Here is a 57671-nt window from a genome sequence, read left to right on the forward strand (position 1 = left end):
CCCGCAATTGAGCAGAATATCTGACTTAGGTGTGTTCCGTAGATACTAAATTTATCGATAGTTAAATTCCTTATATAAGTCTATTCATGTATAAGCATATTAGATGCAGTTTATGCATAGATATGCATATCAGGTAGTGTGACCGCCTAGCTGCCTGGCTATCTTGATTAAGAACATGTCGATTCTTCAGCAGAACACAAGAAAGCTGTGCTATTTTGTGCGCCAGACCTAAAGCCGGCGCTAACACGCTGCAGAATCATAATCACCCGCATATGAACTGCGTCCCAAAACTTGGACATAAGAAATGGGGGGGCAGTTCACTTTGAATTAGAGCGCAGTTCTCAATTGTTTTGGTAAGAATTTAGATTCTGCAAATAATTTATGATTCAGCGTATGTAAGCATGCAATGAGGGTATAGTATGCCGTAGTTAACAAATTGAGGAGTATCTGTATGAGTCCTATTGATATTTTGATTGTCCTTATTGTCATTGCTCTTGTTGCTCTTTGTGTCCGCTCTCAACTTAAGAGCGCAAAAGAGGGTTCTTGTTCTGGATGCTCTTCTTCCAGTAGCTGCGGCACTCATCATGGTGGAGATGGTCATTGCGGTGTTGCTCAGAAAATGATTTCTGACGTCGATAAGGCTTTTGACGCTCAATAGCATAATTGTCACAATTTCATTAACAATTTTTACCATTCACCCGGTTTCAGGGAAGTGGAAACATAGCCGTAACAAGAATGTGTCATGGTAGTTACGATTCCAGTTTTCTGACCCGGGAGGACCGTATGAGTACGGATAAGAAAATTGACTATATTCTTCGCACGGTAGAGGAACGAGACGTTCGCTACTTGCGTCTTTGTTTTACCGATGTACTCGGCGGATTAAAGGCTCTCTCCATTTCCCCCGAGGAGCTAGAAGAGGCTTTTGTTGAGGGCATTGGTTTTGATGGCTCTAACGTTGACGGCTTTGCTTCCCAGGAGCAGTCCGATCTTCTCGCATTCCCTGACGCAGATACGTTCCAGATTCTTCCATGGAAGACAGATGACGGTGTAGTTGCAAACGTATTCTGCGATATTCAGACTCCTCGACGTGAGGCTTTTACAGGCGATCCACGCCTTGTACTGAGAAATGCTTTTATTAAGGCAGAAGACCTTGGCTATGTTGCAAACGTTGGCCCTAAGCTTGAGTATTTTTATTTTGTGAGCGGGACTGAGCCAAAGCCTATTGATCAGGCTGGATACCTTGATTTGAATTCTGCTGATCTCAGCCATAGTCTTCGATACTCCACGTCTCGTGCACTTGAGAATCTTTCTATTCCTGTTCAGTATTCTTTCCATGCAGCTGGCCCTGCTCAAAACGGCGTTGAGCTCCGTTATGCAGAAGCACTAACTTGCGCGGATAACATTGTTACTGCTCGTCTGGTTATCAGACATATTGCAACACTTCACGGTGTGTTTGCTTCGTTTATGCCAAAGCCTCTTCAGGGTGTCCCTGGCTCAGCCATGCTTTTGAATCAGTCGCTTCTTGACCACGATGGCGAGTCTCTGTTCTGGGCTCCAAAGACTGAGAGCGAGGCCCACCTTTCTGAGCTTGCTCAACACTACATTGCAGGTCTTATTAAGTACGCTCCCGAGTACATGCTTATTACTAACCCAACGGTTAATTCCTATAAGCGTTTTGATCGTGATGCTATTCCTGCCTATGCAACCTGGGGTCGTAAAAACCGTTCTGCTATGGTTCGCATTCCTACGCACAAGCCAGGCAAGCACGTTGCTACCCGTGCCGAGCTGCGTATTCCTGATCCAACTGCAAATCCTTATTTGGCTAATGCTGTCACGCTTATGGCTGGACTTAAGGGTATTGAAGAAGGCCTCTTGCTTCCTGAAGAGTTTGTAGGCGGAAATCCTGCTGATTATGGCGAGAAACTCCCCACAAATCTTGGAGAGGCACTTGAGCGCTTCAAGCAGTCAGAGCTTCTTAAAGATGTTCTTGGTGAGCATATCTTCTCGTATCTGTGTGAGCGCAAAGCAGAGGAGTGGCGTGAGTTCTGCCTTACCGTCACTGACTGGGATACCCAGAAATACTACGCTGGTTGCTAAGCAACTATTCTGCTTGCGTTTATATGTACCTTTGAACCCTGCTCTGATTTATTCAGAGCAGGGTTATTTGACGAGAAACCCGTGTTTCACGCAAAGAATGTAGCCTTCTTATTCGAATTGTTACCGTTTTATGAACTGAAAAAATTACTTTTACCTGGTCTTTATTGGATAGAATGACTAAATAGTAGTCATTTATGCAAAGAAGTTGTTCTTCTCGTCATTTTTATGCAATAAAAACGAGAAATATGATGAAAATTATAAGTAGATTTTTCATATTTGCTTCCTATAATTCATTCCAATGAATTTCAGCTCAGATTTATTCAGGAAGAGGCAAATATGAAATCGTCACTGGTTACTACCGTTAAAAAGAATGCCCTAAAGGGCGTAGCTGCTGTTTTTATGGCATGTGCACTTGTTGGTCTTATGGCTTGCTCGTCATCTAAGCAAGAAAATGCGCAACAGGGTACTACTTCATCCTCTGATTCAAGCTATACGCTGGTAACTAAGGGCCATCTGACTGTTGTTGCAGAGCTTGGTTTCCAGCCTTTTGAGTACTTTGAAGGTAACTCAACCACTCCTGTTGGTTTTGACGTTGATCTTATTACCGAGATTGCAAAAAGACTCAATCTTGAGGTTACGTACCTGCCAAATCAGAAGTTTGACACTCTTGTTCCAACTATTAAGCAGGGTGGCAAAGCAGACGTTGCTATCGCAGGCATTACCATTACTGACGAGCGCTCTCAGGAGGTAGACTTCACTACTTCTTACCTCGACTCCAATCAGTCCTTGGTTGTTAAGTCAGGCAGCACCGAGACCGAGCAGACGCTCAACGACGCCTCTAAGAAGGTTGTTGTTCAGACAGGTACTTCCGGCGAGGATTGGGCAAAGGAGAATCTTCCAAAGGCAACTATCGTTTCTGTCGACGATGTTGCTGCAGCAATGGCAGGAGTCCAGACTGGTTTGTACGATGCTATGGTCATTGACTTGCCTGTTGCTTCCAATCTGATTAGCACTTCATATTCTGATCTGACTATTGCAAAAGAAATTCCAACAGGTGAGCAGTACGGCATTGTAGTTTCCAAGGACAATCCTGCGCTGACCGAGGCAATCAACAAGGTTCTTGCAGACATGGAGAAGGACGGCACTATGACTGCTCTCAAGACCAAATGGTTTGGCTCTAACATCTAGTTTTACCAGCTCAGCAAAAGTGCTTGAAGTCAGATTTGGCTTCAAGCACTCACTGTTTTCATCAGGATTTATCGCAACTAAGCTCTAAAGGAGTATCACGTGATTGCACTTTTGCACAAAACTATGTCAGGACAGCAACTGTCCTTGTGCATGTCATCTGCGAGTTTCAAAGCTGAATCTGCACCTCAGAGTACGGCTTATAATTCAGCTAAGTCAAAGCTCTCGCATAATCGTGCGTACTCCTCACTGCTTGTAGTTCTTCTCGCTACGCTTCTTTTGAGTGGGCTGTTCTTTATGTCTCTGAGCGTGTTTTCTGTTCAGGGTGCGTTTGCTCTCACCACAAATAAGGCAACAACTAAGTCAAATCAGACAGAAGGCAATGGCGTTATCGGTGGCAAAGAGACTCGTTTAACCTGGGAGGGAACAGTTGAGGACGAGCAGGTCTTTCAGCTGACTTTGCAGCTTCCTGAGGGCTCCGATCTGCAGAGCGCAACTACTAAGGTGACCGTTCTCTCAGGTCTTACGCGCGAGAAGATCGAGGCAACTGCAAGCGTCCAGGGAACGCAGGTTGTGATCTCTTTTGCAACACCCGTGGACGCTCAAAAGCTGATTCGTGTAGAGATTTCCGGCATGAAGTTTCCTGCTGACGGCGGTTCGTACACTGTTGAGGGAACATATACCACTGAGCAGGGAACTCAAAAGCTTGCTTCTTCTCCTGAAATCACCATTATTCCTAACACACCTGTTCAGGCTCTGGTGAATTGGCTTGATGCTCAGCCTTGGGTTGAAGCGTGGAATTCCAACCACTTTTTGGGCATGTTCTTAAAGCCACAACTGATTGTCTCTTCAGTGGTGATGCTTTTTCCTGGATGGCTGGTTTGTCTTGCAATTGTAATTTGCGCTTATCCTGTAGCTATTGTGCTGGGAATGGGCTTTGCGCTGCTGAAGATTTCCAAGAATCCGCTCCTGCGTGCACTTGCGGTGGTATATATCAATTTGTTGCGTGGAACCCCATTCTTCCTGCAGATTTATATTCTGTTCTTTGGTCTTCCTATGTTAAATATTAATCTGGACACCAATTTGCTTGGCTTTATTGTGGTTGCTATCAATTCTTCTGCGTATCTTTCAGAGATTTTCCGCGCGGGCATTCAATCAATTCCGCAGGGTCAGTATGAGGCAGCAAGCTCTCTTGGTATGAATCGTTTACAGACCATGACGTTTATTATCATTCCTCAAACTATTCGCCGGGTTATTCCGCCTCTTACCAGCGACTTTATTACTTCCTACAAAGATACCTCGCTGCTTTCTTCTGTAGGTGTTATGGAGCTGATGATGTTTGCTAAAAACCTCACCACCTCAACGGGAAACATGACGCCATATATGACGGCCGCTCTGTTCTATTTGGCAATTACCTTGCCACTTATTAAGGTAGTTGGCACTATCGAGAAACGCATGGAGCAGTCAGAAACTGGTAAAACAGCAATCGTCGCAGCTAGTAAGACCCAAGCTCTTTCTAAGGAGGGAAACTAATGTCTTTCTTTTCTTTCAAAAAGAAGTCGAACACAGAACAACCTGCCTTGGATGCTGAAGTTGCTGCACAAGAGGCATTTGAGCGCGATAAGCCGCTTACTAACCATGCTTTCGAGTCAGGTGAACATCCTATTGTTCGTATTGAGCACCTCAATAAGTCGTTTGGATCAACGCATGTCTTAATTGACGTTAATCTGACTGTCTGGCCAGGTGAAGTTGTGGTTGTGCTTGGTCCTTCGGGCTCTGGTAAGTCCACCATGCTTCGTTGTATCAATCTACTGGAGACTCCTTCTGCAGGTCATATTCTTATTGAAGATCAAGAGATTACGGGCACAAACGAGGCAGAGGTCAACGCCCTTCGTAGAGATGTCGGAATGGTCTTTCAGCAATTCAATCTGTTTGGTCATTTAACGGTCAAAGAGAACGTAATGATTGGTCAGAGTAAGGTTCTAGGAAAGTCAAAAGAGGAGGCAGAGGCAGAGGCGCTAAAGCAGCTGGAGGCTGTTGGTCTTGCCGATAGAGCAGACTTCAAGCCTGGTGCGCTTTCCGGTGGACAGCAGCAGCGTGTTGCAATCGCTCGCGCCGTTGCTATGCATCCAAATGTACTTCTGTTTGATGAGCCTACTTCCGCGCTTGACCCCGAGCTTGTTCGTGGTGTTTTGGATGTTATGCGTGATCTGGCAAAGAACTCTGGTATGACCATGATTGTGGTAACGCACGAGATGAGTTTTGCAAAAGACGTGGCAGATCGCGTGGTCTTTATGGAAGGAGGAGTGGTAGTTGAGCAAGGTACTCCTGATGTCATTTTCAACAATCCACAAAACCCTCGAACAGCTGAGTTCATTGGCGCTCTTGCGTAAAACCCATACTTTTTAGAATTAATACGCAAACGTAAAAAAATATTTTAGGGCGAGAAAATCTTCTCGCCCTAATTGCAGATAATGAGGTATATCTGCTCTTTATTCGCAGCTTGTGGTATGCTTTATAAGATTAAGCTTATCCTAGGGGGAATCGATGCATCACAAGAATATTCTTCTTGTATCTGCAACGACACGCTTACATGAACGTATGCGTGAACTTTCGCATGTCATTGATGTGTCTATTGCTCTTGCAAATGCAGCCTCATTTTCTCAGGCTGCGGCTTCTGGTCACACGTTTGACCTTATCATTCTTGATCAAAAAGAACTTTCCCAGGATGTTATCAGCACGGTTGAGAATTATTCTGCGCAAAATGGAGGAATTGCTCGTCTGTTTGTTGCTGACCTTGATAATCTTTCTAAGTTTGTTCTGCCTGTTCAGGGCAAGAGCGATTTTATTTTGTCTACTGCAACTATCCAGGAGTTTAGCCTTAGGTGCTCGCTGCTTTTGTGGCCAGGTACCGAGAGCACTTCTAGAGATTTGGTTATTGTTGACAACATAAAGATTAACCTGGCAACGTATCAGGTTTATATTGATGAATCTCCTGTTGATCTTACGTATATGGAGTATCTGCTGCTGTCATTCTTGGCAACCCATCCGTCTCGTGCATACTCACGTGAGGCTCTTTTGCAGCGCGTTTGGGGCTTTGAATACTGCGGCGGTACCAGAACAGTTGACGTTCACGTAAGGCGTGTTCGCTCAAAGATTGGTCCTCAAGCAGCCGCTCATCTTGAGACGGTTCGTGGTGTAGGCTATCTGTTTAGAGCATAATCGCAGGTACAGACTGTATTTAATGGGATCTGCAAACTTCTTACTTACGAGCAGGACTCCCGTGCGTCTTTCTCATAATGAGAAACGAATTTTTGTCCGGTATAACGGGTAGAATACACATATTGAAAAATTGATGTTTAGCGCAGAATTATTTGCGTTAGTTGTTTGCATCAAAGTGATGTTAAGGAGGATGTCTATGGAGAACCAAGCGCATGGTTTAACCACAGATTCCACTGTAAATAAGCGTTTCTCGCCAGTTGAGCAGGCTGGATTTATGTCTATGTTCAAAAGTTCAAGTGTAAAAAGAACGGCCTGTGCAATTGCTTTTGCCGTTGCTTGTGTTCCTACCATTGCTTTGGGAGAGGGAATCTCTAAGCTTCCTGCAGTATCTGGTCAGGCAACTATTTCTCAAGCAGCGACGTCTCGTCCTGCTGCAGAACCAACTGATACTAAGACGGCAGAAACGGTAGCTTCTAAGGTTTTGCCTTCGGTTGTGTCGGTTAAGGCTACCAGTGATTCATCAGGCTCAACCGGTTCTGGCGTTGTATTGAACACAAATGGAGACATTCTTACTAATTACCACGTCATTGAGGGTATGGATACGTTCTCTATCTCCGTTAACGATAAAGAGTATGAGTGTACTGTTGTAGGAACAGATCCAACCTCTGACCTTGCTGTTCTTCATGCTGACCTTAAGGGAGATAGCCTAACTCCAATTGAGATTGGTAATTCCGATAACTTAGCTCCTGGTAGTTGGGTTATGAGTGTTGGTAGTCCATTTGGTCTTGATCACTCTGTTTCTGCAGGTATCGTGTCTGCTCTTTCTCGTGGAGATATGCTTGAGACCGAGGGTGGAGAAACCACTATTTATGCAAACCTCATCCAGGTTGATGCAGCTATTAACCCAGGTAATTCTGGCGGTGCTCTGGTTGACTCTAATGGTCAGCTTGTGGGTATTTGTACGTTGTTCTCGTCAGATACCAAGTCATTTGCGGGTATTGGTTTTGCAATTCCTTCTAACTATGCCATTGATATTGCAAATCAGATTCTTTCTGGCCAGCAAGTTAAGCATGCCTATATTGGTCTTTCTATGCAGACCGTTACTCCTCGAGTTGCAAAGCGCAATGATCTCTCGGTAGATTACGGTGCGTATGTAGCAGGCCTTCTTGATGATAGTCCTGCAGAGGGTGCTGGTATTAAAAAGGGTGATGTTATTGTCTCTATTGGTGGAGAGCGCGTAGTTTCTGCTGATGCAGCTATTATTGCCGTTCGCTCTCACAAGATTGGAGAGACCGTTCCTGTAGAAATCATGCGTGGAGAAGACCGCCTTACTATCAACGTCACGCTTGGTTCTGATGAGACGCTTTCTTCTATGAAAGAGAAAGAAAAGAACAGCAAGAACGAAACAAACAACGATACTGATGATAAGCAGGATCGTACTGAAGATGATGGTGATTCCTATAGGTATTATCGTCAGCAAAACTATTGGGAAGAGTTCTGGGATTACTTCACTAATCCTTATGGAGATAAAGACGTTGATTCCGATAATCCATTTGTGAATTTCGTAGAGAGCATTACCAATAGCATTGCAGAAGTAATCTACGGAATTTTTGGTTAACACTCAGATTGCGTTTGCTGTGTTTGCGTTTGTTTGTTCTGCTATGAGTTAGGGGAGTCTTGTGGATTTGCTTGTGCTGTTAGTTTTGGCTGTAGTTGTCATTGTGCTTATCGTGAGCCTTGTCACACTTTCCTCTAAGCTTTCGCAAGTAAAGACGCTGCAAGAGCAAAGTCAAACATCATCTGCAGAGCTTATAAGAAGCTCCCAAGAGTTGGATCGTCGTGTTACGGATAACATGGCAAAAATGCAAGAGCTTATGGATACAAAGCTTGAGAAGGTAAGAGAGGTAGTTGATCAAAAGCTCACCTCAACACTGCAAAATCAGACGAAGCAGACTGATCAGCGTATTGCTCAGCTTGATGCTCGCTTTGATGCTTTTCAGCGTCGTGTGGATGACAACATGAAAGCAACTTTCCAGGCTTCAACTGAGCAGCTTGGTAAGGTTAGAGAGACTGTTGACAAACAGCTCAGCGACATGCGTAAAGAGAATGAAGCAAAGCTTGAGCTTATGCGTCAGACCGTTGACGAGAAACTCCAGAAGACGCTTGATGAGCGTATGACTCAATCGTTTCAGCGCGTGTCTACTCAGCTTGAGCAAGTTCATCAAGGCTTGGGAGAAATGCGCGGCCTTGCAGAGGGTGTTGGAGACTTAAAGAAAGTTCTTTCCGGCGTTAAGACTCGCGGAATTGTTGGAGAAATTCAGCTTGGCGCAATTCTAAGAGACATTCTTTCTCCAGAGCAATATGAAGAGAATGTTGCTACTGTTTCCGGTTCTTCTGAGCGCGTCGAGTTTGCTGTTAAGTTGCCTGGAGAGTCAGGGGAGACCGTTTGGCTTCCTATTGATTCTAAGTTCCCAGGAGATACATACGAGCATTTAGTGGATGCAATCAATGCAGGTAATGAGGAGGCGATTGCTGCTGCTAAAAAGAGTCTAGAGACTCGAATTAAGGCAGAGGCAAAAGATATCTCTACAAAGTATATTGCTCCACCAGAGACAACTAACTTTGCTATTTTGTTCCTTCCTTTTGAGGGACTTTATGCAGAGGTAGTCAGTCAGACGGGTTTGCTTGAGCAGCTACAGAGAGAGTATCGCGTTAATGTGTGTGGACCTTCCACTATGGCAGCACTTCTTAACAGTCTTCAAATGGGATTCCAATCTGTTGCTATTCAGAAGCATGCCGACGAAATTCAAAAGGTACTCTCTGCGGTTAAGACAGAGTTTGAGACGTATCAAGCTCAGCTCGAGAAAGCTCAAAAACAGATTAGAACTGCAGAAACCACCATTGATAAGATTCTTACTACTAGAACAAAAGCTATGAACCGCAAGCTCAGAGGTGTTACTGCCTTAGAGAGCCTTGAAGATGCACAGAGTACTTTAGGTCTTGCTGAGGGAAGTGTAGAAGATCAAGAGGACGATGAGTAGCACGTATTTTGAGTGCTGACATTCTCTTTTATGGGCAGATAAAAACAGCGGCTTCGATCGCTGTTTTTTGTTGCATAAAAATACCGTATGGGGGTATACTGTTTATAGTACTTAATACCCCCTATGGGTATGTAAAGGAGGAGAGATGGCTCAGAAAAACGGCCAATCACAAAAGACATGCTGTCATTGTGATCACAAGGCTACTCCTCGCTCAAGCGAGCTTAAAAGTGGAGTTTCTCGCCGTATTAACCGTGCAATCGGCCAGCTCAATGGCATTAAAACAATGATCGATGAGGATCGTTATTGCGGAGACGTCCTTATTCAGCTTGCAGCAGTTGAGTCTGCGGTTAAGGCCATCTCAAGAGAAGTAATGCAGGATCACCTGGAGTCTTGCGTGGTTGACCGCATCCAGTCGGGTGATACAGAAGTTATTGATGAGGTCATGGACCTCTTTAAGCGTTTTATGTAAGGTGGCGTTATGGATCAGAAAGTTTTTGATGTACAAGGAATGACATGTGCAAGTTGTTCTGCGCACGTAGAGAAGGCGGCAAACTCTGTTTCTGGTGTCTCTGAGGCTCGCGTTAATCTGCTTAAGAATTCTATGGAAGTTGATTACGACGGTAATCCAGATACCCTCAAGCAGATTTCTGACGCAGTAAGCAAAGCAGGCTATGAGGCAACACCTCGTAGCGATAAAAAAGATTCTGCTGCAGCTACTAAGGCAGATGCTACCGATGCTTCAGAAAAGGCGGTAAAGCAAAAGAGGATTGAACTTATCTCCTCAATGGCGTTTGCCATTCCACTGTTCTATCTTGCCATGGGTGAGATGATGGGAGCACCTGTTCCGCCTGCTGTTTCTGGTATGAATGGCATGATGAACTTGGCTCTTACCGAGCTCTTGCTTTGCATTCCTATTCTGTTTATTTGTCGTCACTATTTTGTTGGTGGATTCCGCTCATTGCTGCATGGCGCTCCTAATATGGACTCGCTCATTGCGCTGGGCTCAGCAGCGTCGTTTGCCTACAGTGTTGTCAGTTTGTACCAGATGGCAAACGCTTTTGTTGCAGGAGACATTACTGCAGCTCACCAGGCAATGCACGGCATGTACTTTGAGTCCGCAGGTTTGATTCTTGCTCTGATTACCTTGGGTAAGTTCTTTGAGGCTCGCGCAAAAGGTCATACCACAGGTGCAATTAACGCACTTATGAACCTTGCCCCAAAGACTGCTATTCTCGTCAAAGACGGTGTTGAACAAGAAGTTCCTGCAGATACCGTTGTGGTTGGAGACGTGCTTGTGGTAAGGGCTGGTCAGTCAATTCCTGTTGATGGCCAGCTCATCGAGGGAGAAGGATCTGTCGATGAGTCCGCGATTACCGGAGAGCCTGTACCTGTAAGTAAGACCGTTGGCGATTCCGTGACAGGCGCAACGGTATCTACCGGCGGCTGGTTTAAGATGCGTGCCACCGCTGTTGGCGATGACACTACCCTTGCAGGCATTATCCGCCTGGTTGACGAGGCAACAAGCTCCAAAGCACCTATCGAGCGTCTTGCTGACAGCATTGCTGGCATCTTTGTACCTGTTGTCATTGGAATTGCGCTGGTAACCTTTGCAGCATGGTTTGTCTTTGTGGCACCTGGTGACTTTGCGGTTGCTCTCTCGCACGCTGTTGCTGTTCTGGTTATTTCGTGCCCTTGTGCACTTGGTCTGGCAACACCTACTGCCATCATGGTAGGCACTGGTTTGGGCGCTTCAAATGGCATTTTGGTCAAGTCTGCCGAGGCGCTTGAGGGCGCAGTCCGAGCAACCGTGGTTGTTCTTGATAAGACCGGAACGCTCACTGAGGGCAAGCCGAGCGTAACTGACGTACTTTGTGCAGGTGGAACTTCCGAGCAGCAGCTGCTTGAGTACGCATATGCGCTTGAGCAAAAGAGCGAACATCCACTTGCGCAGGCAATTGTTACGTACGCTCAAGAGAAGCTTGGAGAGTCTGCAGGCAGCTTTGTTGACATACAGGAGTTCTCACAGGTTGCTGGTGGTGGCCTTACGGCAAAGGTTGGCGAGAAACGCCTTGTAGCAGGAAACGCTCGTCTTATGGAGCAGGAGGGCATCAGCACACAAGAGCTGACTTCTCAGGCTCAGCAGCTAGCTGAACAGGCAAAAACACCGCTGTACTTTGCGCTTGAGGGTAAGCTTCTTGGTGTCATTGCTGTGGCCGATAAGGTTAAGCAGACCAGCGCATCCACTATTGCTCGCCTTCGTGCTATGGGCGTTAAGTCCGTCATGCTTACTGGCGATCAGGCAACAACAGCAAACGTCATAGGTAAGGAGCTTGGTGTTGACCAGGTTATCTCTGATGTCTTGCCAAGCCAAAAAGAGTCCTACATTAGGCAGTTCCAAGACGCTGGAGAAAATGTTGTTATGGTTGGCGATGGCATCAACGATGCTCCAGCACTCGCGCGAGCAAACGTGGGAATTGCAATTGGTGCAGGTACCGATGTTGCTATTGAGTCCGCTGACATTGTCTTGATGAAGTCTGATCCAGCTGATGTTGCAACTTCAATTGAGCTTTCTCGTGCCACTATGACCAACATCAAAGAAAACCTGTTCTGGGCTCTGTTCTATAACACCATTTGTATCCCTGTAGCTATGGGCCTGTTGTATCCATTTGGCATTTCGCTGAACCCTATGATTGGTGCAGCCGCCATGGGCTTCTCGTCAGTCTTTGTTGTATGCAATGCACTGCGCCTGCGTACCTGGAAGCCAAAGAATACCAGCTCAGCAACTCGCCAAGACGCTCATGACACAAAACCAGTCATTGACGTTCAACCTAAGTCCATAAACGACGCATCCGCGTCACAGAAGGAGGAATCTTATATGGAGAAGAAACTAAACGTAGAGGGCATGACTTGCCAGCACTGTGTTGCACACGTCACACAGGCTCTTGAGGCTGTCGAGGGTGTCTCTAAGGCAACCGTTTCACTTGACGAGAAGAGCGCTGTTGTTGAGCTGTCTTCTGATGTCGCTGATAGCGTATTGGTTGATGCTGTTGTTCAGGCAGGATATGAGGCTACTATTGCCTAAGGTGGGCAAGTAGACGGTCTTTCTCGCTAGAATCACTAAATACCGCACGTGCAGCATTTTCAGCAAGCTCACGTGCGGTATTTTTGTCTAGACCGCAGTGCTGTTGTAAAAGCTCAAACTCGCGTGAGAGGGTAGTGTTGGAGACAGTCATGTTGTCCGTGTTGATAGTGACCGTCAGACCAGCATCAAGCAGTTGCTCAAGAGGGAAGCGCTCTATTGACTCAAAGATGCGCGTTTGAAGGTTGCTGGTAGGGCAAATCTCAAGCGCAACATTTGCAGCTTTAAGGTCCTGGATAACGCCTGTGTCTTCCAAAGAACGAACACCGTGACCAATACGTTGTGCGCCAAGTCGAAGCGCAGCCTTGATGCTTTCTGGACCAGCAGCTTCTCCCGCGTGAATAGTAAAAGGAACATCTTTTCTTTGTGCTTCAGCAAAAAGTGACGAGAAATTCTCTGTGGCAAAAAGCGCTTCTGCTCCTGCTAAGTCTGCAGCTACGACGCCATTTCCAAGGTACGCTGCAGCCAGATCAATTGACTCTTCATTTTTGTGCTTAAGCGCTTCACCTGTGCCACGCATAGCGCAAATAATGTATGCCGTGTGGAGCGCTGACTGTGGATGCTCTGCATAGAAGTCAGCTCTACCAGCAAGAGCAGCCTCAAGAATTTCTTGCTGAGAAAGACCTCCTGCAGTAAGACTTCCTGGTGCAAAGCGAGGTTCAGCATAGAGAATGCCCTCTGCGTCAAGTTGCTCGTGAAATGCCTTTGCAACCGTACGAATGCCCTGTGCTGACTGCATAAGCTTGAGCGGCAGCTCAAATGTAGCAAGATACTGGTTAAGATCCTGGCAATGAGCTGGGACTTGCATCTTTTCTTTGAGTTCAGCCAAAGAGAAATCAAGTCCTGCTTCTGCTGCAAGTTGGGCCGCGGCAGGAAGTGGGATTGATCCATCAAGATGAACATGCAAATCGATAAGAGCACAGAAGCTCATGGCGCCTCCTACAAGAAACGTATGCTATGGCGCAAAGAGCGCAAACTAGATAGCTACATCATACGGTAGGGAAGTGGCGTTTTCCAAATCGTTCGCAAGTTTTTCAAACTGGTATCCATTGACGCGCTCAAGCAGATGTACTTCATCAGGCAAAACGTCATAGTGAATCTGAGAGCAAATAGCGCAGGCAATAGATCCAATGGTGTCTGTATCTCCACCCATCTCTGCAGCTATTCTCGCTGCTCTAGAGACCTTTCCTTGAGAGAGCTTAACTACCGCAAGAACTGCAGGGATGGTCTCTATAGTTTCATAACCACAGCCGCAGTAGTCGTAGATGTCTCTTGATGCTGCTAGGGGAGTCTCTAGGTTTTTGGCACCCTCGCAAAACTCCAGCGCCATGATGCACTTTTGATACATACTGGGCATAGGCATTTGTGTACCAATTTTTGTGTAGAGAGCTCGGTGTCCGTAACTTAAAGCAGTTTCAAGAGCGTCCTCTACCGTAAACGAGTTTTCAGAAAGACCTCTGCTTATGGCGGCAACAATCATTGATGCGCCCATGATAGCTACGTTGGTTCCATGAGTGGGAAGCGCAAGTTCAGTAACGCTGTTAATGAGCGCATGTTTGTCTTTCCAGCTCACAATTGAAGCCATCGGCGCACATTTCATGGCACATCCGTTAGTGGTTCCAAGGCGACCACACGTTTTAAGCGAGTGGCCAGAAAGTCGATTGGCTAACGCAGCTCTTGTGGAAGGGCCAACTACCTGTGCAGCGTTTGGCTCTGTTGCCACATAATTTTCTAGTGCATCAAAGTAGCGGGATTGGTTAAAAACCCCCTGGTTATCAATGATGTTTTTAGTCAAAATGATTGCATTTGCTGTGTCATCTGTAGTCTGACCTGCGGTAAAAGGTCTTCCAAAAAAGTCATTTTTAGGTGGATTTGAAAGACTTTGAACTCCATCAGGAAATGCAAAATCGATTTGGTGTGGTGACATCATCTCTGTTGGCATGCCATAGGCGTCGCCATAAGCAAGGGCCGTAAGCATCCTGTAGAGTTTAATTTTTCTTGCCGTGTTCATGTTACTCACGCTTCTCTATGTCAGAAGAACGTGATGTTTTGGCTCTGCAGAGACTCTTGTTACCTGCAGAGATAAGCTTCTCATAGCAGCTTGCCATGATTGCTCCCCTCAATTAGATATTCTCTGTCTTTACAGATTTTTCTTTACTGTGCCGTAAGGAATGCCTCACTCCTTAGATCCTTACTTTCCTAGCTTGTAGTCGCAATACAAGCTAGATGGCTCAGACAGAAAATATCTCCCCCAAGTATGTTTAAAGATATCAAATATTTAAGTATTACTACAGGGGGTAAGGCTTATTAATCGGCGGGCGGTAGCTGAAGAGAGCTTAGAGGTAACTTGCTCACAATAGTGACTACATGCTGTTTTATATTCTCTCTAACGTACTGAGCCATTGCTGGGTAAAATGGATGGTAGCAATCTGAAAGGAATGGACATGCCCGCAATTTTGACTCATGACTTCTTTGGTAAGGATGCCTTTGATATAGCTGCAGGCAAACTTGGTTTTTCTACGATGGAAGAGCGAGAAGCTTTTCTGTTGGGTAACCAAGGTCCAGATCCGCTGTTTTATTTAGCAGCAGATCCGCTGCTGCATCGCTACGCTAAATATGCGTCGATCATGCATAAAGAAAAAACGCCTGAACTTCTTCTTTCTATGCGAGACGCAATTGCGCCTCTGCCACTTAAAGACGTTGCGGTTGCTCGCGCCTATATTGCGGGATTTCTCTGCCACTATATGCTTGATTCCACTGCTCATCCCTTTGTCTATTACTGGCAAAACATGCTTATCTCTCAAGGCGTAGAGGGCTTGGATGAATCTGCTAAAAATCAAGTACATGCAGAGATTGAGAAGGACCTTGATGAGGCAATTCTTTACGCTCATCTTGGTAAAACGGTAGCTACCTATAGGCCTTATAGCGAGGTTTTGAAGGCATCGCTGCATACGCTTTACGTTTTGGATAGGGTGTTTTTCTTTGCGTTGCTATGGACGTATGAAAAACCTACCGATACCAGGATTTTCTCGTCAGCTGCTGTTGATTTTAGGATTATCCAACATCTAGCATATTCGCCAACAGGTAAGAAGAGAAAGCTACTTGGTCATCTTGAACGCACCTTTGGTACAAATAGGTTCTCTTTGATTGAGGCGCTCTCTCACGGGGCAAGGGAATCCTCCGATTCTGACTTTGATAACAGAGCGGGAAATGAGTGGACTGATCCTTTTACGGGAGAGATTCGCAAAGAGAGCTTCTGGGATTTGTATGACCATGCGCTGGCAAATGTGCCGTATGCACTTGACGTTTTCTTCTCGCCAGACTTTAATCTTGATACTGCAAAAGAGCTTACGCAAAATCTGAACTTTGATGGTCAGACGCTTGCAGATGAAGGTTCGACAGAATAGGTTTTTGTGGCAACGTACGTTTTTTCTGATATTCACGGTCATGTGGAGCCGCTTAGGCGTGCTCTAGAGCGTATTAATCCAACTGAGTCAGACGTGTTCTATTGTCTTGGCGACATGATTGACCGTGGTCCTAGCTCGCTTGCCACTATAAAGACAATTCGTGAGCTTCCTAACTGTACCGTTTTAATGGGCAATCATGAGCAACTTGCGCTGCAAGCATTGGCCCCAGAGGCGGATATTGAAGCTCAGTTTATGTGGCAGATTAACGGGGGAGACGCAACACTTGCTGAGCTCAAGACGCTTTCTGAAGAAGAATATGGTGAGCTGATTGACTGGTTGCAGGCGCTTCCTTTGTACGCCACCGTTGAGGTCCAAGGCAGAGATTTTGTTCTGGTGCATGCGGGTGTAAAGTCCAATGGCGTTCCCTTGCCAACCGCCTGGGATAAGACTTCTTTGGAGCAGTATTTAAGCAAGCAGTCTGAAAACGATCTTTTGTGGATTCGTGAAGAGTTTTGGCAATATCCAACGGATTTCCGCACGTCAGAAGCAGCATATCCCGTTGTAATTTGCGGTCATACACCCACACCTTTGTTAGCAAGCTTTGGTGCAAAAAACTTGAACCGCAGTGCCACCACTCCTGATGGCCTTGCGCAATGGGTACAGTCAGATGGCGACAAGTGGGGAATTGACACAGGCACTACAGGTGGAGCCGGCTATGGCCAAGTAACTGTACTGCGCCTTGATGATTTGCAGGAGTTTGTTGAGCCGCTGCAAGAAGGTGAGTAGCTGTGGCTGTAAAGACGCCACAGCCTGCCAGCGATGCTGCCAAAACTGCGCTTACGCATGTAGAGAACACGCTTGATCCCATTATTTTCCCGGACTCTCGCGTGTTGCTCTTGGGATCAATGCCTAGTCCTAAGTCTCGAGAAATTGGCTTTTACTTTGGCAATCCTCAGAATAGATTCTGGCGCGTAGTTGCCACGTTATATGGCGAGAAACCCCTCAAGTCCATACCTGAAAAGATTGACTTCTGCAAAAGACATCATCTTGCTCTTTGTGATGTGCTTAAGGCTTGTGACATTAAGGGTGCAAGTGACGCTTCTATTGCAAATCCGATTCCACACAACATTGGCGCTCTAATTCAAGATTCATCAATCTGCGCCATTTTTACACTTGGTGGGACGGCAACAAAATTTTATAAGCGCTACACCGAGCAACAAACTGGTATTTCCGCACGTCAACTACCCTCTACAAGTCCTGCTAATGCCCGTATGTCAGTTGATGATTTAGTGGAAGAATTTTCCATTATCAAAAAATTTAGCAATTGTGAGTTGACAATATCCTAGTTGCGGCTAGGATTATACGCATGCGAATTATGGCTACGACATACACTGTACTTTGTGCATGCACCGCGATGTGTCTGGTGCCCGGGTCACATACGACCAGGGTGTAATTGTCGCTGAGCAAAATTTTCCTGGTACAGACTCGGGCGTAAAGCTATTTTGTAACTCTTGTGTGAGTATTCGCACATCCCGAGAGGATTTATTCGCATGGACTGGAGCTTCATAGGGGAACACCTCCCACTGTATGCAGAAGCTGCAAAAATAACGCTTACTATCTCTTTCTTTGGAGTTCTCTTCTCGCTTATCGTTGGTTTGATAAGTGCTCAGATTTCGCTGACAAAAATTCCTGTTTTAAGTCAGCTTAATGCTGTTTACGTTGAGCTTTCCAGAGGAACACCCCTGCTTATTCAGCTGTTTCTTATCTACTTTGGGCTGACTAAAGTTGGTCTCAAAATGGATGCAGAGGTAGCTGCTGTCGTGGGATTAACGTTTCTTGGTGGCTCCTATATGGCAGAGGTGTTTCGCGCAGGCTTTGAATCAGTTGCAGCTATTCAGTTTGAATCTGCACAGGTTTTGGGCCTCTCAAAGATTCAAGCTCTCCAGCACGTTATTCTTCCACAGGCACTTTCTGTAGCAATTCCAGGCCTTGTTGCTAACATCATTTTCTTAATCAAGGAATCTTCCGTTGTTTCCGGCATTGCTCTTGCAGATTTGATGTACGTAACCAAGGACATTATTGGCATGCAATACGACACTACAGAAGCCCTCTTTATGCTGGTAATTGCCTATGTGATTATCCTTGTTCCTATTTCTTTGCTTGGCAGCTGGCTGGAGAGGAGGTTTGACTATGCCCGTCGATAACATTTTGCTGCAGGAAGGAGTGATAACGCGCCTTCTTGGAGGTCTTGCAACAACGGTGCACATTGGCCTTATCTCTGTGGCACTTTCCATTCCTCTTGGTATTCTCGTTGGACTTTTTATGACATCCAACAACAAGGTGGTTCGTGCAATTCTTCGCGTTTACCTTGAGGTTGTTCGTGTTATGCCTCAGCTGGTGCTGCTCTTTGTGGTGTTCTTTGGTACTTCTGAATGGTTTGATGTTAATTTTGATGGCGTTGAAGCTTCAATTGTAGTTTTTACCTTCTGGGGAGCAGCCGAGCTTGGAGACCTGGTACGAGGAGCGTTGGAGTCAATTCCAGCATCTCAGTATGACGGTGCATTTGTGCTTGGCCTTTCTCGCCAGCAGACGTTTTTTAAGGTCATCCTTCCTCAGGCTTTCAAGCGTCTTTTGCCTCCAGCTATCAACCTGATTACACGCATGATTAAGACAACGTCACTTTGTAATTTGATTGGCGTGGTTGAGCTGCTCAGAGTTGGTAGTCAGATCACCGATTTTTATCGCTTCAAGTTCCCAACCGACGGAGCACTTTGGATTTACGGAGCTATTTTCTTCCTGTATTTTGCTGCCTGCTTCCCACTTTCGTATCTTTCACGCAGGCTTGAGAGGAGCGCCTCACATGAGTAACACCGTTTTAGCAGTTAAGGACCTCACTAAGGTATATCCCTCAAGCCAGAAACCCGTGCTTGATAAGATTTCGCTCTCCATCAATAAAGGCGAGGTAGTCGTGGTGTTGGGACCTTCCGGTTGCGGTAAGTCTACGCTGCTTCGCGCCATTGTTGGCTTGGAAGATATCCAAGGGGGAGAAGTGCTTCTCCACGATCAGGTTATTTCTGGTCAGAAGAGGGAAAGCGCCGCAGCAGGCATTGGTATGGTTTTTCAGAGCTATGACTTATTCCCAAACATGACGGTTTTGAAAAACGTAACCCTGGCTCCTCTGGTAGTGCAGAAGCGCTCAGAGGATGAGGTTTTGGCACAGGCAGAAGAACTGTTGCGTCGTGTGGGACTGTGGGAGAAGAAAGACTCCTATCCATCAGCACTTTCTGGCGGCCAAAAGCAGCGCGTGGCAATTGTTCGTGCTCTTATGACTAACCCTGAAGTTCTTTTGCTGGACGAGATTACTGCAGCTCTTGACCCCGAGATGGTTCACGAGGTTTTGCAGGTAGTTATGGAGCTAGCAGAGCAAGGAATGACCATGCTGGTGGTAACTCACGAGATGCGCTTTGCTCAAGCAGTTGCTGATCGAGTCATTTTGATTGATCAGGGACACATCGTAGAAGAGTCGTCCGATGCACAAGAGTTTTTCTCGGCACCTAAAACAGAAAGGGCACAAGAGTTTTTGCGCACCTTTGAGTTTGAACGTGTGCATAAGTAAACAACGTGTTTTTGCACGTAGATGATGTAGTAATTGATACAACTTGTTAGGATTTGAAATGAACTTCTTTGAAAATACTTCCGCTTCTCTTTCTCGCCGTGCTTTCCTTGGTGCAAGCGCACTTTCTGCTGCAGCTCTTCTGGCAGCTTGCAAGAAAAAGGATTCTGACGGAGCTCAGGGTGGATCTTCTGATACAGACTCAAAGTTTAGAACCCTCGACGATATCAAGAAGGCCGGTACGGTAAATATTGGCGTCTTCAGCGATAAGGCTCCTTTTGGCTACGTTGATGGAAGCGGTAATTACGCTGGTTACGACATTGTTTTTGCTGAGCGTCTTGCAAAGGATATGGGCGTCAAAATCAACTACATTGCTACTGACGGACAAAATCGCGTGCCTTTCTTGCAGTCCAATAAGGCAGATATCATGCTGGCAAACTTTACAGTAACTGACGACCGTAAAGAAAAAGTTGATTTCTCTCTGCCATACATGAAGATCAAGCTGGGTGTTGTTTCTCCCGCTTCTGCGCCAATTACTGATGTTTCCCAGCTTGATGGCAAGAAGCTTATTGTTTCTAAGGGAACCACGGCTGAGGTTTGGTTTGCTAAGAACGCGCCTAAGGTTGAGCTGGTCAAATTTGATAGCTATGCTGATGCGTATAACGCACTGCTCGACGGCCGCGGCGATGCTTTCTCAACCGATAATACCGAGGTACTTGCATGGATTAAGTCTAACCCTGGCTTTGTTGTTGGCATTGATGACCTGGGCGACTCCGATACTATTGCCGCTGCAGTTCACAAGGGTAACTCCTCGGTGTTGGAGTTTATCAACAACGAGATTACCGGCCCTCTTGCAGAGGAGAACTTCTTCCACAAGGCTTATGAAGAGACACTCGCTCCAATTTACGGCGACGAAGTAGATCCAAATACTATGGTCGTCGAGGGCGGCAAAATCTAAGTTCTGGGCCTAGTCCGTCTTTACAGCTCAATTACACCCATTTCGCGAGAAGACCTTGCAGTTTGTAAGGTCTTCTCGCATTTGTAGCCAAATTGTTAATTTGTACAGTACTTTTTAAAAATGTTTCTTTGTGCTGATAAAGTAGGTCAACTATTTTTTGACCACCAGGGCAAAGGAGCTGATAATGGCAGCTGAACAGCAAAAAGCAACTCGTAAAATTGGTGTCCCCAGGTTTCCTGGCGATATTATGCTGTATCCGCTTTCTGTAGGTCTACTTCTTCACTCATTTGTTCCTCAGGTTCTAGAAATTGGTAGTTTCACCACTGCTGTTGCTAAGGGAGCTCCTGCAATTGTTGGCATTGTTTTGCTGTTTGTGGGTGCTTCTATTGATCTTAAGACGGTTCCCAAGGTTTTGAAGACTGGCCTGACCATTCTTATTCCTAAGCTTGCCATTGCTATTGCCTTTGGTTTGTTTGTTGCTAAGTTCATGAACGATAATTTCTTTGGTCTTAATGCACTTTCTATCATTGGTGGCATTACCTTCTGTAACGTTGCTTTGTACATTGGTATTACTGCTGAGTACGGGACTCCTGATGAGCAAGGCGCGGCTGCAGTTTTGTCCCTTGTTGCTGGTCCTGCAGTTACTATGATTGCCCTAGGTGCAGCAGGTGTTGCGGCAATTTCTCCTACCGCACTTGCGGGTACCCTTCTTCCTCTGGTCCTTGGTGTTGTTCTTGGTAACCTTAGTCCTTTTATCAGGGGGCTTTTGGTTCCTGGTATTAACCCCTGTATTGCTGTTGTTGGCTTTGCTCTTGGTTGTGGCATGAGTGTTGAGAACCTTATTACGGGCGGTCCATCAGGTATTCTCTTAGCAGTACTTTGCATCATCACGGGTATCCTTACCATGTTTGTTGAGCGTCTACTGGGCGGTTCTGGTAAGGCAAGTCTTGCGAGCGCAACTATTGCAGGTACCGCAACAACCACTCCTGCTGCAGTTGCTTCTGTTGATCCAACGTATACGGCTCAGGTTGTTGCAAACGCAAACGCTCAGCTTGCTGCCGCGGTAGTTATTACTGCACTGGTAGCTCCAGCATTTACTGGTTGGCTTGATAAGAAACTGACTAAGAAAAATGATGCCGGTGAGGTACAGACTTCAGAAGAAGTATCTGCTGCTGAGTAATTACGTAAGCTTTATATAATGCATATGAAAAACCCTCTTCTACGTTGGTGGAAGAGGGTTTTATTCACCGGTTAAAGAAAATAAATGATGTGGCTTATCTCAAATATAAGCGCAAGTATGAGGAAAACTAAGAACAAAATTCTTACCCTTTTTTTGATACCGCTTTTAAAAAAGACATAAAAATCGATAACCTCAGTCAGAATTAATACTAGAAAAAATAGTAATGGTGGAATAAGTCCCTGTTTCCACAGTAGTCGCATTCCCTGATAAGCCAGAAAACTGACCAATATTACAATACGAACTGTTTTTCTAGAAATCGGTTCTGAAAAATTAAATATCTTCTCGCCAAACATATCTGTTGCCTCCCTATGGACAACAAGAGCAGTTTATTTGTTACTAAAGATTGTAATACTGTCTATTAACCTCGTAGTATATAACTATAGTAATTTAACTTGTGATTGGAGGTGCGTATGGAAGTTGGGGAGTGGAGCATTAGTTCTCCAGCATCCAAGTTTTTACTTGGTGCACCATGGACAGAAAAGCTTGCTCACGGATGGGTCCATCCGCTGCGTATTTCTCCCAATCAGCTTAGAGTCATTGGCTCTTGCTCTTCCTGGCACCCCGGTCTTTTTAAACAGATGGTAGCGTGTACTTCAGATATTCAAGTTGCCTTTACCACGGACAGCTCAGAACTGACGCTTGATCTAAAAATTGACAAAGTTCCTAAGGGAGCCTCTTCTGTCTTACAGTTACTTAAAGCTACGTATCTTAAAAAGCTTAGTTCTGTCTTTGTGACAGTTGATGGCAAACCTTACAAGAACTTCTCGCTGGATGATGCGGGTGAACATACACTTTCTATTCATCTAGAAACAGAAACCTCTGAAGATAATCTTGCTAGACTTCCAGGTTTTAACGACACGCATTACGTAAATGTTTACTTGCCCTGTTTGCAGAGCGCTTCCGTTAAAAATCTCCGTGGCAACGGCACGTTTTTCTCGCCCGATGAGCCTAAGAAAAAGTTGGTGGTGTTTGGCGATTCTATTGCGCAGGGTTTTGTTGTGGAGCGCCCAGACAAAACTTGGCCACGCTGTCTTGCTAAACGAATGAAGCTTGAGGTGGTTAACCAGGGAATTGGTGGACAAGTTTATCAGTCTGGCTCGTATACGTTTATTGAGGATGCTTCTTTAGTTATTGTTGCACTTGGAGCAAATTATCGATACGAAAAATGCTCAAAGTCGCAGGTAACGTACGATATTCAAAATTCGCTCTGGCAGATTTCTCAGATGTATGCAGATACACGCGTGGTGGTTCTGACACCTACGCCTTATTTTGAGGATGCGTATCCCACACACCCTTATTCTTGTTTCGCCGAGATTCCTCAAATTATTGAAGAGGTTGCCGATAAGTTTGGTTTGCAGTGTATTTCTGGAGAAAAACTATTGCCGCAGGAGAAGAAATATTTTGCTGACGATGTGCATCCAAATTCTAAGGGTGCGGCACTTTTGGCAAAGAATCTATTTGAAGCCTTAAAACAACCAGTTCAAGATAGTCTTTTTTAGACGTCAAGCCTCCCTAGAAGCTCTCTAAAAATTCAACACGAGTTTTTGTCCGGTGAAACTTCTACACTAGAGGTGAAAAACATCTAGAGAGGATACACATGAACATCACTAATCCTTTTGCACCTCATTTGACCGGGCAACTTACAGAAGAAACTCAAGCCCTTGTAGCTGAGCAAATTGCTAAGGGCACCTTAAGCCCTTACGCGTGCAAAAATGAAGACATCATTCGCCGAGATTCCACTCATGATCAGGCATCACTTTTGCGTCCCGCTTTCATGCGAGATGTCGAGAAGATCATGCATATTCCTGCATATAACAGACTAAATGGCAAGACACAGGTCTTCTCGTTTCGTTCGCATGATGACATTACGCGCCGCGGCCTTCATGAGCAGCTTGTTTGTAGGGTTGCTAAAGATATTGGACGTGCCCTTGGCCTCAACCTTGATTTGATCGAGGCAATTGCTCTTGGTCATGACGTAGGACATACTCCTTTTGGTCATGCAGGGGAGTATTTCCTTAATGATATTTATCACGAGCAAACGGGACGTTGGTTTTTCCACAACGTACAGAGCGTGCGCGTGCTTGACGGCCTCTATGCAAGAAACCTTTCTTTGCAGACACTTGATGGAGTAATTTGCCACAACGGCGAGTTTGAACAGCAGATACTTCAAATGAGTGATCTTTCAACTTTTGATGAGTTTGATAAGGTGGTAGAAGATTGCTGGGAGAGAGGTCCTCAGGCTATTGCACACCTGCGTCCTATGACGCTTGAAGGTTGCGTCATGCGCATCTCCGACATCATTGCGTATGTTGGAAAAGACAGACAGGATGCGCTTCGTGCTGGCGCTGCAACAGAAGAAACGTTTGATGATGGCCTTGGTGGCGCCTATAACGCATGGGCTACCTCTGCTTTTGTTGCAGACATTGTTCAGAATAGCTTTGGTAAGCCTCAGATTTCTCTCTCAGAAGAGGCATTTAAAGAGATGAAACGAGCAAAGCGCGAGAATTACCAGAAGATTTATGGGGCATCAGAAGCCAATGGTGATTTCTCTGAGGACATTAAGCATCTGTTTGAGAAGTTGTACGAATACGAGTTGTCCTCGCTTAAATCTGGTGATCAGAGCCTTGCAATCTTTAAGCATCATATTGAGCCAGTAAGCAGGCACCTTTCTAGGTACGGCCATACCTATGACTGGAAGAGTGACGTGCATCGTACTGTTGTTGATTTTATTTCCGCAATGACCGATGACTACTTTGTGGCTACCTGTGAAGCACTTTTCCCAGAAGCTCAGGAGCTCTTTCCAAAGAGGAGCTACTTTGCAGAAGGGGTACGCGCGTAAGGTTTACCACTCAGTCACTGTGCGGCAAACGGGCATGTAAAGAGCATTTGTGTTGAGCGGGCTTCTCGCCAAGCTTTTATGTTTGAGACGGGGTAAAATAGCTGCATGGATACTTTATTTTCTGGCATGGAACGTGCCGCTAAAAAAGCTAATGCACCACTTGCTGCCCGCATGCGTCCTACCACGCTTGATGGATACGTGGGTCAGGAAGATGCGGTTGGTCAGGGCTCCTGGCTGCGTAAAGCTATTGAGCACGATACGCTTTCGTCCGTTTTGCTGTACGGTCCAGCAGGCACCGGAAAGACCACGCTTGCGCGCATTATTGCTCATACAACGCACGCAGAATTTGTAGAAGTATCGGCAATTACAGGCACCGTTAAAGATCTTCGTAGAGAGATTGAGGCCGCAGAATCAAGGCTTTTAACAGCAGGTAGAAGAACTATTTTGTTCATTGATGAGATTCATCGTTTTACGCGCTCTCAGCAAGATGCCTTGCTTCACGCAGTAGAAGACAGAATAGTTGTACTTATTGGGGCTACTACAGAAAACCCTTACTTTGAGGTTAACAGCGCTCTGATTTCTCGCTCTCGTGTAGTGGAGCTACATGCATTGTCAGATGAGGCAATCGATGAGCTCATTCAGCGAGCACTTAAGTCGGAAGATGGTCTAGCGGGCGCATTTGTCCTGGATGAAGATGCTCGTAAAGAGATTGTGACGCTTGCAGGCGGAGATGGTCGCGCAGCCCTAACTTCTCTTGAGCTCGCTTCTCAGATGGTTGACGTTCCAGAATCTGCTGACAACAAAGCATCTGAGCCGCTTGTTATTACCAAGCAAAACGTTCTTGAGGCAAATCCTCGCCGCGGACTTCCCTACGATAAAGCAGGAGATATGCACTATGACATTATCTCCGCGTTTATTAAGTCTATGCGAGGCTCAGACCCAGATGCCGCACTCTATTGGCTTGCGCGCATGATCGATGCAGGTGAAGATCCTAAATTTATTGCTCGACGCATTATGATTTTGGCCTCAGAAGATATTGGCAATGCCGATCCTCAGGCGCTGCTCATTGCACATGCAGCATTCAGGTCAGCTGAGGTCATTGGATATCCCGAGTGCAGGATTAACCTTGCGCAAGCAGTAATTTATATGGCGCTTGCTCCAAAATCTAATGCTGCAGAAGCAGGTATTGATGCCGCTCTCCATGAGGTTAGAACAGGTCCAAGGCGAGAAGTTCCAAGTTACTTAAGGGATCGTACGCGCCCTGGTTCTGAGGAGTACGGCAACTACCTCTACCCGCATAACTATCCTGGCGGGTGGATTGAACAGCGCTATCTTCCAGAAGGACTTGAACGTGGTGCGTTCTTCTCGCCATCTCCAAGAGGTTGGGAAGCGTGGAGAATTGCAGCTACAGAGCGTGATCGTCACGAGGAAGCTTAGGATTTTGAATTAGTTAACTGGGAGCATTAAGAAGGCGCTCCTCGGGTAAAATAAAAAGAACTGTAACCGTTAGCTTTGAGGGATGGCATAGATGGATTACTTACAGATTGCCCTTGTAGTCTTAGCCGTAGCTGGTGTTTGGGCTATTGTCGAAGTTGCTCTGACCCTAAGAACAACAAGAAAGTCAATTACTGAGATTACGCTCTCAGCTAACAACACCATTGAGCAGATTCAGCCTGTTATTTCAAAGATTGATGGCATGGTTGATGAGCTTGATCCAACTGTTAAGCAGCTGCCTGCACTTATGCAGAAGGTTGATGAGGCCGCAGAGAATGCTAACACTTCTCTTGAGAGCCTAAACGTAGTTCTTGGTGATGTAGCAACTGTTTCAGGTGCTGCATCTGCAGTAACTGCAACAGTCAGTAAGGCTGCAAGCGATGCGGTAACAGGCGTTGTTGAGTCTGTTTCAAAGCTAGGAACTGGTCTTGGCGGATCTTTGAATCCTTCCAAGCTTGCTGAGGTAGCTCAGGCTCGCCTGAGCGGTGCGACTGCTTCCGCACAGCAGAGTGCGCAGCGCGCTCAAGAGTATCTTGAGGAGCTTCCTTTGCTTTCTCAGGATAAGACCAAGCATTCCAGACCAGCTCGTTCTGAGCAGTTCTATATTGAGTACGGTTCTGAGTCTTCTCAGAAGTCTGAGGAGTAGATTGTAATGGCACAAAAAATTGTTGAGCTTTCCGCTCCAGCAGATCCAACATTTGCTCGTTCAGTCAGAATGATGGCTGCTAATCTTGCCGTTTTGTGCAAGATGAATGTTGATGAGCTTGAAGATGTCAAAATGGCCGCTGAAGAGGGCTTTGTCTTTGCATGTGGCACTCAAAATGAATCCGTAGATATTACGTTTACCCTCGAAGACAATGCTATGGCTATTGACTTTGATTTGGGTGATGAAGATCCAGTTGAGTCTGAGGAAGATAATTCTCAGCCGCTCGAGCTTGTAGAGCTACTGCTCTCTGCTATTTGTGACCAGTTTGAGCTCAGTGACGACGGTTACACACTTCATCTTGTGAAGATTTCTGGCGGTGCACATGCCTAAACCTGAAGCAAACGAGGCAGTACAGGCTTCTGCAGAAGAGCAGAAAGCCGCAAGAAGAGCTGCTCGTCGTGCTTCTAAAGGTACCCCAGCCTGGGATAAAGATAGAACACGCCAGCTCTTTGCCCAATATAAAGAAACAAAAGATCCTGAGGTAAGAGACCAGCTCATTGTGAGTCACTTAAACCTCGTGCGCTTTTTGGCTTCTAAGTTCAAAAACCGTGGAGAACCCCTTGATGATTTGATTCAGGTGGGAACCATTGGACTTATCAAAGCAATTGATAGGTTTGAGCCTGATCGTGGTCTTGAATTTACAACGTATGCAACGCCAACCATCATGGGAGAAATTAAGCGTCACTTCCGTGATAAAGGCTGGTCAGTACGTGTTCCTCGACGTCTGCAGGAGCTTTCGTCCAAGATCAATCAGGTTACTGATGATTTGACTAAAGAGCTGCAAAGAAGCCCTTCAATTGAAGAGATTGCCCAGCGCCTTGATACTAATGTTGAAGAGGTTCTTGAGGCTATGGAGTCTTCCAGTGCTTATAGCTCTGTTCCTCTTGAGGGAGGCGGCTCTGGCGCTGATGGTGACGAGGCTCCTTCAATCATTGATCAGTATGTGACCGAAGATGAAGATCTTGCTGGTTCAGATGACCGCATTGTTCTTGAAGAGGCTATCAGGGATTTCTCTCCACGAGAGCAAGAGATTATTCGTATGCGTTTTGTTGAAGGCCTTACCCAGGTAGAGATTGCAGAGAAACTCAACATCTCTCAGGTACAGGTTTCAAGGCTGCTTCGCCGCACCTTAAAGCGTATTCAAGAAAAGATTGACCCAGAAAGCGTGAATCGTTAATGGATCAAAAGCATCAAAACTTTTCCGATTCAGTTCAGAGATGGAAACAGCGTGGCTTGATAGTGTGGACAGCTATTGGTCTGGCCGCATTGTTCGCGCTTGCGCTGCATGTTCTTGGCATTCTGGGACAGGCTGTTGAGCTGCTAGCTATCGGCGCTATTGTTGCGTTTGTCTGTAGCCCTGTTACTAATTGGCTTGAAGACAGGGGAGTGCCACGTGGCATCTCTGCTCTTATAGCTCTTGTTCTTACGCTCATTGTGCTAGTAGGATTTCTTATTCTCATTGCGCAGCCATTGGTATTTGAGCTTACTACGTTACTCAGAGACGCTCCTTCGTATGCAAGTCAGATAGGAGCAATGGCAAGGGAGTTTTGGCAGAACTTTGACACTCAAAGTAACCCTGCTGTTAGACAGACGGTAGAACTTGCAATTGAACAGGCATCAAGTATTGGAATATCAGTTGCTTCTGGTATTTTGAGTTGGCTTTCCACATCTGCTTTAGGCAACATCTCTTCTATGGCAAACCAACTCATGGTCTTCTTCTTAGGCCTAGTGCTTGCCTATTGGTTGGCTAAAGATTATCCAGTTATTGTCCGTGAGATGGCTATTATTGCTGGTCCTCAAAAAGAGAATGAGTTCAGACTTATTCTTGCAATCTTAAGTAGATCTACCAGTGGATATATGCGAGGCACTATCATTACCTCTGCGGTTAATGGCATTCTTGTGTACTTTGGGTGTCTGATTTTAGGCAACCCTTACGCCGCTCTTATTGGCATGGTTACAGGAATCTTCCATATTATTCCTGTAGTTGGACCGGTTTTCTCGGCAGGTATTGCTCTTATTTTGAGCATCTTGGTAGACCCTGTCATGACCGTATGGACTACCGTTATCTTGATGGTTGCACAAAACGTTGTTGATAACGTGCTTTCACCTTTGGTTATGGCAACTAGCGTTAAAGTTCACCCGGGTCTTTCGCTCGTTGGTATTGTCATTGGCAGCGCTCTTGGCGGAGTAGTTGGAACTATTCTTGCCATACCTTTGACAGCAGCACTGAGGGGCATCTTTGTGTACTTCTTTGAGAAGTATTCGGGCAGACAGATCGTCTCGCCAAATGGTGCGCTTTTTAACTCGACGCAGTATGTGGATGAGTCTGGCGCTATTCTGCCAGAGTATGACGCTCTGGACGATCCGAAGTTCTTTGAGGAGTCGCGTCTTGTTGATCAAGACACTACAGCTCATGTGCGCAGCAAGTCTTCAGCTCCCGCGCCCAAGATTCTTGGACATGATTTTTCTCAGTTACTTTTTAGGAATACTCAAGAAGTTACTAAGGAACCAGATAAACCATCGTCAGATGCGGTAGACTCAGACAGTACAAAAGAGTAGTTATTTGAATACGGAGAAGTACTTTATGGCTGACTATAAAACAATGACAACAGCAGAGATTCGTGATGACTTCCTAAGCTTCTTTGAGAGCAAGGGTTGCAAGCGCTATCCTTCTTCATCTCTGGTGCCTTCTGATCCTTCGCTGCTTCTTGCTAATGCTGGCATGAACCAGTTCAAGGAATATTACCAGGGCATCAAGACTATGAAGGAAATTGGTGCAACTTCCTGCCAGAAGTGCCTTCGTACTAACGATATTGACAACATTGGCGACTCTCGCCATCTCTCATTCTTTGAGATGCTGGGTAACTTCTCCTTTGGCGGTTACACCAAGCGCGATGCATGCACCTGGGCAATGGAGTTTATTTCTTCTCCAGAGCACCTTGGCCTGCCTCTTGATCGCCTGTACTTTACTGTTTTTACTGACGACGATGAGGCAATTGAGATTTGGAAGTCTCTTGGTGTAGCAGAAGATCACATCACCCGTCTGGGCGAGGAAGACAACTTCTGGGCAGCTGGTCCAACTGGTCCTTGTGGTCCTTGCTCTGAGATTTACTTTGACCAGGGTCCTGAGTTTGAGGGAGAGGCTCCTGGAGACGACGGTGACCGTTACCTTGAGTTCTGGAACCTCGTCTTTACTCAATTTGATCGCCAGGAAGATGGTTCTCTGCCTGAGCTTCCTCATCGCAACATCGATACCGGCATGGGCCTTGAGCGTATCGCAGCTATCATGCAGCATGAAGGCACCAATTACGAGGGTGACATCATGCGTACCCTCATCTCTTTGGGCGAGAAACTCTCTGGTAAAAAGTATCACTCAACTGATGAGATTGACCGCAGCCTGCGTATCCTTGCAGACCACTCTCGTGCAGTTACCTTTATGATTGGTGATGGTATTCTCCCTGGTAACGAGGGTAGAAGCTACATTCTTCGCCGCCTGCTCCGTCGCGCTGTCTACCACGGCCGCTTACTGGGCATTCAGGGCACCTTCATGGCAGAGTACGCGCATGAGGTTGCTGTTCTGCTTGGCGCAGAATATCCAGAGCTTGTCGAGAAGAGCGCTCTTATCGACGGCATTCTGACTGCAGAAGAGGAGCGCTTTGGCGCTACGCTTGACGCAGGCGAGTCTAAACTCACTGCAGAGCTTGAGCATCTAGAGGATGGCGCACAGCTTTCCGGTGAGGTTGCATTCCTTCTGCACGATACCTACGGATTCCCTATTGATCTTACTCGTGAGATTGCTGCAAATGCAGGTCACGTTGTTGACATGGACGCCTTTGATGCTGCAATGACTGAGCAGCGTGAGCGCGCTCGTAAGTCTGCTAACCGCGATGCTTGGGGCAATGCTCAGAGCATTTGGGTTGCACTTTCTGACCGCCTTGATGAGACCGTCTTTGACGGCTATGACAACAACGAGCTCTCTGGCGTTCGTGTTGTTGCTCTTGTTCAGGATGGACAGGAGGTTGAGTCCGCTTCTGCTGGCTCTGAGGTTGAGGTTGTACTTGACCGTACGCCTTTCTATGCAGAGATGGGCGGCCAGGTTGGTGATACCGGCAAGCTGACAGCTCCTGGTCTCTACGTTCACGTCACTGATACCAAGCACCGTGACGGCGGCCTTGAGTCCCACGTTGGCGTGGTAGAAGAGGGCACCATCTCTGTTGGTGATTCAGTCACCGCAACCATTGATGCCGGCCGTCGTGAGCTCATTCGCCGCAACCACACGGCAACTCACCTGCTTGACGCAGCCCTCAAAAAGGTTCTGGGCGACCACGTGAACCAGGCTGGTTCTCTTGTTGCTCCAGATCGTATGCGCTTTGACTTTACGCACTTTGAGGCTCTTACCAAAGATGAGCTTGATCGCATTGAGGGTATGGTTAACGCAGAGATTTTTGCTGCTAAGCCTGTTGTTACTCAGATTATGAGCATTGAGGACGCAAAGGCCGCTGGTGCTGTTGCACTCTTTGGCGAGAAGTACGGTGATGTCGTACGCGTTGTCTCTGCTGGTGCAGAAGACACTCCATTTTCTCGTGAGCTCTGCGGTGGTACTCACGCACGTAACACAGCAGACCTTGGCCTCTTCAAGATTATTTCTGAGAGCTCCGTTGGTTCTAACTCAAGGCGTATTGAGGCGGTAACTTCTATGGGCGCTATCGAGTACGTTGATGAGCGCCTGGCTCAACTTGACGAGGTTGCCGCAGCTCTGAAGGTTCGTCCTTCTGCTGTTGCAGACCGCGTTGAGCAGCTGCAGCAAGATCTTCGCACTGCAAACCATAAGCTTGAGGCCGCTCTTACCGGAGCAGGCAGCAACCAGGTAGCAGAAGCACTTAAGTCTGCTGTTCAGCTTAATGGCTATAGCTGTGTAATTGCTAAGCTTGAGGGCCTTTCTGGCAAAGAGCTCCGCTCTGCTTGGGATGGCATCCGTGATGCATCTGACGGCCAGCCTGTTGCTTGCGTCATTGCATCTGCAACCGCTGACGGTAAGGTTTCCCTGCTTGCAGGTGCCACTGATTCTGCAGTTGCAGCGGGCTTCTCGGCAGGAGATATTGTCAAAGAGATTGCAGAGCTTGTTGGTGGCCGTGGTGGCGGTAAGCCAGCAATGGCCCAGGCAGGCGGCTCAAATGCTGCAGGAATTGACGATGCGCTTGAGGCTGCAAAAGCAAAGCTTGGTGCGTAACGTTTGCGTGTTTTAGCTCTAGATATTGGTGAAGTTCGCATCGGGGTTGCTGTAAGTGACCCCGATGGTGCTATTGCGTCACCTGTTTGTGTGCTTCCTGCGCAAGAGGTGCTCTCACATGCGCGTACGTTTAAAGCTGTGCTTGAAAATTGGGAGCCAGAGCTACTTTTGTGCGGTCGTCCTAAAACGCTCGCCGGCGAAGATGGACCACAGGCCCAAAAAATTACCGCTCAAGCTGAGCAAATTGCGAAGAACTGCCAACTTCCATTAGAATTTACTGACGAAAGACTTTCTTCTGCGGAAGCGAAGAAGATTCTTCGAGCGCAAGGTTTATCTGAGAAAGCCATGCGTGGAAAAGTTGACATGGTTGCTGCTTCGCTCTTTTTGCAATCATGGCTTGATGCACAGATGAATAAGGGAGACTAAATGCCCACCCTATCCAATGGTTCTTCTCCGCGTCGTCAAGGCGCACATTTTTCTTCTCCTGTACCAGAAGGACAGGCTCAGGAAGAGCAGGCTCAGCAGGAACAGATCACGCAGCCTTCAGTTGAGGCTACAGGATCGCTACCTGCACTTACCGGTGGCAAGCTTTCTTCAAGAAGCGCTCAAGTCACTCATATGGCAAAGAACAAGCAGGTAAAGCATAGAGATAAGAAGGCTTCAAAGCGTTCTCGTATTTTTGCGGCACTTATCGCTTTTATCATGGTCGCGGCCCTTGGCATCTTTGTATGGAAAGTAGCGCTTCCAGAGCTTTCTCGCGCTAATTCCGATACACAAGAAATTACCGCTGGTCAGCAAGTTACCGTTACTATTCCAGATGGTGCTGGTGCGCAGGAAGTCGCAAAGATTCTTTTTGAGAACAAAATTATTGCTACTAAGAGCGAGTTTTTAAACCAGGTAAAGCGTCAGGATGCTGAGCAGAAAATCAAGAGTGGTATCTATGTTATTACCACTGGTACCAAGCCAGCAGACATCGTTCATCTGCTTATTTCTGGCCCTAATGCTCCTGGTAGTGGCTTTGTCGTACCAGAAGGTTATACCGTTTCTCAGGTTGCTGATTTGGTTCAGGACTACTTTGGTATTTCTCGCGATGATTTCTTGAATCAGGCAAAAGCATCCAATTATGTTGCTGACTATCCGTTCCTTGCTGGTGCGGTAGATGCTAATGATTCTCTTGAGGGCTACTTGTTCCCCAAGACCTATACCTTTACAGAAAGCAATGTAACTGCCGATACGGTCATCCGTGCCATGCTTGATCAGTTTGAGACAGAGACAGCTGATCTTAACTTGGACGCTGCTCGCATTACGCTCAATAAGCGTTACAACTTGAATCTTACTAACGAGCAAATCATTATCATGGCATCGATTATTGAGCGAGAAGCCCTGACTGATGATGACCGTCCTAAGGTTGCATCTGTCTTCTACAACCGCTTGTACGATGATATGTATCTCCAAAGCGATGCTACTCTTGCTTACTCTTTGGGTAGGGAAGCTACTGCAGAAGAGCTCAGCTCAATGACAAGCGATCCCTATAACACCTATGCGTTTAAGGGTTTGACTCCTACACCTATTTGCTCCCCAGGTTATGCCTCTATTAAGGCGGCTATGGATCCAGCAGCAACCAATTATTACTACTTCTGGATTACCTCGGATGAGCACGTATTCTCAGAGACGTACGACGAGCATCAGCAGGCTATTGAAAACGCACGCGAGCGTGAAGCCGCAAGCAAGCAATAGTTGGTGTGGCATGAGTTTGATCAAAGCAACACACTACGTTTCTGCTGTTGAATACATCTCAATAGAGGATTTGGTTCAGCAGGGGATTAAACTTGTGCTCCTAGATCGCGATAATACTTGTGTGCCCCGAGACACCAAGATGGTGCCGCCAGAGGTTTCTGCTTGGTTTGAGAAGGCTCATGCGGCTGGATTAACGCTCTGTCTCATCTCCAATAACATTCACCTCAATGAGGTCCAGCGTAGCGCTCACGAGCTGGGAATTGAAGGAGAGGGCTTTGCGTGCAAGCCGCTTCCTCGCGCGCTAACTGCTGCTATGAAGCGTTTCTCGGCAACTAAAGAACAAACTGTGATGGTGGGAGACCAGATTTTTACTGATGTTATTGCAGGTAATTTGGCTGGTGTTTCAACTATTTTGGTAAAGCCACAGTCCAATGAGGATCTTTGGTACACCAATATCATTCGTCACGTCGAGCGCCGCATTTTAAAAAATGTAACTTTTACGTCATAACAAGACGGCTTTAGTTTACTTGCTCCAACTCGATGATAGAATCATCTTGAAAGGCTGGAGGAGTATGGAGCTTCGCGATTCAAGATACGTTGTACATGAGGGCTGTGATCATATCTTTTTTGTAGGCTTTCTGGGTGCCGGAAAGTCCACACTCGCACGTAATTTGGGCGAGCTGTTTCACCGTCGTTATGTTGACACCGATCGCCTAGCAGAGCGTATAGCAGGAAAATCACTGGCAGAAATCTACGAAGATGACGGTGAAGAGCTTTTTAGGCAGGCAGAAACTGAGGTTTTGCACACGCTTAAGACTAAGAAGTCACTGCTGGTAAGCTGCGGCGGTGGAATTGTCGAGAAGGACGTCAATCTTGCGCTTATGCGTGAGATGGGAGTCATTGTGTTTCTCGACGGCGATCTTTCTGACTCACTTCGCCAAATTCAGCGCACGGATAGGCGTCCCGATCTGGGAAGCTTTGAAAACGCTACTCAGCTTTATAGACGCCTGCGCCCGCGTTATGAGGCCGCTGCTGATATTACTATTGATATTCGTGAGAAAACGTTTGAGCAGGTAGCTATTGATTCTGGCAAGCTGCTTTGGGAAAGAGGTCTTCTATGAGTGACAATGTCCAGACTGAGCTTGAAGAGGAATTGCCACCTGTTCAGATTAAACAGTGGGTTTCTATTCCTGGTGGCTCTATTGCACTTCGTTCTGGTGCCGGCGTTCTTTCAAACTTTGGTACTGAGCTCAGAACCGCAGTGGGAAGACCTCATCGCTGTGCTTTTCTCGTCAGCAATCAGGCAGATGAAGACCTTGCTGAGCTTCTGCGTAGAGACCTCACCACCATTGGTTTTCTCGTCACACGTGTAGATGTAGAAGATGGCAAGGCAGCAACTACCGTGGCAACTGAGGCACAGGTATTGTCTGCTTTGGCAGAAATGCACCTGACAGCTGATGATTTAGTAGTTGCCGTGGGCCACGAGGGCGTCATTTCTCTTGCTAATCACGTGGCAAACAAGTGGTGTGGGGGAGTCTCCCTTGCTACTGTTCCACTTGATTTAGCAGCAGTTATTGTCTCGTCTATTACTCCTCGCGCGCTTGATACTGACGATGAACATCAGCGTCTTGTTACCACTAAGCCTTGTGCTCGTTTCTGCTTTGCAGATCTTGAGGTTATGGATCTTTGCGATGACAGCGCTAAGGTTGCCCAGGTATGTATGGTTGCAACGGCTATGTCTGATAACGAGGCGGAGTTTGGACGCATTTGGGATAGAGCAGATAACCTCTCCTCTGGAGTTGCCGATATAGTTGCAGAGCAGCTGGCAGAGTCTACTAAGACCCGTGGCCGTCTCTCTGATTCTTCCGCTATTGCTATTCAGCAGTCTGTCCCTTACGGTTGGGTTTTTGTGGAGGCACTTCGCCCGCTCATCCCAGCTGATCAGCCTCTTTCTGCACTTTATGCAGACGCACTGCGTTTCTCGGCAAGAATTGCAGTAGCTAAAGAGGCGCTTTCTTTTGACGATATGCTTGCCCAAGACGAGATTCTTGAGCGCTTGAATATTGGTTTTGTTACCTGTGACATTACTTCTGAGCAGCTTATCGAAGCGCTCAAACAAGAATGTTTCCATTCTACTAATCGTTTTATGTTGCCGATTCCAATGTCTATTGGAAGGGTAAGATTAGCATCGGTCGACGAGGAACTTCTCGCCGAGCATGCCCGCGCTTGGTGTGAGGCTCACGCTTCGCATTAAAGCGCCGCATCTTGCAGTAAGGAGCCTGTTTGCTGATGCGGCTCCACTAGGTGCAACTCTTTGTTGTAAACATCTCGAGAAGGGATTTGAAATGGCAGATTTACAGGCAGCAGCAAAGCGCGTTGCGCGCTTTCGCGAGGTAATGGCTCAGAGGGGTTACGACGCTGTTGTTCTACGTCACAACCCAGACCTTCGTTGGTTGACTGACGCTGAGCGTGTCTTTGACTTTGAGCAGGCACATACTGCATTTATTACGCAGGATGAGCTCTTCATGCACACTGACTCTCGTTACTACAACACATTCCTGGAGCGCCTTGGTGCTGATTCTCCATGGAAGTTTGACCAGGAAGTCGCTACTCCTACCGAGTGGGTTGCCGCTCATATTGCTGAGGCTCGTGCTCGCGTAGTTGCAATTGAGGACACCGTTGATCTTGCGTTCTTTGATGGTCTTGAGCAGGCATTGCGCGATCGTTCTGTTGCTGCTTTGCTTCCACGCATGCATGGTGATATTGCTGAGCTGCGTATTGTTAAAGACCCAGCTGAAATTGAGCTTATGAAGCACGCTCAGTCAATTACTGACAAGGCGTTCCTCCACATCTGCGAGTACATTAAGCCAGGTCTTACTGAGCAGCAGATTCGCGCAGAGCTTGAGAACTACATGCTCTCTAACGGTGCAGATGCCCTGTCCTTTGATTCCATCATTGCTTCTGGTCCTAATGGTGCTAATCCTCACGCACAGCCAGGTGAGCGCGTAGTTCAGACAGGCGACATGATTGTTATGGACTACGGTGCAGGTTACCTGGATTACCACTCAGATATGACCCGTACTGTTGTTGTTGGCGCACCTTCCGAGGAGCAGCAGCACGTCTTTGACGTTGTCCGCAAGGCAAACGAAACTTGCGCGGCAGCTATTCATGCAGGTGTCACTGGTTCTGATATTCATAACCTTGCAGTTAAGGTTATCTCTGAGGCTGGCTACGGTGAGTACTTTGGTCACGGCCTTGGCCACGGTGTTGGCGTTGAGATTCACGAGCGTCCATTCTTCAACCCTCGCTGGAACAAGGTTATTGCAGCAGGTTCAGTTGTTACCGATGAGCCTGGCATTTACCTGCCTGGTAAGTTTGGTATTCGCCTTGAGGACTTTGGCGTTGTTACTGAGGACGGCTACGATGTCTTTACTCAGTCCACACATGACCTTGTGTCTGTTGGCTGCTAACTAGACGCGATATACAGAATTTTTACGGCCAGAAGCTTTAGGTTTCTGGCCGTATTTTTTTACCGTATCTCCTAGGGTGAGAAGACCTTCTCGCCTAAAAATTAGCTTATAAAACCTAAAAAATTTAAAAAGAGTTAGGTTAGTGGAGGTATGTCTTAGACTTATGTAATAAAATCAGAAAAGTAAATATTATCTTCATTGTTATGTTTACAGTTTCATTTGTTTTATTAGGCGGAGAAGAAGGAGGTAGAAGTGGTTAGTATCGTTCTAGCCAGCCATGGCAAATTTGCCGAGGGTATTAAAGATTCTGGCAGCATGATTTTTGGACCACAGGAAGGCGTTATAGCTGTAACGCTTACTCCTGATATGGGCCCAGATGACCTGCACCAGAAGATTCTCGACGCAATTGCCACGCTTGAAGATCAAGAGCACGTTTTGTTCTTGGTTGACTTATGGGGTGGCACCCCCTTTAACCAGATTTCTCGTGTTCTTGAGGAAGAGGGTAAAGAGGATTGGGTTGCTGTTACTGGACTTAACCTCCCAATGCTTATCGCAGCATACGGCTCTCGTCTTGGCGTAGACACTGCCACCGAGGTGGCAAAAGAGATTTACTCTGAAGCTCGTATGGGTGTGAAGATTAAGCCAGAAGAGCTTGAGCCACAAGAGGCAACACCTACAGATGTTCCCGCCGCTCCTGCAGCACCTCAGGGAGCAATTCCTGCAGGCACCGTTATTGGTGACGGCAAGCTCAAGATTGTGCTTGCACGTATTGACACCCGCCTTCTGCATGGTCAGGTTGCAACCACGTGGACAAAGATGACCAAGCCAGACCGCATTATTGTCTGCTCTGATGGTGTTGCTCAAGATGAGCTCCGCAAGACCATGATTATTCAGGCAGCTCCTCCAGGAGTACATGTCCACGTTGTTCCTATTAAGAAGATTATTGAGATTGCTCACGACACTCGTTTTGGCAATACCAAGGCAATGCTTCTGTTTGAGACTCCTCAAGACATGCTCCGCGCAATTGAGGGTGGCGTAGAAATCAAGGAAGCAAACCTTGGTTCTATGGCTCACTCTGTTGGCAAAGTTGTTGTTACCAACGCAGTTGCTATGGATGAGGATGACGTAAAGACCCTTGAGGCTATCCGCGAGTGCGGTACAACGTTTGATGTTCGTAAGGTTCCTGCAGACAGCGCAGAGAACTTTGAGGCAATGCTTAAAAAAGCTAAGTCCGAGCTTGACGCCCGTAAGTAACTAGAAGGAGGTAGAAATGACACCTATCACAATACTGCTTGTCGTAATTGTTGCTCTTCTCGCTGGCATGGAAGGTATTCTTGACCAGTGGGAGTTCCACCAGCCCCTGGTTGCTTGCTCTCTGATTGGCCTTGTGACTGGTCACCCTGCTGAGGGAATTATCCTTGGCGGTTCTCTTCAGATGATTGCTCTTGGTTGGGCAAACATCGGAGCTGCAGTTGCACCAGACGCAGCTTTGGCATCTGTCGCATCTGCAATCATCATGGTTTTGGCACTTAACGGTGGAGACACTGACACCACCGCTGCTATTAACACCTCTATTGCACTTGCAATTCCTCTGTCCGTAGCAGGCCTGTTCCTCACCATGATTGCTCGTACTATTGCAACTGGTATTGTCCATGCTATGGATGCAGCTGCCGAGAAGGGCGATTTTGCTGCAATCGAGCGTTGGCACATTGTAGCTATCTTCATGCAGGGTGCTCGTATTGCTGTTCCTGCAGCTGCTCTTTGCTTCATTGATCCAGCTATTGTCACTGACGCTCTGAACGCAATGCCTAAGTGGCTCACTGGCGGTATGGCAGTTGGCGGCGGCATGGTTGCTGCTGTTGGTTATGCAATGGTTATCAACATGATGGCTACTCGTGAGGTTTGGCCATTCTTTGCACTTGGCTTTGTCTTTGCAGCTATTAACCAGCTCACCCTTATTGCTCTTGGCGTCATCGGTGTCTGCCTTGCTATTCTCTACATTGGTCTTAAAGACCTTGCTAAGCAGGGCGGCGGCTCAGGTGGTGGATCGGGCGATCCACTCGGCGACATCATTGATAACTACTAATTCTGAAGGAGTGTGATAACAATGGAGAATAAGATTCAGCTTTCTAAGAAAGACCGTATGTCTGTTGCTCTTCGTCACCAGTTCCTTCAGGGTTCTTGGAACTACGAGCGTATGCAGAACGGTGGTTGGGCGTTCTCAATGATTCCAGCCATCAAGAAGCTTTATCCAAACAAAGAAGATCAGGTAGCCGCTCTTAAGCGTCACCTTGAGTTCTACAATACTCACCCTTACGTTTCTGCACCAGTCATGGGCGTAACCCTTGCATTGGAGGAGGGACGCGCTAACGGTGAACCTATTGATGACGTTGCAATTCAGGGCGTTAAGGTTGGTATGATGGGCCCTCTGGCCGGTGTTGGTGACCCAGTCTTCTGGTTTACCGTCCGTCCAATTCTTGGAGCACTTGGTGCATCTATTGCTCTGGGTGGCTCTGCACTTGGTCCCATTCTCTTCTTTGTTCTGTGGAACGTCATCCGTCTTATCTTCCTGTGGTACACCCAGGAGTTTGGCTACAAGGCAGGCGCTTCAATTTCTTCCGATCTTTCTGGCGGTATGTTGGGCAAGATTACTGAGGGTGCTTCTATTCTTGGTATGTTTATCATTGGTGCCCTGGTACAGCGTTGGGTTTCTATTTCATTTACCCCAGTTGTCTCTACCATTCCTCAGCAGGCAGGTGCCTACATTGATTGGACAACTCTTCCTTCAGGAGTAGATGGAATCTATCAAGCATTGAAGCTTTATGCTGCTCTTGGACCAAACGGTCTTGATCCAGTCAAGGTAACTACACTTCAGTCCAACCTTGATTCGCTCATTCCTGGACTTGCCGCTGTTGGTCTGACACTGCTTTGCTGCTCACTGCTTAAGAAGAAGGTTTCTCCAATTGCCATCATCCTGGCTCTCTTTGCCGTTGGTATTATTGGTCGACTTCTTGGCTTTATGTAATGAGTAAGAGTACGCATTAGTACTCAACTACGCACAAATATGGGTCGCGCTCTATAATGGGTGCGACCCATTTTTTGAAAGGATTGTATGGCTCAGTCTCAAAACAGCACAGTTGATTTCACTGCAAAGGCAACGTCATTCCATGGACTTGCTACGTACGGCGATATCCTTATTGGCAATAAGGCCTTTGAGTTCTACAACCAAAATAATCCTGAAGATTACATTCAGATTCCTTGGGACCAGATAGATCATGTAGCTGCCTCAGTTATGGGACGAACCAAAAGCATTTCTCGCTTTGCTATTTTTACTAAAAGCAATGGTAACTACTCGTTTTCTACGCGAGACAATAAAGCAACACTGAGGGCAATTCGCGCCTATATAGGGGAGGAGAAACTCGTGCGTTCTCCAAACTTCTGGTTTGTCTTTAAGCACGGACTTATGGCAATTCCACAGCTTCCTCGCCTTATTAAAGAGAGTTTTATTAAAAAGAAGTAAGCAAATTTTGCATTTTCACAAGAGCCGCCAGCACGGAAGGCGTGAAACTGATAAAATCCAACATGCATATACGTGTCGCGGGTAGTTTGAAAATTCACGTTCTTCTCGCGACTTTACCGAGTGAAAAGAGTTAGACGTGGCAACTATCAGCACCGCAGATTTTAAGAACGGCCTTGGCCTTAAGATTAACGATAAGTACTACACCATCGTTGAGTTCCAGCACGTAAAGCCAGGTAAGGGCGGCGCTTTTGTCCGCTATAAGATTCGTGATCTTCGCTCTGGCCGCGTTATTGATCAAACCTGCAACGCTGGTACCAAGTTTGAGAACGTTCTTCTGCTCACCAAAGAGATGCAGTACCTCTACAACGACGGTGAGTCCTTCTACTTCATGGACAACGAGACTTACGATCAGGTAGCTGTCCCTGCTGATTTCATTGGCGAGAAAAGCGTCTGGTTCAAGGAGAACGATAACGCACAGCTTCTCTATGCAGACACTGAGCTTCTTGGCGTTGAGCCTCCAATGTTCATTGAGGCAGAGATCACTGAGACTGACCCAGGCTTCAAGGGTGACACCGTTCAGGGCGGCACCAAGCCAGCAACTATTGAGACTGGCGCCACGCTTCAGGTTCCAATGTATCTGAACCAGGGTGAGCGCATTAAGGTTGACACTCGCGACGGCAAGTTTGTTTCTCGCGTTTAACGCATATGCTTTGGGTGCATAAGCGCCCAACAGGTATTGAGTAATTATTTCAAAGACAGTTTGTCTTTTTTAGGGGGTAGACATGGCTGAAACAGAGCTTCGTATAGCAGGCATCGGCATCTCAAAAGATGTAATTTCAACGGTTGTCTCCGGCGCAGCTGGAAGTGTTGAAGGTGTTGCCTCCGTTGGCGGAAACGATACACTGGCATCCAACCTTATTAACGTCTTTACCAGCAGAAGTCTTGCACCAGAGAAGGCTGTTGAGGCAGGCGTAGAGAACGGTCAGCTTCATCTTGGAGTTCACCTTACCGTTTTCTATGGCTATCCTTTCACAAAGCTTGCTTCTGAGGTAAGACTTGCTGTTGCAACTGCCGTAAATGAGCAGATTGGCGTCAGCATTGCTTCCGTTGATGTTTACATTGACAGCCTTGTTTTTCCTAAGGAGTAGGCTTGAGCGTTAAGTTTTTTGGACGTACCCGCGCCCGTAGCCAAGCACTACAACTTTTGTTCCAGGCTGAAGCCACTAATCGCAGCGTTCTTGAGGTCCTCGACGGAGACTACACGCTCTCCGAGGGACCTCTTGACGAGTATGCGCAGTCACTGGCAGTAGGAGCAGATGGCATTAGAGATGATCTTGATGACATCATTGCTGCTTACTCAAAAGACTGGGCAATTGATCGCATGCCTTCCGTAGACCGCAATCTCCTAAGAATTTCTCTTTACGAGATTCTTGAGGTTCCTGAGGTTGATGTAGCTGTTGCTATTAACGAGGTAGTTGACCTTGCTCGCGCTTACTGTGGCGATGATTCACCTCGCTTTATTAACGGCGTTCTTGGTCGTATTGTTGATGACATTGAGGCTGGAGAAGACATTTATTCTCTGTGCCATAAGCAGTCTGCTGAGCAAGACGTTTCTGAAGAAGAGCCAGAGAGCTCTGTGGAAGATGCAGAGTAGTCATGGCAAAAATCGATACGTCTGAATATCAGAGCTTTGACCAGATAACCGCAAGACTTGATTCAATTGTTGATCAAGTTCGCGATAAGAACGTCTCGCTGGAGCATTCTCTTGACCTCTTTGATGAGGCAATTGCTCTAGGTTCAAAGGCTGTCAACATGGTTGACACCACAGAGTTTACGCTGGAAGAGGAAGAGCGTCTGATTCAGGCTCAGGCAGCAGGGGACGCAGCTGACGCAACCGGCGCAGCAGTTGTCACTGATGAACAAGCTTCTTCTGAGCAGGTTGAGGCTTCAGCTGCAAATGAAACGTCGTCTGATGACGCGGTTTCAGAAAGCGATGAGCACTAGTGGCTCAACGCATTTCTCGCCAAAGGCTCGATAAAGAGCTGGTTAGGCAAGGATTTTTCAAGGACACTCAAGCTGCATTACGCGCAATTCTTGCGGGTGATGTTTCTACGCGCGATAAAAGATTAACTTCAGCAGGAGAGCTTGTTCCTGAGGGATTGTTTCTGCACGTAAAAGGTGCTATTCCATACGTGAGCCGAGGCGGACTTAAGCTCGAGCGTGCCTTTGAAGTTTTTGATTTTACGGTTCAACAGAAAAAATGTTTAGATATTGGCTGTTCAACTGGTGGTTTTACCGATTGCCTGCTTCAAAATGGAGCTGCTTCGGTTACCTCGGTTGATGTTGGCTATGCGCAGTTTGATTGGTCGCTCAGAAACGACAGCAGGGTTGAACTGCTCGAACGTACAAATATTACGTCCCTGCCAGAAATGGGCTACTCGCACGTTTTTGATGTTGCTGTGTGTGACGTATCGTTTACGTCAATCTTGTCAATTCTTCCTTCTGTTTTAGATGTTCTAGCTCCTGAAGGAGCCTTTGTTACGCTGGTCAAACCGCAGTTTGAAGCTAAGAGGGAAGAAGTGGGTGAGGGCGGTATTGTGACTGATGCCTCCGTGCGTCTGCAAACGCTGCAAAAGGTTTCCGATGCGTTTAAGGAAGCTCATATGGGTCCTTTGGGCGCGTGTGAAAGTCCTATTCACGGTGCTAAGGGTAACGTAGAATATTTACTGTTTGGACAGCTTGAGGCAGGTTCGCATGATTTGGATCTTGCTTCAGTGGTATCGAGTCATTCTGTAGAAATAGTGAAATAGAACGAATGTTCTATTTTGTAGTATTGTTTGTATTTTTTTAGGTATACTAAGTACATCGAATCAGACGCTTTAACTGTTTCAGTTGTGCAATCAAGCAAAATCGGGAGAGTGGTTTGCGTGAAGGTACTTCTTGTTCCAAATTATTCAAGAGAAGTTGCTGTTTCTGGTGCACGTGAACTTGAAGAATGGCTCTTTGAGCAGGGCTGTGATGTTCAATGGGCACACGATAAAAAGCTATTCCCGGATAAAGTTGTAGATTGTTCTGATTGCCAGCTTGTTATTTCTCTTGGTGGAGACGGAACGCTTCTGAGGGCCGCCAAAATTGTTGAGTATTCAGAAATTCCAATTTTGGGTATCTCTTATGGTCACCTTGGCTTTTTAACTAGTGCAACTCCTCATCAAATGATTGAGATGGTAGCTGATGCTCTTGCTGGAGAGCTTCACGTATCTAGAAGAGCAACACTTGCAATAGAAACAGAGTATGAGCTTCCATTTGGAGAAACTTACGTTGAGAAGACCTTCTCGCTCAATGATTTTGCAGTTTCCAGAGGTGGAGCAGGCGATATGGTTGAGTTTACAGTTTCTGTATCAGGCAACCATATTGATAAGCTTCGCGGTGATGGTTTTGTTGTTAGTACAGCAACTGGATCCACCGGCTATGCTCTTGCTGCTGGTGGCCCTATTGTTACACCAGAGTTCTCGGGAATGGTTTGCGTGCCAATCGCACCACATACTATTTTGGCTCGTGCATTCCTTACCTCTCCTTCTGATGTGGTTGAAATTACCATGTCAAAAGATAGGCCGGCGACATGTCACTTCTTCTCTGATGGGCAAAACATTAAGCATCCAGAAGAGGGTGTGGCTACCAAAGCTCGTATTAGCCGTGGACCAGGAGATATCATTCTGCTTGATAGAAGTGCTGATAGTTTCTATCGTTCAGTTTCTCGTGTATTTTACGGTAAAACTGGTCAGTAAGCAGGTCATATATGCTTGATGAACTTCGCGTGCAAAATGTTGCACTTATTGAAGACGCTTCTCTTGCACCCGCCTCAGGTTTAACTGTTTTAACAGGAGAGACAGGTGCTGGTAAAACCGCTCTTTTATCTTCCATTAAGCTCTTAGTAGGAGAGCGTGCGGATGCTTCTGCAGTAAGAGAAGGAACAGACGCTCTTAGGGTTGAGGCACGCTTTTTTACCTCGCCAGAAGATCAAGAGGGAATTGTAGTCTCTAGAAAAGTCTCTGCTGATGGCAGAGGCAGAGTAGAGATTGATGGCCACATGGCATCAGTTAAAGAACTGGCCGGAGGTATTGGAACATCAATTGATCTGTGTGGTCAGCATGAGCATCAAAGGCTGCTTGACGTAAAGAACCATGTCAGCATGTTGGACGCATGGATTGGATCAGATATTCAATCTTGTCAGACAGAGTATGTAGACGCTCTTCATGCTTACCATGCTGCAGTCGCTGAACTTCAACGAGTTATTGAAGTAAGCCAGTCTAGCAATGCAAAGATTGATGAAGCGGCATTTCTTGTTCAAAGAATTGATGAGGTCTCTCCTAAAGAAGGAGAGCTAGAAGATCTAGAAGAGCAACTTCCTCGGTTTGAACACGCAGAAGCTCTCCTTCAAGCTGCAGGAGGAACACACGAGTTACTCTCAGGTGATGAGGGCGTTATTGATTCTCTCTCTGATGCAGTTCAGATGCTTCAGAGTGCTGCAACGTTTGATGCTACGCTAGGTAATTATGCAGAGTCTCTTTCAAGCGCACTTATAGAGATTGAGGATGTTTCTTCAGAGCTCAGAAGCTATGTTGGATCTCTCGATTTTGATGAAGAAGCACTTGAAGAGATGCAAAGTCGTATGGCTCGTCTTCAGGGTCTTATGAGAACGTACGGTCCTGGCATGAAAGATGTATTTAAGAAATACCAGGCAGCTCAAAACCTTCTTGAGGTTACAAGAGACACAGAAAAGCTTGTCCGTGAGGCACAGGCAGAAGTAGATAAAGCAAAAGAAACTCTTACCGTAAAGGCTCAGGCACTTAAAAAGGTTCGTGTTGCTGCAGCTCCAAAACTTTGTGATGCTGTTACTAAGCAAATGAGTCATCTGCAGATGGGTTCAGCTCAGATTGAATTGAACTTTGAAGATCTTCCTTTTGAGCAGTGGAATAAAGTTGGTTCTACAAAGATTGAGCTTATGTACAAGCCTTCAGCTCAGATGACTGCTCGTCCGCTTAGAAAAATTGCCTCTGGTGGTGAGGTTTCTCGCGTCATGCTTGCATGCAAAGTGGTTCTAGGAGAGTCTGACGTTTGCGATACGCTTGTATTTGATGAGGTTGACGCTGGTGTTGGTGGAGCTACTGCCGTTGCTCTTGCAGAGGTTTTAGCGCAGCTCGCTAAAACACATCAGGTGATTGTGGTAACTCACCTGCCACAGGTTGCTGTTATGGCCTCTAAACAGTATGTAGTCTCAAAGACAGAAGAACATAATGCGCTCCCTGTAACTTCTCTTACAGAGGTTTCTGGTACTCAAAGAGAAGAAGAGATTGCACGCATGCTTTCAGGCTCTATAACTGAGGCTTCTTTGGCTCACGCGCATGAGCTGCTGTCGGAAGTCCGCTAGATTTTTCAGAACTACATGGACATAACAATGTATTTGTTTGGAGATTAAATTTCTCGACACTATGGGCCTTAAAGCGGAATAATATAAAGACCCGTAGAAATGTAATTGGCTAATCTTACCTACGGGAGTAATCCATGACCAAGCACATATTTGTAACAGGTGGCGTTGTTTCCTCTCTTGGAAAAGGAATCACTGCTGCATCTCTCGGCCGACTTCTTAAGGCTCGTGGCTATAAGGTCATGATGCAAAAAGCTGACCCATATCTCAATGTTGACCCAGGTACTATGAGTCCTTTCCAGCATGGTGAGGTTTTTGTCACTGAGGACGGTAAAGAGACTGACCTTGACCTTGGTCATTATGAGCGCTTTATTGACGAGAATCTTACCAGGGAGTCCAACTTCACCACTGGTCTTATTTACCAGTCTTTGATTCAGCGCGAGCGTGCTGGAGACTTCCTTGGTGGTACAGTCCAGGTTATTCCTCATGTAACCGATGCAATTAAAGCTCGTTTTGCCCGCATTGAGGAGGTTACTAACGCAGATGTAGTCATCACAGAGCTTGGTGGCACCATTGGCGATATTGAGTCTCAGCCTTTTGTTGAGGCAATTCGCCAGTTTAGAAAAGAGCGTGGCGCAAGCAACGTTGCTATTATTCACGTAAGTCTTGTTCCTTATATTGCTGCTGCTCATGAGGTCAAGACTAAGCCTACGCAGCACTCCGTAAAAGAGCTTCGTTCCCTTGGTATTCAGCCAGACTTTATCGTCTGCCGTTCTAGCCATTCTGTGGATGAATCTATTCGCGAGAAAATCGCTAATTTCTGCGACGTCGATGCGGATTGCGTTTTTGAAAATAACGATTTGCCTTCAATTTACGATGTTCCAGCACATCTGGCAGCACAGGGATTTGACAAGAAGGTACTTGAGCGTCTTGGTCTTGAAGTTCGTCCAAGTGATCTTGGCAGCTGGGAAGCATTTACTACTGCTATGCATAAGGCAAATGCTCTTGAAGACGCAACAAGAATTTATGTTGTCGGCAAGTATACGCAGCTTCCTGATGCCTACCTTTCTGTTATTGAGGCACTTCACCACTCTGGTATTTTCTATGGCAGGCACGTTGATATCCGCCTGGTAAACGGTGAAGAGCTGACAGAAGAAGACGTAGAGCAGGAGCTTGCTGGTGCAGATGGCATTTTGGTTCCTGGCGGCTTTGGTCTTCGCGGCGTAGAGGGTAAGATGGTTGCTATTCGTCGTGCTCGTGAGCTCAAGATTCCTTACCTTGGTGTTTGCCTTGGTATGCAGATGGCTGTTACTGAGTTTGCTCGTGACGTCTGCGGCATGGAGGGTGCAAATTCAGCAGAGTTTGGTCCAGATACTCCATACCCTGTCATTGATCTTATGCCTGATCAGGAGGATATTACTGACAAGGGCGGCACTATGCGCCTTGGTTCTTATCCTTGCAAGGTTGTTGAGGGAACTCTTGCACACGAGGCATATGGCAACAATTTGGTTTACGAGCGTCATCGTCACCGCTATGAGGTAAGCAACGTATTCCGTAATCAGCTTGTTGAGGCCGGTTTGGTAGTTTCTGGTGTTTCTCCAGATGACCGCCTTGTAGAGATGATTGAGCTTCCAGAGTCTGTTCACCCTTGGTTTGTTGCAAGTCAGGCACACCCAGAGTTCAAGAGCCGTCCAACTCATCCTGCACCTTTGTTCCGTGAGTTTGCACGTGCAGCAATCGCTCATCATGAGGGTGTTGACCGTCATGATGTAAACCAGTCTCTCTAAGCAGAATTTTTACTAAGGAAGAATACTTATGGACCTCGCTCAGGCGCGTACAGAATTTTTAGCGTACGTTGCTGTTGAGCGAGGTCTTTCTGTAAATACGCTTGATGCCTATACCAGAGATTTAGAGGGTTATTTGCTTTGGCTGAATGGCAAAAAGATTACTTTGCCCAACCAGGTGACTCGCTCCGATGTTGAAGAGTACATAGGCTCTCTTAGAGATTTAGGTATGGCTCCAGCTTCGGTTGAGCGCCACACTGCGGCACTTAGAAACTTTCACAAGTTTATGGCTGTTGAGCAAATTTGTGAGTCATCTCCAGCAGAAGATTTACCTACCGCAGCAAGAATTCAAAGGCTTCCTGATGTTATTTCTCAAGAGAAGGCAGAAGAGCTGCTTGATCAGCCGTTCTCTAATTCGCCTCTAGGCATTCGCGATAGAGCCATACTTGAGTTGCTGTATGGGTGTGGGCTTCGTGTGTCTGAGCTTTGCGATCTTGAGGTTCGAGGTGTCCTTCTAGAAGATGAGCTCTTACGCGTTTTTGGTAAGGGCTCTAAAGAACGTGTAGTTCCTGTATTAGGCTCTGCGCATCGCGCGCTTAAAACATACCTTTATGAGGCTCGCTCGCTTTTGCTTAAGCACGGTCAGGTGTCTGAGGTGTTTGTAAATGCCAGAGGTGGACGCATTTCTCGCCAGTCGGTGCATAAATTAGTGGCAAATTACGGCAGGGTAGTGGGAATTGAGGGTTTGCACCCTCACACGCTGCGCCACAGTTTTGCCACACATCTTCTAGAAGGCGGCGCTGATCTTCGCTCGGTGCAGGAGCTTTTGGGACATGTTGATATTTCAACTACACAGCTCTATACGCACGTAGATAGGTCTCACATTAGAGATGTATATCTTGAGGCTCACCCAAGAGCTCATGTTCGTACGGACAAATAGACGAGCTTGATGCTAGCTTGGCTCGCGTTTGACCCGCGCTTCAATCGCGCTTGACTTGCGCTTGACGCAATCGCGGAGCAAGTGTGGGATAGGTGTGGGGCAAAGTGGTGACTGCGTAAAAGCAGAGCAAAGGCTTTGTCAGAGCAACGTGTGATTTTCGCCACGAGTTCACCACAATTTCCTCAAAAATTATTACGACATAAAAAATTTAATAAATCGAGCTTAAGGCTAAGAAAATCCGTTCTTTTGTAGTTCGGATTTTTTTAAACACTACATATTGTGGTCTTGCTCTATCAATTCTCATCTTTGTTAAACCCCAGCTAGACCATAAGAAAAATACTTGGTGTTGGAAAGTGTTTTCTAGTGTGTGTAAGTGTCGGAATGAGTTATATTTATTTCACGTTCAATCGACGGACTATGCCCAAGCGTTGCCGCGCACACACAACACAAACACAGCCCGCGCGGCAAGGGGCGCCAACGTGAAAGGGGGAGACATGCTTACTGGTCAGTATCAGCGTTCGCTGGACTCCAAGATTCGCGTGACTCTTCCTGCACCTCAGCGCAAGCAGCTTGGAGATGTTGTCATCTTGCTCCGTCGACAGGACGCGCTTTACGGCTACTCACCTGAGGCGTACGAGGCTTGGATTGCAAGTCTGAACCTCAACCCAAGGAACCGCGACGACGTCACAGCACTTCGTATGCTGAACGCAGCAGCAACAACCGTCGACATTGACTCGGCCGGCCGCGTTGCTCTGGGAAAGATTGACGAGTCCGATCCACAGGCTAGGGAGAAGCTCCAGCTTGACCGCGACGTCACCATTGTCGGTAACGGCGACCACTTTGAGATTTGGAACACCAACAAGTGGAACAGCCTCTTCTCGGCAGATGACCGCGTTGCAACGCTCGAGGACCTCATCTTTGGCGCCTAGTGAGGCGAGAAGATCGTGAAGGTAGAAGACGGTAACTTGAAAGTCGAATATCGGCACCAACCAGTAATGCTTGCAGAAGTGCTGCGCGAGCTGGACCCCAAGCCAGGTGAAGTTGTTTGCGACTGCACCTTGGGAGGAGCGGGCCACACCGTAGAGATGGCAAAGCTGATTGCTCCAGACGGTCTTTCCATTGGAATTGACCAGGACGCAATGGCTCATCAAGCAGCAGCTGCTCGCCTGAAGCAAGAAGTACCAAACGCGGAGTTTTTACCGCTTAAGGGAAACTTTGGCGACCTCGATGAACTTCTCGTCTCCGCAGAAGTCCCCGGAGTTGACTGTTTCCTCTTTGACATTGGTGTTTCTTCTCCTCAGCTTGATATCCCAGAGCGAGGCTTTTCGTACCACGAAGATGCCCCGTTGGATATGCGAATGGACCCGGGCAAACAAACTCCAACTGCACAAGAGGTCATCAACACCTACAACGAAGCCGACCTCGCCCGAATCCTTCGAATTTACGGAGACGAGAAATTTGCCTCACGCATTGCACGACGCATTGTACAAACGCGAGAAAAGCGTCCCATCCAAACGACGCTTGAGCTTGTTGAGGTAATCAAGGCGGCAATTCCTGCAGCAGCGCGTCGTCACGGCGGACATCCCGCCAGAAAGACGTTCCAAGCACTTCGTATTGAAGTAAACCACGAGCTTGAGGTTTTGGAGCGCGGACTACGCTCTGCAATTGCCTGGGCTAATCCAGGAGGCAGGATTTGCGTTATCTCGTACCACTCGCTTGAAGATCGCATTGTCAAGCACGTGTTCTCCGAGCTCAGTCAAGGTTGTATCTGCCCGCCAGACCTTCCGGTTTGTATGTGCGGTCAAGTGCCGATAGTTGACGTGATTACGCGCAAACCTCTTGTGGCCACTCCAGAAGAGATAGAGCGCAACCCAAGGGCGAGAAGCGCCCTGATGAGGGTAGCGGTTAAACGCGACCCAGAGAAATGAAGTACCCCATAGCACTTGTTGCTTGTTGTTAAGAAGTTTTTGAAGGGATTGAAGTTTAATGGCACGTTACGGATCAGAAGCTGTAGCACGCGCAATTCAGTTTGAGCATGAGTACGCTCCTGAACAGAGCACTCGCACATCTTTTGAGGTTGTCCCTGGTGGTGGCCTTGATGCTGATGCTCGTCGTGGCGTAAGCAGCCAGTTCATCCAGCGTGTCAAGCTTATTGCTGTTGCTGCAGCACTCTTCCTGACACTTGGTGTTGTCCGTATTGGCATCTCTACCGCTACGGTTTCTACTCTTCAGGCTAATAACGTCATCAGAAATGAAATGCGCGCAACAACTGCAACTAACGATTCCCTGCGCGTTTCTCGCTCTCTGCTTGCAAGCACTACGCGCATTGAGCGCATTGCTACTCAGAATTATGGTATGACTCTTGAGACAAATCGTCCTGTTGTAGATGTAAGCAACAACGCTTAGGCGTAAAATATACGTTGTGAGTACGCAGAATCGACATACTCGCGCATCGCGCAGAAAAACTCCTGAGGCCTCGTACGACGAGGCCTCTCGTGTGCATTTTCGTGGTCATCGTGGTAGCAGCGGTGGCTCGGATGGTGTTGGCCCTGAAGGTAGACTCCGTCGCGTAGCAGCTGCTATGGCCATTATGGTGGCAATTGTTGTTCTTAGGCTTGCTTGGCTGCAAATCTTTACGGCAGCAGATCTTGCAAAGGGCGCCGAGAATAACCGCACCAACGATATTGTCTTGCACGCTCGTCGCGGTACCATTTACGACCGCAACGGCAATGTCTTAGCCATGAGCGTTGACTGCAAAGACATCTATGCCAATCCTTCAGAGATTAAAGACGCAAGCTCCGTAGCTCAGGTTTTTGCCTCGCTCTTAGGCGGAAGCCCTTCAGACTACCTTGGAGACCTGCAGCAAGACACCACCTTTGTCTACGTGCGTCGTCGTGTTGACACTGATACTGCTTCTAAGATTGAAAAAGCACTTGACGAGAAAAACCTCAAGGGCGTCTATTTTGTTAATAACACCAAGCGTGTTTATCCATACGGCAACGTTGGCGTTCAGATTCTAGGCTTTGTAAACGCTGATAATGAGGGCGCTTCTGGCCTGGAGTATTACTACAACGATATCCTTGCGGGCACTAACGGCCACATGATTGTTGAGACCGGTGCTGGTGGTACGCCAATTGCGGGCGGTACTTCAAACATCACTGAGGCACAAAACGGCCAGGATATTGTTCTTTCCATTGATATTGAGCTGCAGAAGAAGGCAGAAGAGCAGCTGACTGCTGCAGTAAAAGACATTGAGGCCCAGCAGGGTGGCTCAATCATGGCTATGAATCCTCGTACCGGAGAGATTTATGCCGCAGCTTCATACCCTCTGCCAGATTTTAAGAGCGATAACGGCGTTGACTACGAATCTCTCAACCTCAAGCTTGTCTCAAGTATCTATGAGCCAGGCTCCGTATTTAAGGTAATTACTACCTCAATTGGTATAGATGACAACCTCTTTGGTCCAAATTCAACCTTCAATATCCCAACCGAGCTCAAAGTTGGCGATAACAAGGTTACCGACGACGATTGGCGTACCAGCGCCATGGACATGAGCGTAAGAGAGATGCTCAGGCGTTCCTCTAACGTTGGTATGGCCTTCCTCGAGACACAGCTCATAGGTGATGAACGCTTTGCGGCAGGAATTGACAAGTTCGGCATTGGACACGCCACAGGCATTGACTTCCCAGGTGAGGCTACAGGAATTGTTCGCTCTCTGGACGAATACGAGGGTCCAACTGGCGGAAACATGGCGTTTGGTCAGGGCCTTGCAATTCCATTTATCCAGGTTATTCGAGCGTACACCGCTGTTGCCAATAAGGGAACTATGGTGACTCCGCACTTTATGGTTTCAAAGGGCGGCCAAGAGGTTACCTGGCCTACTAAAGACGTTATTTCTGCTTCCACAGCTTCAGCCGAGCTTGACATGATGACTACTGTTGTCAAAGAAGGCACCGGTGTTCGCGCAGGTATCTATGGCTACACTGTTGCTGGTAAAACAGGTACCGGCCAGCAGGTTGTGGAAGAAACCGGCTCGTACGGCGAGAATTCCGGTTTTGTTGCCTCTTTCTGCGGTATTGTAAATCCTTCAGAATCTGATTTGATGGTTTACGTTGGACTTAACGATACTCACCAACTTGCATCGCAATCTGCCGCTGTGGTCTTCTCGCAATTTGCAAAAGACGCAGCTACACGCCTTAATATTCAACCAATCAATAACTAGGAGAGCTCATGGTTAAGCTTTCGGTTGAACAGATAGTCGCAGCTACAAATGCACGACTGCTCCACCGCGGAACCCGCGAGGTTGCGGGCGCGGCCGTCATCGACTCTCGCGAGGTCCAGGAAGGCTCGCTCTTCGTGGCCTTCGCTGGCGAGAAGGTCAATGGAAACTCCTATCTCTTATCTGCTGCCCAGGCTGGCGCTGCTGTTGTAGTGGCATCTGAGCCTGTAGCAGACAATCTGCTCGACAACCTGGCCGCCACAGGAGTCAGCGTTCTTGAAGCCGCTGACGATGACTGTGAGGCGTTTCTGCTAGCACTTGCCGCTGCTTGGCGAGAAGCCCATCCAAACTGGCTGGTTGTGGGCGTAACTGGATCGGTTGGTAAAACTACCACCAAAGAAATGCTTCGTCGCGGCATTGCCGCCACTCGTCGTGTACACGCAACCGCTGGCAATCACAACAACCTTATTGGTCTGCCACTTACGGTACTTTCTACTCCAGAGGATACCGAGGTGCTTGTGCTTGAGCTGGGCATGAATCACGCTGGCGAGATTACCAGGCTCACCTCGGTTGCTCGTCCAACGGTAGCCGTCATTACCAACGTTGGCACCAGCCACATTGGTCTTCTCGGCAGCAGAGAAAACATTGCGCGCGCCAAGGCAGAGATTGTCTCGGGCATGCGCGCATTTGGCTCAATTGAACCTACGCTTATTCAGGCTTCGGCAGGGGACTACACCAAGTTCATTGCAGATGAGTTTGCTCGCCCTGCTCGCGTTGTTTGCAAGACAGTGGGCGCCACAGGAGCTGACCTCATGAGCGCACAGCAGGTCACTCTTGACGAGGAGGGCCTTCCAACTGCCACTATTGTTGCTGCATCCGGCTGGTCACGCACGGTAACTCTTGAGGTACCTGGGCGCGTTGTTGTCGACGACCTTCTTTTGGCACTTGAGGCTATAGAGACGCTTGGTCTTGATCTTGACGCTGCTGCAGAGGCCATTGAGCAGATGCCTGCCACTCGTATGCGTCTTTCGGTACTTGACGCAACCTGCGGTGCCAAGATTATTGACGATTCTTACAACGCAAGTCCTAACTCAACAGCTGCTGCCCTTGATGTTTTGATGCAGATGCCAGCGGAAGGCCGCCGCATTGCTCTTATCGGAGAGATTGGCGAGCTTGGACCAGAGGAGAAGCGCCTCCACGGTTATGTGGGTGCCTATATTGCTGCTAAAAACCCAGACCTTGTTGCCTTTGTAGGCACGGGAGCCGCGCGCGAAATGGTTGAAGCTGCGCGCGTTATGGGTTTCTCGGAAGATAAAATTGAACAGTTCAGTGATGTCAACGAAGCACTTACCGTGCTCGGACCAGTACTTGCGCAAGGAGACGTTCTTCTCGCCAAAGCATCAAGGTCTGCCCAGCTTGATATTTTTGTAAAAGGAGTTACTGAGTAATGTTTTACCAGACTATTTACCCAACATACCAGGTGTTTGTTGCGCTTGGTGTCTCCTGCATCATCACGTTGGTCTTAATGCCGCTCTTCATCAAACTGATGAAGAAAGAGGGAGTGGGTCAGCAGGTTCGTGCTGACGGCCCTCAGCAGCACCTGGTCAAGCAGGGTACTCCTACTATGGGCGGCGTCGTTATGCTGGTAAGCATTGTGCTGACCTGTATTGCACTTGCTCAGTGGAACACCGACCTCATTCTTGCTATGGCAGCTATGCTGCTCACAGGCTCGCTTGGTCTTCTGGATGATATCGAGTCTGTTGCTCATGGTAGAAGCCTTGGCCTTACCGCATCTCAGAAGATGGCTGGACTTATTACCATTTCTGTTGTATTTTGCCTGGCAGCAGTTAACATTTGGGGCATTACGCCCATTATTGCGTTCCCTGGTGGCCTTGATATCAATCTGGGTATCCTTACTACTACCGTCAATTTAGGTGGAAACGTCATTTCTATCCCTTGGCTGTATCTCTTCTTTGTCTTTTTGCTCATGGCTGGCCTCTCTAACGCTGTTAATCTGACCGACGGCCTTGATGGCCTGGCTGGTGGCTGCGTTATGGTCGTCATGATTTTTATGGCTGCGGTAGCTTTCCGCTATGGCGAGAGTAGCCTTGCTGTTTTTGCCGCATCTATCGCAGGCGCTTGTATTGGTTTTTTGTGGTTTAACAGCTATCCTGCAAGCATTTTTATGGGAGACACCGGCTCTCTTGCCTGGGGCGCTGCCTTTGCAGCTCTAGCTGTCCTTACCAAAACAGAGGTAATTTCCCTGGTCATGGGCGGTCTTTTTATCATCGAGGCACTGTCCGTTATCATTCAGGTTGTCAGCTACAAGGCAACTAAAAAGCGCGTATTCTTGATGGCTCCACTGCATCATCACTTTGAGAAACTTGGCTGGAACGAGACAAAAGTAGTCTTTAGATTCTGGATCATTTCCGGAGCATTTGCCGCTCTGGGCTTTGCTCTGTACTTCCAGCTTCACTAAAGATATTGCTCTGAGAAAGGATCGATTGCGTGTCGCTTCTAGAAACACTTGGAAATGTTTGTGTTCTTGGTTTCGGTAAGACCGGCGTCTCTGTCTGCACGTATTTGCTGCAGCAGCCAGAGGGTCGTGTGTCTTCCGTAACTCTTGTGGGCGGCGCAGATGCTACTGTTGGCGAGAAGATCCAAGAGCTTGCAGACTCAGGCGTACAGGTACAATGCGGCTCCGATCAGGTTAAGGGTACCTTTGACCTGACTATTGCATCTCCTGGTATTCCAGATACTTCTGAGCTGTTCGTCAGTGCAAAGGCAGCTTCTCAGCAAATTATGGGCGAGCCAGAGTTTGCCTATCAAGAGAGCCCTTCACAGTGGATTGGTATTACCGGCACAAACGGTAAAACTACTACCACAAGCTTGACCACGTCTATTTTGCAGTATGCAGGTCTTGATGCAAGCGCTGTTGGCAATATTGGTCTTACTATTACTGACCAACTTGCAGAGAGAAAGCCTAAGAGCTGGTTTGTAGCAGAGCTTTCAAGCTTCCAGCTTGCTACTACTCAAAAATTGCATCCTCACGTTGCGATGCTTTTAAACATTACGCCGGATCACCTTGAGTGGCATGGTTCACTCGAGGCGTATGCAGCAGCTAAAGAGAAGATTTTTGCCAACCTTGATGCAAATGACCTGGCAATTGTCTCTGACTTGGATGAGTTTTGTCAAAACGTGTCTTCTCGCCTTGAGGCTCGCGGCATTACCGTATGCCATCTTGCTCAGACAGATCCCGGTACGCAAAACGCCGCCTTTGTACGCAATGGAGCGCTGGTAGTCAGGCTATCTGGTAAAGAGATGGAGCTTATAGCAGCTGATGCACTTCACATTAGGGGAGCGCACAATGCACTCAACGCTCTTGCTGCAGCTGCATGTGGCTTATTCCTGGGACTTGATATTGTTTCTATTAGGCATGCCCTGTTGGACTTTATGCCGCTTGAGCATAGAATTGAGCCAGTTGATACGGTTAATGGTGTTTTGTACGTTAACGATTCCAAAGCAACAAACACTGATTCAGTTGAAAAATCATTAACTTCGTTCCCAGGTAAAGACGTTATTTTGCTACTTGGTGGTCACGATAAGGGCACAGAGCTTGATGAGTTTGCTCAGAAGGTATCCGCTACCTGTGCATACGCAATCTGCTTTGGAGAGGCAGGTCCTCGCTTTGCAGAGGCGCTTCGCCGCGTTTCTGGTGGGCGTGCAGAAGTGGTAGAAGAGCCTCATATGCATGAAGCTTTTGACCGTGCGGTAGAGCTTGCTCGTCCAGGTTCTGTAGTGCTTCTCTCACCAGCATGTTCCTCGTTTGACGAGTTCACAGGCATGGCTCAGCGTGGTCGTGTCTTTAAACAGCTGGTGGCAGATCTTGCTCAAAAAGAGAGCGGTCGATAATGGCTACCAGCAGAAATAGAACAGGGGAGCGCGCGCAGCAACCACGTACTTCTCGCCAGAAATCTTCCGAGGGCTCGCAGGCTAAAGGACGCTTTAGTGCTATTCCAGAGCGTTTTATGCAGCCTCGTCTGGTGCTTCTGGTGTCAACGGCTATTCTGGTGTGCTTTGGCCTGGTTATGATTTATTCTGCATCCTCGATTTCTGCAATGACTTCTGAGGACATGGGCTATAACCCCTTCTACTACGTGCAGCGTCAGCTTGGCTTTGCTGCGGCAGGAGTTGCGTTAGCGTTTATTGTTTCTCGCATTGACTACCGTGCAGTAGTAAGAAACTTCCAGGTACCTATCTGGATTGTGACCATTGGAATGCTAGCAATTATTTTTACTCCTATTGCTGGCGCTGATGCATATGGTGCAACCCGTTGGATTTCAGTTGGACCGTTTTCTTTCCAGCCGTCTGAGTTTGCAAAGATTACCATCTTAATTTCTGTCTC

The 57671-nt window shown here is 47.2% G+C and carries 55 protein-coding genes (1 of these 55 running past the window's edge); 53 read left to right on the forward strand and 2 right to left on the reverse strand.

Translation table 11 applies throughout. The features are described 5' to 3' along the window. Nucleotides 1-451: 451 nt before the first annotated feature. The 10 genes from HMPREF1493_RS03855 to HMPREF1493_RS03900 all read left to right on the forward strand — a co-directional run bounded on the left by HMPREF1493_RS03855 (nucleotide 452) and on the right by HMPREF1493_RS03900 (nucleotide 12627). Complete coding sequence (locus HMPREF1493_RS03855) at nucleotides 452-658, forward strand: FeoB-associated Cys-rich membrane protein (protein ID WP_035427976.1); 207 nt, start codon at nucleotides 452-454, stop codon at nucleotides 656-658. 125 nt (nucleotides 659-783) lie between these two features. Beyond that, complete coding sequence (locus tag HMPREF1493_RS03860) at nucleotides 784-2097, forward strand: glutamine synthetase family protein (protein WP_035427977.1); 1314 nt, start codon at nucleotides 784-786, stop codon at nucleotides 2095-2097. Nucleotides 2098-2433: 336 nt separating this feature from the next. Continuing rightward, nucleotides 2434-3285, forward strand: coding sequence for an ABC transporter substrate-binding protein (locus HMPREF1493_RS03865; protein ID WP_035427979.1), 852 nt, complete (start codon nucleotides 2434-2436; stop codon nucleotides 3283-3285). Nucleotides 3286-3384: 99 nt separating this feature from the next. Continuing rightward, nucleotides 3385-4815: an amino acid ABC transporter permease gene (locus tag HMPREF1493_RS03870; protein ID WP_051485260.1), complete on the forward strand. Its 1431-nt coding sequence runs from the start codon at nucleotides 3385-3387 to the stop codon at nucleotides 4813-4815. After that, nucleotides 4815-5675, forward strand: a complete 861-nt coding sequence (locus tag HMPREF1493_RS03875; protein WP_035427981.1) for an amino acid ABC transporter ATP-binding protein — start codon at nucleotides 4815-4817, stop codon at nucleotides 5673-5675. The genes HMPREF1493_RS03870 and HMPREF1493_RS03875 overlap by 1 nt, the downstream gene beginning before the upstream one ends. Before the next feature lie 154 nt (nucleotides 5676-5829). Continuing rightward, a complete protein-coding gene (locus HMPREF1493_RS03880; protein WP_035427982.1) occupies nucleotides 5830-6504 on the forward strand; it encodes a winged helix-turn-helix domain-containing protein in 675 nt (224 codons plus the stop codon). Between the two features lie 196 nt (nucleotides 6505-6700). Further along, on the forward strand, nucleotides 6701-8122 hold the full coding sequence (locus HMPREF1493_RS03885; protein WP_051485261.1) for a S1C family serine protease: 1422 nt from the start codon (nucleotides 6701-6703) through the stop codon (nucleotides 8120-8122). Nucleotides 8123-8183: 61 nt separating this feature from the next. Further along, entirely contained in the window at nucleotides 8184-9545 is a 1362-nt protein-coding gene (locus HMPREF1493_RS03890) for a DNA recombination protein RmuC (protein ID WP_232215503.1), read from the forward strand. Nucleotides 9546-9690: 145 nt separating this feature from the next. Next, the gene (locus tag HMPREF1493_RS03895) at nucleotides 9691-10014 is read left to right on the forward strand and encodes a metal-sensing transcriptional repressor (protein ID WP_035427985.1); all 324 of its coding nucleotides are present in this window, start codon (nucleotides 9691-9693) and stop codon (nucleotides 10012-10014) included. A 9-nt stretch (nucleotides 10015-10023) separates the two neighbouring features. After that, the gene (locus HMPREF1493_RS03900) at nucleotides 10024-12627 is read left to right on the forward strand and encodes a heavy metal translocating P-type ATPase (protein ID WP_035427986.1); all 2604 of its coding nucleotides are present in this window, start codon (nucleotides 10024-10026) and stop codon (nucleotides 12625-12627) included. Here the strand turns inward: HMPREF1493_RS03900 and add are convergent. Together add and HMPREF1493_RS03910 are read right to left on the reverse strand one after the other, a co-directional pair. After that, entirely contained in the window at nucleotides 12617-13615 is a 999-nt protein-coding gene (gene add, locus HMPREF1493_RS03905; RefSeq protein WP_035427987.1) for an adenosine deaminase, read from the reverse strand. The two genes, HMPREF1493_RS03900 and add, sit on opposite strands and share 11 nt — an antisense overlap. Nucleotides 13616-13660: 45 nt before the next feature. Continuing rightward, on the reverse strand, nucleotides 13661-14695 hold the full coding sequence (locus tag HMPREF1493_RS03910; protein ID WP_035427989.1) for an ADP-ribosylglycohydrolase family protein: 1035 nt from the start codon (nucleotides 14693-14695) through the stop codon (nucleotides 13661-13663). A 433-nt stretch (nucleotides 14696-15128) separates the two neighbouring features. Here HMPREF1493_RS03910 and HMPREF1493_RS03915 point away from each other — a divergent pair, with 433 nt between their 5' ends. The 43 genes from HMPREF1493_RS03915 to ftsW form a co-directional block, all read left to right on the forward strand. Continuing rightward, nucleotides 15129-16091 (forward strand): zinc dependent phospholipase C family protein, encoded by a 963-nt coding sequence (locus tag HMPREF1493_RS03915; protein ID WP_035427990.1) that lies wholly within the window; start codon nucleotides 15129-15131, stop codon nucleotides 16089-16091. A 6-nt stretch (nucleotides 16092-16097) separates the two neighbouring features. After that, nucleotides 16098-16877, forward strand: a complete 780-nt coding sequence (locus HMPREF1493_RS03920) for a metallophosphoesterase family protein (RefSeq protein ID WP_035427992.1) — start codon at nucleotides 16098-16100, stop codon at nucleotides 16875-16877. A 2-nt stretch (nucleotides 16878-16879) separates the two neighbouring features. Continuing rightward, a complete protein-coding gene (locus HMPREF1493_RS03925; RefSeq protein ID WP_035427993.1) occupies nucleotides 16880-17437 on the forward strand; it encodes a DNA-deoxyinosine glycosylase in 558 nt (185 codons plus the stop codon). Between the two features lie 204 nt (nucleotides 17438-17641). Next, complete coding sequence (locus tag HMPREF1493_RS03930; protein ID WP_035427994.1) at nucleotides 17642-18295, forward strand: amino acid ABC transporter permease; 654 nt, start codon at nucleotides 17642-17644, stop codon at nucleotides 18293-18295. Beyond that, nucleotides 18282-18959 (forward strand): amino acid ABC transporter permease, encoded by a 678-nt coding sequence (locus HMPREF1493_RS03935; RefSeq protein ID WP_035427995.1) that lies wholly within the window; start codon nucleotides 18282-18284, stop codon nucleotides 18957-18959. The genes HMPREF1493_RS03930 and HMPREF1493_RS03935 overlap by 14 nt, the downstream gene beginning before the upstream one ends. Continuing rightward, the gene (locus HMPREF1493_RS03940) at nucleotides 18952-19707 is read left to right on the forward strand and encodes an amino acid ABC transporter ATP-binding protein (protein WP_035427996.1); all 756 of its coding nucleotides are present in this window, start codon (nucleotides 18952-18954) and stop codon (nucleotides 19705-19707) included. Before HMPREF1493_RS03935 ends, HMPREF1493_RS03940 begins: the two co-directional genes overlap by 8 nt. Nucleotides 19708-19765: 58 nt before the next feature. Then, nucleotides 19766-20662, forward strand: a complete 897-nt coding sequence (locus tag HMPREF1493_RS03945; RefSeq protein ID WP_035427998.1) for a transporter substrate-binding domain-containing protein — start codon at nucleotides 19766-19768, stop codon at nucleotides 20660-20662. Between the two features lie 184 nt (nucleotides 20663-20846). Further along, nucleotides 20847-21842: a 2-keto-3-deoxygluconate permease gene (locus tag HMPREF1493_RS03950; protein WP_035427999.1), complete on the forward strand. Its 996-nt coding sequence runs from the start codon at nucleotides 20847-20849 to the stop codon at nucleotides 21840-21842. A gap of 470 nt (nucleotides 21843-22312) precedes the next feature. Next, nucleotides 22313-23401: an SGNH/GDSL hydrolase family protein gene (locus tag HMPREF1493_RS03960; RefSeq protein ID WP_035428001.1), complete on the forward strand. Its 1089-nt coding sequence runs from the start codon at nucleotides 22313-22315 to the stop codon at nucleotides 23399-23401. A 98-nt stretch (nucleotides 23402-23499) separates the two neighbouring features. After that, the gene (locus HMPREF1493_RS03965) at nucleotides 23500-24741 is read left to right on the forward strand and encodes a deoxyguanosinetriphosphate triphosphohydrolase family protein (RefSeq protein ID WP_035428002.1); all 1242 of its coding nucleotides are present in this window, start codon (nucleotides 23500-23502) and stop codon (nucleotides 24739-24741) included. Nucleotides 24742-24846: 105 nt separating this feature from the next. Then, nucleotides 24847-26178 (forward strand): replication-associated recombination protein A, encoded by a 1332-nt coding sequence (locus HMPREF1493_RS03970; protein WP_035428003.1) that lies wholly within the window; start codon nucleotides 24847-24849, stop codon nucleotides 26176-26178. Nucleotides 26179-26269: 91 nt separating this feature from the next. Further along, nucleotides 26270-26881 (forward strand): DUF948 domain-containing protein, encoded by a 612-nt coding sequence (locus HMPREF1493_RS03975; protein ID WP_035428004.1) that lies wholly within the window; start codon nucleotides 26270-26272, stop codon nucleotides 26879-26881. Between the two features lie 6 nt (nucleotides 26882-26887). Further along, nucleotides 26888-27271 carry a serine/threonine protein kinase gene (locus tag HMPREF1493_RS03980; protein ID WP_035428005.1) on the forward strand — a complete coding sequence of 128 codons (384 nt, stop codon included), beginning with the start codon at nucleotides 26888-26890 and terminating at the stop codon, nucleotides 27269-27271. Continuing rightward, nucleotides 27264-28118, forward strand: a complete 855-nt coding sequence (locus tag HMPREF1493_RS03985; protein WP_035428006.1) for a SigB/SigF/SigG family RNA polymerase sigma factor — start codon at nucleotides 27264-27266, stop codon at nucleotides 28116-28118. Before HMPREF1493_RS03980 ends, HMPREF1493_RS03985 begins: the two co-directional genes overlap by 8 nt. After that, nucleotides 28118-29500 carry an AI-2E family transporter gene (locus HMPREF1493_RS03990; RefSeq protein WP_035428008.1) on the forward strand — a complete coding sequence of 461 codons (1383 nt, stop codon included), beginning with the start codon at nucleotides 28118-28120 and terminating at the stop codon, nucleotides 29498-29500. The genes HMPREF1493_RS03985 and HMPREF1493_RS03990 overlap by 1 nt, the downstream gene beginning before the upstream one ends. Nucleotides 29501-29525: 25 nt before the next feature. Then, entirely contained in the window at nucleotides 29526-32171 is a 2646-nt protein-coding gene (gene alaS, locus HMPREF1493_RS03995; RefSeq protein ID WP_035428009.1) for an alanine--tRNA ligase, read from the forward strand. A 3-nt stretch (nucleotides 32172-32174) separates the two neighbouring features. Continuing rightward, nucleotides 32175-32597, forward strand: coding sequence for a Holliday junction resolvase RuvX (gene ruvX, locus HMPREF1493_RS04000; RefSeq protein ID WP_035428010.1), 423 nt, complete (start codon nucleotides 32175-32177; stop codon nucleotides 32595-32597). Then, the gene (gene mltG / locus HMPREF1493_RS04005) at nucleotides 32598-33908 is read left to right on the forward strand and encodes an endolytic transglycosylase MltG (protein ID WP_035428012.1); all 1311 of its coding nucleotides are present in this window, start codon (nucleotides 32598-32600) and stop codon (nucleotides 33906-33908) included. A 10-nt stretch (nucleotides 33909-33918) separates the two neighbouring features. Continuing rightward, the gene (locus HMPREF1493_RS04010) at nucleotides 33919-34416 is read left to right on the forward strand and encodes a YqeG family HAD IIIA-type phosphatase (RefSeq protein WP_035428013.1); all 498 of its coding nucleotides are present in this window, start codon (nucleotides 33919-33921) and stop codon (nucleotides 34414-34416) included. Nucleotides 34417-34480: 64 nt separating this feature from the next. Beyond that, nucleotides 34481-35029 (forward strand): shikimate kinase, encoded by a 549-nt coding sequence (locus tag HMPREF1493_RS04015; protein WP_035428015.1) that lies wholly within the window; start codon nucleotides 34481-34483, stop codon nucleotides 35027-35029. Further along, entirely contained in the window at nucleotides 35026-36162 is a 1137-nt protein-coding gene (locus tag HMPREF1493_RS04020) for a 3-dehydroquinate synthase (RefSeq protein ID WP_035428016.1), read from the forward strand. Before HMPREF1493_RS04015 ends, HMPREF1493_RS04020 begins: the two co-directional genes overlap by 4 nt. 91 nt (nucleotides 36163-36253) lie before the next feature. Beyond that, nucleotides 36254-37378, forward strand: coding sequence for a M24 family metallopeptidase (locus HMPREF1493_RS04025; protein ID WP_035428018.1), 1125 nt, complete (start codon nucleotides 36254-36256; stop codon nucleotides 37376-37378). A 252-nt stretch (nucleotides 37379-37630) separates the two neighbouring features. After that, a complete protein-coding gene (locus HMPREF1493_RS04030) occupies nucleotides 37631-38632 on the forward strand; it encodes a PTS sugar transporter subunit IIB (RefSeq protein WP_035428019.1) in 1002 nt (333 codons plus the stop codon). A gap of 16 nt (nucleotides 38633-38648) precedes the next feature. Further along, nucleotides 38649-39464, forward strand: coding sequence for a PTS mannose/fructose/sorbose transporter subunit IIC (locus HMPREF1493_RS04035; RefSeq protein ID WP_035428020.1), 816 nt, complete (start codon nucleotides 38649-38651; stop codon nucleotides 39462-39464). Nucleotides 39465-39485: 21 nt separating this feature from the next. Then, complete coding sequence (locus HMPREF1493_RS04040) at nucleotides 39486-40403, forward strand: PTS system mannose/fructose/sorbose family transporter subunit IID (RefSeq protein ID WP_035428022.1); 918 nt, start codon at nucleotides 39486-39488, stop codon at nucleotides 40401-40403. An 87-nt stretch (nucleotides 40404-40490) separates the two neighbouring features. Continuing rightward, complete coding sequence (locus HMPREF1493_RS04045; RefSeq protein WP_035428024.1) at nucleotides 40491-40898, forward strand: DUF956 family protein; 408 nt, start codon at nucleotides 40491-40493, stop codon at nucleotides 40896-40898. 136 nt (nucleotides 40899-41034) lie between these two features. Then, nucleotides 41035-41598, forward strand: a complete 564-nt coding sequence (gene efp, locus HMPREF1493_RS04050) for an elongation factor P (RefSeq protein WP_012808557.1) — start codon at nucleotides 41035-41037, stop codon at nucleotides 41596-41598. A gap of 82 nt (nucleotides 41599-41680) precedes the next feature. Then, nucleotides 41681-42046, forward strand: coding sequence for an Asp23/Gls24 family envelope stress response protein (locus HMPREF1493_RS04055; RefSeq protein ID WP_035428027.1), 366 nt, complete (start codon nucleotides 41681-41683; stop codon nucleotides 42044-42046). Between the two features lie 2 nt (nucleotides 42047-42048). Next, nucleotides 42049-42552 carry a transcription antitermination factor NusB gene (gene nusB, locus HMPREF1493_RS04060; RefSeq protein ID WP_035428029.1) on the forward strand — a complete coding sequence of 168 codons (504 nt, stop codon included), beginning with the start codon at nucleotides 42049-42051 and terminating at the stop codon, nucleotides 42550-42552. A 2-nt stretch (nucleotides 42553-42554) separates the two neighbouring features. Next, on the forward strand, nucleotides 42555-42902 hold the full coding sequence (locus tag HMPREF1493_RS04065) for an exodeoxyribonuclease VII small subunit (protein ID WP_035428032.1): 348 nt from the start codon (nucleotides 42555-42557) through the stop codon (nucleotides 42900-42902). Continuing rightward, the gene (locus tag HMPREF1493_RS04070; protein WP_035428033.1) at nucleotides 42902-43708 is read left to right on the forward strand and encodes a TlyA family RNA methyltransferase; all 807 of its coding nucleotides are present in this window, start codon (nucleotides 42902-42904) and stop codon (nucleotides 43706-43708) included. Before HMPREF1493_RS04065 ends, HMPREF1493_RS04070 begins: the two co-directional genes overlap by 1 nt. Before the next feature lie 117 nt (nucleotides 43709-43825). Continuing rightward, nucleotides 43826-44683, forward strand: a complete 858-nt coding sequence (locus tag HMPREF1493_RS04075) for an NAD(+)/NADH kinase (protein ID WP_035428034.1) — start codon at nucleotides 43826-43828, stop codon at nucleotides 44681-44683. Nucleotides 44684-44694: 11 nt separating this feature from the next. Further along, nucleotides 44695-46326 (forward strand): DNA repair protein RecN, encoded by a 1632-nt coding sequence (locus HMPREF1493_RS04080; protein ID WP_035428037.1) that lies wholly within the window; start codon nucleotides 44695-44697, stop codon nucleotides 46324-46326. 134 nt (nucleotides 46327-46460) lie between these two features. Continuing rightward, nucleotides 46461-48110, forward strand: coding sequence for a CTP synthase (gene pyrG, locus HMPREF1493_RS04085; RefSeq protein ID WP_035428039.1), 1650 nt, complete (start codon nucleotides 46461-46463; stop codon nucleotides 48108-48110). 28 nt (nucleotides 48111-48138) lie between these two features. Continuing rightward, nucleotides 48139-49047, forward strand: a complete 909-nt coding sequence (gene xerD, locus HMPREF1493_RS04090) for a site-specific tyrosine recombinase XerD (RefSeq protein ID WP_035428042.1) — start codon at nucleotides 48139-48141, stop codon at nucleotides 49045-49047. 494 nt (nucleotides 49048-49541) lie between these two features. After that, entirely contained in the window at nucleotides 49542-49976 is a 435-nt protein-coding gene (locus tag HMPREF1493_RS04095) for a division/cell wall cluster transcriptional repressor MraZ (RefSeq protein WP_012808566.1), read from the forward strand. 15 nt (nucleotides 49977-49991) lie between these two features. Then, on the forward strand, nucleotides 49992-50975 hold the full coding sequence (gene rsmH / locus HMPREF1493_RS04100; RefSeq protein ID WP_084058324.1) for a 16S rRNA (cytosine(1402)-N(4))-methyltransferase RsmH: 984 nt from the start codon (nucleotides 49992-49994) through the stop codon (nucleotides 50973-50975). A gap of 58 nt (nucleotides 50976-51033) precedes the next feature. Then, the gene (locus tag HMPREF1493_RS04105) at nucleotides 51034-51453 is read left to right on the forward strand and encodes an FtsB/FtsL family cell division protein (protein WP_035428045.1); all 420 of its coding nucleotides are present in this window, start codon (nucleotides 51034-51036) and stop codon (nucleotides 51451-51453) included. 16 nt (nucleotides 51454-51469) lie between these two features. Further along, nucleotides 51470-53269: a peptidoglycan D,D-transpeptidase FtsI family protein gene (locus HMPREF1493_RS04110; protein ID WP_232215504.1), complete on the forward strand. Its 1800-nt coding sequence runs from the start codon at nucleotides 51470-51472 to the stop codon at nucleotides 53267-53269. 8 nt (nucleotides 53270-53277) lie between these two features. Continuing rightward, entirely contained in the window at nucleotides 53278-54714 is a 1437-nt protein-coding gene (locus tag HMPREF1493_RS04115) for a UDP-N-acetylmuramoyl-tripeptide--D-alanyl-D-alanine ligase (protein ID WP_035428047.1), read from the forward strand. Beyond that, nucleotides 54714-55745 carry a phospho-N-acetylmuramoyl-pentapeptide-transferase gene (gene mraY / locus HMPREF1493_RS04120; RefSeq protein WP_035428048.1) on the forward strand — a complete coding sequence of 344 codons (1032 nt, stop codon included), beginning with the start codon at nucleotides 54714-54716 and terminating at the stop codon, nucleotides 55743-55745. Before HMPREF1493_RS04115 ends, mraY begins: the two co-directional genes overlap by 1 nt. A gap of 29 nt (nucleotides 55746-55774) precedes the next feature. Beyond that, nucleotides 55775-57178 (forward strand): UDP-N-acetylmuramoyl-L-alanine--D-glutamate ligase, encoded by a 1404-nt coding sequence (gene murD / locus HMPREF1493_RS04125; RefSeq protein WP_035428049.1) that lies wholly within the window; start codon nucleotides 55775-55777, stop codon nucleotides 57176-57178. Next, nucleotides 57178-57671 carry the start of a putative lipid II flippase FtsW gene (gene ftsW / locus HMPREF1493_RS04130; protein ID WP_035428050.1) on the forward strand. The gene runs 1033 nt beyond the window's last position, so the window shows 494 of its 1527 coding nt (coding positions 1-494); the start codon lies at nucleotides 57178-57180; the stop codon falls past the right edge of the window. The genes murD and ftsW overlap by 1 nt, the downstream gene beginning before the upstream one ends.

It is taken from the genome of Atopobium sp. ICM42b (genome assembly GCA_000564995.1).
Classification (GTDB): Bacteria; Actinomycetota; Coriobacteriia; order Coriobacteriales; family Atopobiaceae; genus Lancefieldella.

Bases quoted from the DNA above. Each gene is read 5' to 3' on its own strand.
- HMPREF1493_RS03855 (WP_035427976.1), top strand. From the start codon at position 452: ATGAGTCCTATTGATATTTTGATTGTCCTTATTGTCATTGCTCTTGTT.
- HMPREF1493_RS03860 (WP_035427977.1), top strand. From the start codon at position 784: ATGAGTACGGATAAGAAAATTGACTATATTCTTCGCACGGTAGAGGAA.
- HMPREF1493_RS03865 (WP_035427979.1), top strand. From the start codon at position 2,434: ATGAAATCGTCACTGGTTACTACCGTTAAAAAGAATGCCCTAAAGGGC.
- HMPREF1493_RS03875 (WP_035427981.1), top strand. From the start codon at position 4,815: ATGTCTTTCTTTTCTTTCAAAAAGAAGTCGAACACAGAACAACCTGCC.
- HMPREF1493_RS03880 (WP_035427982.1), top strand. From the start codon at position 5,830: ATGCATCACAAGAATATTCTTCTTGTATCTGCAACGACACGCTTACAT.
- HMPREF1493_RS03885 (WP_051485261.1), top strand. From the start codon at position 6,701: ATGGAGAACCAAGCGCATGGTTTAACCACAGATTCCACTGTAAATAAG.
- HMPREF1493_RS03895 (WP_035427985.1), top strand. From the start codon at position 9,691: ATGGCTCAGAAAAACGGCCAATCACAAAAGACATGCTGTCATTGTGAT.
- HMPREF1493_RS03900 (WP_035427986.1), top strand. From the start codon at position 10,024: ATGGATCAGAAAGTTTTTGATGTACAAGGAATGACATGTGCAAGTTGT.
- add (WP_035427987.1), bottom strand. From the start codon at position 13,615: ATGAGCTTCTGTGCTCTTATCGATTTGCATGTTCATCTTGATGGATCA.
- HMPREF1493_RS03910 (WP_035427989.1), bottom strand. From the start codon at position 14,695: ATGAACACGGCAAGAAAAATTAAACTCTACAGGATGCTTACGGCCCTT.
- HMPREF1493_RS03915 (WP_035427990.1), top strand. From the start codon at position 15,129: ATGCCCGCAATTTTGACTCATGACTTCTTTGGTAAGGATGCCTTTGAT.
- HMPREF1493_RS03930 (WP_035427994.1), top strand. From the start codon at position 17,642: ATGGACTGGAGCTTCATAGGGGAACACCTCCCACTGTATGCAGAAGCT.
- HMPREF1493_RS03935 (WP_035427995.1), top strand. From the start codon at position 18,282: ATGCCCGTCGATAACATTTTGCTGCAGGAAGGAGTGATAACGCGCCTT.
- HMPREF1493_RS03940 (WP_035427996.1), top strand. From the start codon at position 18,952: ATGAGTAACACCGTTTTAGCAGTTAAGGACCTCACTAAGGTATATCCC.
- HMPREF1493_RS03945 (WP_035427998.1), top strand. From the start codon at position 19,766: ATGAACTTCTTTGAAAATACTTCCGCTTCTCTTTCTCGCCGTGCTTTC.
- HMPREF1493_RS03950 (WP_035427999.1), top strand. From the start codon at position 20,847: ATGGCAGCTGAACAGCAAAAAGCAACTCGTAAAATTGGTGTCCCCAGG.
- HMPREF1493_RS03960 (WP_035428001.1), top strand. From the start codon at position 22,313: ATGGAAGTTGGGGAGTGGAGCATTAGTTCTCCAGCATCCAAGTTTTTA.
- HMPREF1493_RS03965 (WP_035428002.1), top strand. From the start codon at position 23,500: ATGAACATCACTAATCCTTTTGCACCTCATTTGACCGGGCAACTTACA.
- HMPREF1493_RS03970 (WP_035428003.1), top strand. From the start codon at position 24,847: ATGGATACTTTATTTTCTGGCATGGAACGTGCCGCTAAAAAAGCTAAT.
- HMPREF1493_RS03975 (WP_035428004.1), top strand. From the start codon at position 26,270: ATGGATTACTTACAGATTGCCCTTGTAGTCTTAGCCGTAGCTGGTGTT.
- HMPREF1493_RS03980 (WP_035428005.1), top strand. From the start codon at position 26,888: ATGGCACAAAAAATTGTTGAGCTTTCCGCTCCAGCAGATCCAACATTT.
- HMPREF1493_RS03985 (WP_035428006.1), top strand. From the start codon at position 27,264: ATGCCTAAACCTGAAGCAAACGAGGCAGTACAGGCTTCTGCAGAAGAG.
- HMPREF1493_RS03990 (WP_035428008.1), top strand. From the start codon at position 28,118: ATGGATCAAAAGCATCAAAACTTTTCCGATTCAGTTCAGAGATGGAAA.
- alaS (WP_035428009.1), top strand. From the start codon at position 29,526: ATGGCTGACTATAAAACAATGACAACAGCAGAGATTCGTGATGACTTC.
- mltG (WP_035428012.1), top strand. From the start codon at position 32,598: ATGCCCACCCTATCCAATGGTTCTTCTCCGCGTCGTCAAGGCGCACAT.
- HMPREF1493_RS04010 (WP_035428013.1), top strand. From the start codon at position 33,919: ATGAGTTTGATCAAAGCAACACACTACGTTTCTGCTGTTGAATACATC.
- HMPREF1493_RS04015 (WP_035428015.1), top strand. From the start codon at position 34,481: ATGGAGCTTCGCGATTCAAGATACGTTGTACATGAGGGCTGTGATCAT.
- HMPREF1493_RS04020 (WP_035428016.1), top strand. From the start codon at position 35,026: ATGAGTGACAATGTCCAGACTGAGCTTGAAGAGGAATTGCCACCTGTT.
- HMPREF1493_RS04025 (WP_035428018.1), top strand. From the start codon at position 36,254: ATGGCAGATTTACAGGCAGCAGCAAAGCGCGTTGCGCGCTTTCGCGAG.
- HMPREF1493_RS04035 (WP_035428020.1), top strand. From the start codon at position 38,649: ATGACACCTATCACAATACTGCTTGTCGTAATTGTTGCTCTTCTCGCT.
- HMPREF1493_RS04040 (WP_035428022.1), top strand. From the start codon at position 39,486: ATGGAGAATAAGATTCAGCTTTCTAAGAAAGACCGTATGTCTGTTGCT.
- HMPREF1493_RS04045 (WP_035428024.1), top strand. From the start codon at position 40,491: ATGGCTCAGTCTCAAAACAGCACAGTTGATTTCACTGCAAAGGCAACG.
- HMPREF1493_RS04055 (WP_035428027.1), top strand. From the start codon at position 41,681: ATGGCTGAAACAGAGCTTCGTATAGCAGGCATCGGCATCTCAAAAGAT.
- HMPREF1493_RS04065 (WP_035428032.1), top strand. From the start codon at position 42,555: ATGGCAAAAATCGATACGTCTGAATATCAGAGCTTTGACCAGATAACC.
- HMPREF1493_RS04080 (WP_035428037.1), top strand. From the start codon at position 44,695: ATGCTTGATGAACTTCGCGTGCAAAATGTTGCACTTATTGAAGACGCT.
- pyrG (WP_035428039.1), top strand. From the start codon at position 46,461: ATGACCAAGCACATATTTGTAACAGGTGGCGTTGTTTCCTCTCTTGGA.
- xerD (WP_035428042.1), top strand. From the start codon at position 48,139: ATGGACCTCGCTCAGGCGCGTACAGAATTTTTAGCGTACGTTGCTGTT.
- HMPREF1493_RS04095 (WP_012808566.1), top strand. From the start codon at position 49,542: ATGCTTACTGGTCAGTATCAGCGTTCGCTGGACTCCAAGATTCGCGTG.
- HMPREF1493_RS04105 (WP_035428045.1), top strand. From the start codon at position 51,034: ATGGCACGTTACGGATCAGAAGCTGTAGCACGCGCAATTCAGTTTGAG.
- HMPREF1493_RS04115 (WP_035428047.1), top strand. From the start codon at position 53,278: ATGGTTAAGCTTTCGGTTGAACAGATAGTCGCAGCTACAAATGCACGA.
- mraY (WP_035428048.1), top strand. From the start codon at position 54,714: ATGTTTTACCAGACTATTTACCCAACATACCAGGTGTTTGTTGCGCTT.